This is a genomic window from Massilia sp. 9096 (assembly GCF_000745265.1).
Lineage (GTDB): Bacteria > Pseudomonadota > Gammaproteobacteria > Burkholderiales > Burkholderiaceae_D > Telluria.
Map to the genome: position 1 here is coordinate 3489201 of NZ_JQNN01000001.1, position 55816 is coordinate 3545016.

Consider the following 55816-nt stretch of genomic DNA (forward strand, 5'->3'; position numbering starts at 1 on the left):
CCAGCACCGGCACGCCTTCACGCGCCAGCAGCAACGCCAGCAGCGGCGTCAGGTTGGCCAGCTTGCGCGCGCCGTTGTAGCTCGGGATCAGCACCGGCGCAAACTCGCCCGGCGGGGCCGGCAGCGGTGCGAACGAGGCTTCGGCCGCGTCCATGAAACCGGCGATTTCCTCGATCGACTCGCCCTTGATGCGCATCGCCAGCAGGATGCCGCCGAGCTCGAGGTCGGACACGCGGCCCTCCAACATGGCTGCGTACAGGTCGCGCGCGTCCTCGCGCGAGAGGCTGCGCGCGCCTTTCACGCCGCGGCCGATCTCCTTGATGAAGCGGGCAGCGGGGAATGGGGTCAGCAAAGCAGCGGGATCGTGTGCGGTGGTGTTCATGCTTGACAGCATACCAGTAACAAACGGCACTCAGGATTCATGAAGACGATGTGTTGCCGACGAATCGTGGTGATCGCCGTGCACACCACCGAACAACGCCTCATACCAGGCCGGGATATCGGTCAGCAGGCGGAAATTCGAGATCGATACGCCGCGCAAGTTTGGCCGCTCCTTTTTGATGCCTTCGGCATTGCCCTTGGCGTGTTTCGCCGTTCGGAAATTGGCAAGCGACGGTAACGGCGCGCCGGGCGCAGCGCCAAAAAACATGAATGGGCCGAGGCGCATGTCAGTGCAATTGAAACGAGTCCAGATCACGCAACCCGATGGTTTGCTCGCCAGGCCGACATGCACTTTTTGGACAGCCGTCGTTGCGACAGTCGACGATGATTTGAGCTGGACGTGGCGTGTCACGCCATTCGCTTCCAGAACCACGTCGTGCCCGGACCTGTCGATCGAAGGTTGCGAGACTTCCAGATTGGCGTCGGCGTATAGCCACGAATATCTCAACAGATCGCCGATCAGGAGATGTTCCAGAAGGTGCTCGCGATAAACGGATTGAGTCGTGTCGAGATCCATCATTACCCAGCAATTCGTTTCATTAAAATCAGATCAATAAAGACGTGCAACAAATTCCAGTGTAAGCCCACCGTACTGATGCAACAACGTCGTTGAGCCAGGCACAACTTCAGTCGCATTTTGCGATTGCCGCTGCATCCCTCCCGATTTCAAGCTAGACTCAACAATCCCACAGGAAAGAACTTGATGCCATGTTGATCACGCCCGATATCGAAAATACCAACGTCACCTCGTTTGCGGACATGCCGACCCCGAGCGAGCTGCACAAGAAACTGCCGCTGACCGACAAAGCCTTCACCACCGTGATGAAAGGCCGCGAAACCCTGCGCAACATCCTCGACCGCAAGGACAAGCGCCTGTTCGTGGTGGTCGGCCCCTGCTCGATCCACGACCCGGTCGCCGGCCTGGACTATGCGCGCCGCCTGAAGGCGCTGCAGGAGGAAGTCGCCGACACCATGGTGCTGGTGATGCGCGTGTATTTCGAAAAGCCGCGCACCACGACCGGCTGGAAGGGCTATATCAACGATCCGTTCATGGACGACTCGTTCCGCGTCGACGTCGGCATGGAGCGCGCGCGCCAGTTCCTGATCGACGTGTGCGAACTCGGCCTGCCGACCGCCACCGAAGCGCTCGATCCGATCTCGCCGCAATACCTGGGCGACCTGATCGCCTGGACCGCCATCGGTGCGCGCACGACCGAATCGCAGACGCACCGCGAGATGTCCTCGGGCCTGTCGACCCCGGTCGGCTTCAAGAACGGCACCGACGGCGACGTCAGCATCGCCATCAACGCCGTGCTGTCCTCGTCCAGCCCGCACTCCTTCCTGGGCATCAATGGCCAGGGCGGCGTCTCGATCGTGCGCACCAGCGGCAACGCCTACGGCCACGTCGTGCTGCGCGGCGGCGGCGGGCGGCCGAACTACGATTCGGTGTCGGTGGCGATCGCCGAGCAGGCACTGAAAAAAGCCGGGCTGCCGGCCAACCTGGTGGTCGACTGCTCGCACGCCAACAGCTATAAAAAGCCGGAGCTGCAGCCGCTGGTGATGTCGGACGTGATCCAGCAGATCCGCCACGGCAATGGGTCGCTGGTCGGCGTGATGATCGAATCGAACATCGTCAGCGGCAGCCAGCCGATTCCGTCCGACCTGTCGCAGCTGAAGTATGGCTGCTCGGTCACCGACGGCTGCATCGGCTGGGAAGACACCGCGGCGATGCTGCGCAGCGCCCACGCGGAGCTGCTGCAGCGCGCTTAAAAGCGTCAGGCGGTCCGGGCTGCGGACTCCGGAGCGCAAGACCCGGCGGCGATCAGGTCGACGAAGGCGCGCAGCGGCGCCGGCATGCGCCGGCTCGGGAAGTAGAGCCTGGGCCCTTCGAATCGCTGCCACCAGTCGGGCAACACCGGCTCGAGCTGGCCGCGCTCGAAATACGGCTCGAGCCAGTTCTTGAACGTGCAGATCAAGCCGTGTCCCGCGCAGGCCAGCTCGATGCCCGCCGCCGCGGCATCCACGCCGATGATCAGGCGGCTCGGCGGGTCGACGGTGATGCGTTCGCCGTCGCGCTCGAAATCCCAGGCGGTCAACGCGCCGCTCGAAAAACGCAAACGCACGCAGGCGTGCCGCAGCACGTCGTGCGGATGCGCAGGGCGGCCATGCGCCTGCAGATAGGCCGGCGCCGCAGCCAGCGCCAGCTGCTGGTGGCGCGGCCCGATCGGCACGGCGATCATGTCCTGCGCCAGGTGCTCGCCATAGCGGATGCCGGCGTCGCAGCCTTGGGCGATGGTATCGGTCAAGCGGTCGTCCACGACCAGTTCGACCCGCACCGCCGGGTGCTGGGTCAGGAAACGGTCGATCAGCGGCGGCAGGATGTCGACCATGACCGAGCCGGCGACATTCAATTTCAACAGCCCCTGCACCTGCGTCCCGGCAACGCTCACGTCGCGCAAGGCGGCGCGGGTTTCGGCGAACAGCGGCGCCAGGCGCGCCTCGAGTGCGCGCCCGGCCTCGGTCGGCATGACGCTGCGCGTGTTCCGGGTCAGCAGCGGCACGCCCAGCTGGCTCTCCAATCGTGTGATGGTGTCGCTGACATTCGACGGCGACAAGCCGAGCCGCCTGGCGGCGGCGCGAAATCCATTGGCGCTGCAAACGGCAAGGAACACCGACAGATCATCCAGCGATGGCGCTTGATTGTTCGTCATGGCGATCAGTCTATTCGGATTCAGCCCGGTTATCAATGCGACAGCCCTTGATTAACATGACGTTGCACAGCCGTTGATCGGTGCGACGAACATTGCGCCGTGATGTGCCCCACTCTCCGATTCCGACTCGTCCTGAAAGGACCATCATGCTTTCCACTGAAACCGCAGCGCCCGTCAATCCGTCCAGCCCATTCGTCTCCTGGAAAGCCGACCACGTCGGCATCCGCGTGCCCGACTTCGACGCCGCCGCGGCCTGGTACACCAGCAAGCTCGATTTCCGCGTGACCCACACCATGCCGCTGGGCGAGAAGACGCTGGCCTTCCTGTCGCCGGCCGCCGACGACAGCTTCCGCATCGAATTCATCGCCGGCCCGGGCTGCACGGCGCGCCCGGACTTCGAGCAGCTGATCGACACCCATGCAGTCGGTGGCTGGCACCATTTCTGTTTGCGCGTGGACGACGTCGACGCGGCGATCGCGGAACTCGAGCGGCGCGGCGTCCGGATCGTCAGCGCGGCGCGCGACGTGCCGAACCTGGGCCTGCGTTTCGCGTTTTTCAGCGACCCGTGGGGCAACCTGATCGAGCTGACGCAGCCGCTTGCCGCAGCGGCGCGCTGACATGGCTGGCGCGCCTTGGCGCCTCCCGCCACTCGAGCGTAGACATTCTTGTAATTGCAGCGCAGACTACACTGATTCCAAAATGCAACTATTTGGTCGATGAAGCTTCGCATGCCAGCAAACTCACGCTTGCACTCTTTGCCGAAATCCGTGCTGGCCCTGACGCTGCTGCTCGGTCTCGCGGGCTGCCGCAGTGCACCGGTGCTGCAACCGTTTTCCACCGACGGCTGCAGCATGTTCTTCGACCGCGCGCCGCTCGGCACGGCGGACTGGTACTCGTGCTGCGTGGCGCATGGCCTGGCCTACTGGCGCGGCGGCACCGCCGAGGAACGCCTGGCGGCGGACCGTGAACTCGAGCATTGCGTGAAATCCGCATCCGACAGTCCGGCCTTGGCCGAGACCATGCTGGCCGGCGTGCGTGCCGGCGGCGGTCCCTATTTCGTCACGCCTTACCGCTGGGGCTATGGCTGGCCCTATGGCCGGATGTACCAGTCCCTGACCCGACAGGAAGACGCCGAGGTGGCGACGCTGCGGGCGCGCCACCTTGCCACCAACCCTGTCCTCAAGTGAATCCTTATTTAGCGGCACCCGAGCCGGGCTGCAGCGCGATCGCGGCGGAGTTGCACGAGCTGGACGAGGCGCTGGGGCCGGACTTCGATGCGTCGACTGCGAAGGCCAAGGCGTCGATGATGAGCAAGGCCTCCACCCTGGTGCAGGACCAGGCGGTCGGCGCGGTGCAGCGCACCGCCGAAGACCTGGTTCCGTTCCGTAACTGGGTACGCAAGCTGAGCGGCGCGGAACAGCATTCCGAGCACCTGACCGCCTGCGTCATGGCGGGCTCGGTACGCCGCGCCTTCCTGAAGGGGATGGCCGAGGCACAACGCTGCACCGCGCAGAGCCCTGCCGTCGAGTTAAAGAAGAGCTAGCGGCAGCCGCAAAGGCGGCTATCGCGCGTGCACCCGCGCGCGCAAGGCTTCCGCCAGGTCCGCCACCACCGCGTCCCAGCGCGCACCGGGTCGCTGGCGGAACAGGCGCATCACCGCCGGGTACCAGAGCGTGTCGGCGCGTTCGGTCAGCCAGCGCCAGTCGGTCAGGTAAGCCGGCAGCAGCACCCAGCAGGGTTTGTTCAGCGCGCCGGCCAGGTGGGCGACCGCGGTGTCGACGCTGATCACCAGGTCCAGTCCGTCGATCAGCGCCGCGGTGTCGGCGAAGTCGCGGATCACCGGCGCCAGGTCCGTGACCGGCAGGCCTCCCAAGCCGCGCCTCGCCTCGCCCTCGCCCTCGCCTTTCTGCAGGCTGAACCAGCGCACTCCGGGCACCTGCGCCAGCGGCGCCAGCGTCGCCAGCGAGGGCAGCGAGCGCTCGCCATCGTTCTCGAAGCGTGGATTGCCGCGCCAGGCCAGGCCGACCTTCAACTCGCGCGCGTCACCGCCCAGCAGCGGCGCCAGGCGCGCCACGCGCACCGGGTCGACGTCGATGTAGGGCAGCGCCGCCGGCACGGTATCGACCGTGGTGTGGAAGTGGAAAGGCAGGCTCAGCGCCGGCACCCAGCAATCGAAGCCGGCCGGCAGCGGTGCATCCAGGGCAATCGCCGCGTCGGCGCCGCGCAGGCCGGCAAACAGCGCGACCAGGCCGGGGTGGCACTGCACGCCCACGCGCGCGGCGCCGGCGGCCTTCAGCTGCGCGCAGTAGCGGCCGAACTGGATCATGTCGCCGTGGCCGGCCTCGATGCCGACCAGGATCGCCTTGCCGGCCAGCGCCCCGCCCTGCCAGCGCGGCAGGTTCAGGTGGCGCTGCAGCGCCGCGCTCCAGTCGCGCGCTTCGAGCCGCGTCCAGCCTTCGTCCCAGCGCCCTTGGCGCAGCAGCAGGTAGGCCAGGTTGAAGGACGCCTTGGCATACTCGGGATCGAACGCCAGCGCCTGGCGATAACACGCCTGCGCCTCCTGTTCGCACCCGAGACAGGCCAGCAGCATGCCGTAGTTCGACAGCGCCGCCGGCGACTCGGGCGCCAGCGCCAGCGCGTCGCGGTAGATCTGTTCGGCTTCCGGCAGGCGGCGCTGGGCGGTCAGCAGCGCACCCAGGTTCAGGCGCACCTGCAGCAGCTGCGGCCCGAGTCCGATGGCGCGCCGGTAGTGCGTCTCGGCCTCGGGCGCCTGTCCGGCGTGCTCGAGCGCCCAGCCCAGGTTGGCGTGCAGCGGCGCGGCATCCGGCTCGAACGCGAGCGCCGCGCGCAGCAGCCCGATGGCGGCGTCGAACTCGCGCGCAGTCAGGTGCGCGCCGGCCTGGTGGAACAGCGATTCGGCGGAGGTCATGGCGCCCATGCTAACCCATGCGCAGCGCCCGCCGTACCATCCTTGCATGCTTTTACGCCGGGTTCGACGCCATCCCTGCGCCTGCTTTACAATACTCGATTGCGCGCGTCGCGCGGTCCACCTGTCCTGCTGCTTCCCATGATTGTCCTCGGCGTCGAATCCTCCTGCGATGAAACCGGCCTGGCTCTGTACGACACCGAGCGCGGCCTGCTGTCCCATGCCCTGCACTCGCAGGTCGCCATGCACGAAGAATACGGCGGCGTGGTCCCGGAACTGGCCTCGCGCGACCACATCCGGCGCGCCCTGCCGCTGCTCGAGCAGGCGCTGGCCAAGGCGGACATCGCCAAGCAGGACATCGACGCCATCGCCTACACCCAGGGCCCGGGCCTGGCCGGCGCGCTGCTGGTCGGCTCCTCGGTCGCCTGCAGCCTCGGACTGGCGCTGGACAAACCGGTGCTGGGCGTGCACCACCTCGAGGGCCACCTGCTCTCGCCCCTGCTGGCCAGCGAGCGCCCCGAGTTCCCGTTCGTCGCGCTGCTGGTCTCGGGCGGCCACACCCAGTTGATGCGCGTGGATGGCGTCGGCCAGTACACGCTGCTGGGCGAAACGCTCGACGACGCCGCCGGCGAAGCCTTCGACAAGTCGGCCAAGCTGCTCGGCCTGGGCTACCCGGGCGGTCCGGCGATCTCCCGCCTGGCCGAATTCGGCGACCCGCAAGCGTATAAACTGCCGCGCCCGATGCTGCACTCGAAGGATTTCAACTTCAGCTTTTCCGGCCTGAAGACGGCCGTGCTGACGGTGGTCAAGAACAGCGGCAGCGAGATCGCCAACATCTGCGAGCAGGACAAGGCCAACATCGCGCGCGGCTTCGTCGACGCGATCGTCGACGTCCTGACCGCCAAGTGCGTGTCGGCGCTCAAGCACACCGGCCTGAAGCGCCTGGTGATCGCCGGCGGCGTCGGCGCCAACCGCCAGCTGCGCGAGTCGCTCAACGCGGCGGCGGCGAAGAAGAAGTTCAAGGTGTATTACCCGGAACTCGAATTCTGCACCGACAACGGCGCCATGATCGCGTTTGCCGGCGCGCTGCGCCTGGAGCGCAACCCGGACGCCGCCCAGCGCGACTACGCCTTCAACGTGCGCCCGCGCTGGCCGCTGGACGAGATCGAGCCGGCTTGAACTTGTCCGGTTGACATCGATCCTACCGTGTGACCGCCCATGCCTAAAGGATGGCAATATCGGGCAGTCGGGTATCACGGAGGCCGTCGATGCGGGTAGTCAGCTGGAACATTCACTGGGGCTGTGGAAAGGACGGGCGTATCCGCATCCACGCCATCATCGATGTGCTGCGCAGGCTGAATCCCGATGTGATCTGCCTGCAGGAAGTGGCGGCCAATCATCCGGAACTCGAGGGCAGCGCGGCCGCCAGCCAGTTCAAGCAGCTCGGCGGCGCCTTCGGCGGCTATCACATGATCGAGATCGCCCCGAGCGAAATCTACCGCAACAACATGCCGCGCCAGTTCGGCAACATCCTGCTGTCCAAGTACCGCATCACCCAGGCCCAGCGCCACGTGCTGCCGTGGCCGCCCGATCCCGAGCACCTGGCCGGCATGCCGCGCGGGATGATCGAAACCGTGCTCGACGCGCCCGGCGGCAAGCTGCGCGTGCTGACCACCCACCTGGAATACTATTCGCCGCTGCAGCGCATGGCCCAGGTGCAGCGCATCCGCGAGCTGCACGCGGAAGCCTGCGCGCGCGCCGCGATCTACCAGCCCGAGCCGGAGCTCGAGCCGCCCTTCCAGCTGGGTTTCCGCCCCGGCACCGCGATCTACTGCGGCGACTTCAACTTCGCGCCCGGCGATGACGATTACCGCGCGCTGCTGGCGCCGCCGGCGTCCGGCGAACTGGCGCTGCTCGACGCCTGGCAGGTACGCCACGGCGACATGGCGCGCGCCCCGACCGCCGGCCTGCACGGCTACCCATGGCCGGACCGGCCCGATTGCTACGATTATTTCTTCGTCACCGAAGACCTCGCCCCGCGCGTCAAAGAGCTGAAAGTGCAGTCGGAAACCTCCGCCTCCGACCACCAACCGATCATTCTAGATTTGGTTTGAAGTGAACGCCCCGCTAGCGCATCGAGGGGCTCGAAAACCGTAGCGAGCGGCCGCAGATTCGTTCGAGAAGCGCAACCGTACTTACGGTACGGTGAGCATCGCAGAACGAAGCTGCAACGCGCAGTAGGTTTGCGAGCCCCTCCACCTAAGCTTCGTCTTGTTCGAGTTGCTCGTTGTCCTGCTGGGCAATCTGCCGCAGCGCCTGCTCGAACACCTCCGGCGGCTGCCCGCCCGAGATCAGGTGGCGTTCGTTGACGATCACCGCCGGCACCGAGTTGATGCCGGCACGCTTCCAGTAGTATTCCTGCTGGCGCACCTCGTTGGCGAAGGCATCCGATTCCAGCACCGTGCGTGCCTGCTCGACGTCCAGGCCGGCCTCGCCGGCCTTGCGCAGCAACACTTCATGGCTGCTTGGATCCTGGCCCTGGGTGAAGTAAGCCTCGAACAGCTTTTCCTTCAGGGCCAGCTGGCGTCCCGGCCCCTGGCTTTCGGCCCAGTGCAGCAGCCGGTGCGCATCGAAGGTGTTGTAGATGCGGCTGCGCTTGTCCATGTCGAAAGTGAAGCCGACCGACTCGCCGCGCTGGCGGATCGTTTCCTGCGACTGCGCCAGCTGGGCCGGCGTCGATCCGTATTTTCCCGTGATGTGTTCGGCGATGTCCTGGCCTTCGGCCTCCATGCCGGGATTGAGCTCGAACGGCTGGAAATGGAGGTCGGCAGCGATCTCGCCGCCGACGCGCTGCAGCGCCTGCTGCAAGGATTTCAAGCCGATCGCACACCACGGGCACGACACGTCCGACACAAAATCGATTCTCATCTGCTGTTTCACGACTCACCGCCTTCCTGTTATGTCTGATAAATATTACGCATTGAGGCCACGTATTGCGGCGGAAGCCTTATGGTGACACATCGGAAAAAAGCGAGCAGCGCGCCTGTCGGATTCGGTAAATCTGGCATGGCGCGCCAGGAAACTTATTTCTTTTTCGGCGCCGCGCCCGCAGCCTTGCTGCCGATGCGCGACTCCTTGCCGGCGATCAGGTTCGAGATGTTTTTCGAGTGGCGGAACAGCAGCAGCGCGCTCATCGCGACCACGGCAAACAATACGTCGTCGACGCCGAACAGCAGGCCGTAGTAGAACGGCGCGAACACCGCCGCCGCCAGCGCCGCCAGCGAGGAATAGCGGAAGGCGTAGGCGACCACCAGCCAGGTTACCAGCGTCGCCAGGCCCAGCCAGACGTTCAGGCCGAGCAGCACGCCGAGCGCGGTCGCCACGCCCTTGCCGCCCACGAAACGGAAAAAGACCGGCCACAGGTGCCCCAGGAACACCGCGATCGCCACCAGCGCCACGCCGCCATCACCGAAATCGAAGCGTTCGCCGTAGTGGTCGGCCACCCACACCGCCAGCGCCACCGCGACCACGCCCTTGAGGCAGTCGCCGACCAGCGTCGCGATCGCGGCTTTTTTGCTGCCGCTGCGCAGCACGTTGGTCGCGCCCGGGTTCTTCGAACCGTAGGTGCGCGGGTCGGACAGGCCGAACACGCGGCTCATCACGACGGCGAAGGAAATCGAGCCGATCAGGTAGGCGGCGATGGTGAAAATAATGGTGTACATGGGTCTCTTTCAGTTGACGCGAGGAATATACACCAACAGCCAAGCCGAGCGATAGCTGGCCGGATGCTCGGTTACCGCTCAATCGGCCAGCGCGCAATGCACCGGGCGCGCCTTCAACACCTCGACCAGCGCCTTCGGATCGATCCCGACCAGGAAGCCGCGCCGCCCGCCGTTGATGTAGATCTTCGGCAGCGCCAGGATGCTCTCCTCGACGTACACCGGCATCGCCTTGCGGATGCCGAACGGCGAAGTGCCGCCGACCAGGTAGCCGGAATGGCGCTGCGCCACCTCCGGCTTGCACGGCTCGACCGACTTGCACGGGATCGCGCGCGCGAGGTTCTTGGTCGAGACCTTGCAGTCGCCATGCATCAGCACGATCAGCGGGCGCGCCGCCTCGTCCTGCATCACCAGGGTCTTGACGACGTCGTGTTCGGACACGCCCAGCTTGCTTGATGAGACGGCGGTGCCGCCATGCTCTTCGTAATCGTAGGGATGCTCGCTGAAGGCGACGCCGTGCTTGCGCAGGAACTGCGTGGCGGGCGTCTCGGAAATATGCTCTTTCTTGGCCATGTGTTACGCTGGAAGCACCTCACATCGTGTCGAGACGGCTTCCAAAAGCAGACGGGGGAGTTGCTTATTATGCAGCAAGAGATTCGCTTTGCCACCTTCAATGTGTGTAACCTCGCGCCGCCGGGCGCCCGGCTGTACGACAACCTCGACCCGAGCACGCCTGAAGAGTACGAAGCGAAGATCGCCTGGACCGCGCGCCAGATCGACATGCTGGCCGCCGACGTGATCGGTTTCCAGGAAGTGTTTTCGCAGGCTGCGCTGGCCGAAGCGCTGTCGCGCACGCAGCGCTACCGCGAAGCCATCCACGTCGGTTTCGACCCCGATCCGCATGCGGACAAGCTCACGCCCAGCGTCGCCCTGGTGTCGCGCCTGCCGCTGGCCGCCACGCCCGAGCCGATCCCGCACTTCCCGTCCGGTATCTCGATGCCGCCCGGGAACCGCGACCCCGACCGCTTCACCCGTCCGCCCCTGCATGCGGCGATCCAGCTCACACCCGATCTGGTGGCCGACGTGGTGGTCGTGCACCTGAAGTCGCGTCGTCCCGATTTCCGTTCCAGCGACAGCGGCAACGACCCGCAGCTGTACGCGCTGGCCTCGCTGCGCTCGCTGATCCGGCGCGGCACCGAAGCCGCGGCGCTGCGCGTGCTGCTGACCCAGCTCGGGCGCGAGCACCGCCGGCCGCGCGTGGTGCTGGGCGACTTCAACGACGTCGCCGACGCCGTCACCACCGGCATCGTGCTCGGCCTGGGCGCGCCCAGCGGCGACCGCCTGTACGACGCCTGCTCGCTGCAGCGGCGCCAGGACCGCCATCGCCACGTCGGCTTTTCCAACCTGCATGACGGCCAGTACACGACCATCGACCATATCCTGGTATCGCAGGAATTCAATGCGGCGCTGCCGGGCGCGCTCGGCGAGATCATCGACGTGGTCTACCTGAACGACCACCTCGACCTCGGCCTGCCGGAAGCCTCCGACCACGGCCAGGTGCTGGCGCGCCTGCGCCTGTTCGACGACGGCGCCGGCCAGCCGGGCGGCGACGGCTGAGACGTCCATCCGGCCGTTTTCGCGTTCCAACCCTTTAATACCGCCGCTCGTCACATCGCGATGGCTGTGCGCCATCGCTTTGCCTACCATGGCCTCATGCGCTCGTGACTCCACCCTGCCCGGCAGGACGGAGCACCGGCGCTCCTTCTTCCATCCAACACAAGAACAAGGTTATGAAGATCGAGACCCTGCCAGAATCCGTGCCCCTGACCGACGCCCTCGCCCGTCCCGTGCGCGCCCGGCGCTATGCCCCGGCGATCGGCATCGCCATCCTGGTGCTGGCCGGCGCCGGCGGCTATGCCTTCAGCCACCGCGACGCCGCCGCGCCTTCGCAGGCGGCCGCCCCGGGCGACGCGGCGAAAAAGGACAAAGAGCCGGTGCACGAACTCTCGCAACGCGATGTCGCCGTGGTCGAGGCGCGCGCGCTGGCGGTCACGCTGCCGCTGTCCGGATCGCTCTCGCCGCTGGCGCAGGCCACCGTGAAATCGAAAGCCTCGGGCGTGATCCTGGCCAGCGGCGTGCAGGAAGGCGTGGAGGTCAAGGCCGGCCAGACGATCGCGCGCCTGGACGACGCCGAGGCGCGCGCGCGCGTGGCGCAGCAGCAGGCCATGCTGGCCGACGCGGACGCTCGATTGGCCCTGGCGAAAAAGAACGTGGCCAACAGCGCCGCCCTGCTCAAGCAGAACTACATCGCCCAGAACGCCTACGACACCACGGCCAACGCGGTCGACCTGGCGCAGGCGGCGGTCGATTCGGCCAAGGCCCAGCTCGACCTGGCGCGCATCGCGCTGGCCGACACCGTCATCCGTGCGCCGCTGTCGGGCGTGATCAGCAAGCGCCATGCGCAGGCGGGCGAAAAGCTGTCGCCGGACAGCCCGGTCTACACCATCGTCGACCTGAAGCACCTGACGCTGGACGCCCAGGTGCCGGCCAGCGACATCCCGCGCGTGAAGGTCGGCCAGGACGTGCAGTTCAAGGTCGACGGCTTCGATGGCCGCACGTTCGTAGGAAAGGTCGCGCGCATCAACCCGGCCACGGAGGCCGGCTCGCGCGCGATGATCGTCTACATCAGTGTCGACAATCCCGATGGCCTGCTGCGCGCAGGCATGTTCGCCAAGGGCACGGTGACGACCGAGAAATCGAGCGCGCATCCGCTGCTGCCGCTCGGCGCCGTGCGCCGCCAGGACGGCCGCGACGTGGTCTACCGCGTCGATGGCGGCAAGGTGGTGGTCCAGCCGGTGACGCTCGGCCTGCGCAACGAGGACGAAGGGCTGGTCGAGGCGCTGGACGGCGTCGACGCCGGCGCGGTCGTGCTGGCGCTGAAGCTGGACGGCATCAAGCCGGGCAGCCCGGTGAAACTGCCGGACCTCGTCAACCAGAAGAAAGGCTGAGCCATGTGGATCACCCGCACCAGCATCAAAGCCCCGGTGTTCGCGACCATGGTGATGGTCGCCCTGATGGTGCTCGGCCTGTTCGCCTACCGCGGCCTGGGCGTGGAGAACATGCCCAACATCGAGATCCCGGCGGTCGAGATCGAGACCGCGTACCCGGGCGCCTCGCCCGAGCAGGTCGAGAACGACGTCACCCGCCCGATCGAGGAAGCGGCCAACACCGTCGGCGGCATCAAGACCATCCGCAGCAATTCGTATGAAGGGCGCTCCAGCGTCGGCATCGAATTCCAGCTGACCACCAACATGGACCGCGCCGTGCAGGACCTGCGCGACCGCATCGGCACCGTGCGCGGCGGCTTCCCGCGCGAGGTCAAGGAACCGGTGCTGTTCCGCCAGGAAGGCGAGAACTCGCAGCCGGTCGTGCTGCTCTCGCTCACCTCGCACGAACGCAGCCTGCGCGATTTGTCGATGTTGACCGACCAGGTCATCGTCAAGCGCCTGCAGAGCGTGGCCGGGGTCGGCCAGATCCGTGTCAACGGCGAGCAGGCGCGCCAGGTGCTGGTGCAGATCCGCCCCGACCAGCTGCGCAGCCTGGACATCGGCATCGACGAGGTGATGAGCGCGATCAGCGCCACCAACGCCAACCTGCCGGCCGGGCGCATCAGCCGCGGCCAGCGCGAGAACCTGGTGCGCATCGAAGGCAAGATGAAGGAAGCGGCCGAGTTCAAGCGCATCATCGTGGCCAACCGGTCGAGCGGTCCGGTCTACCTGAGCCAGGTGGCCGACATCCAGGACGGCGCCGCCGAGGAAGACTCGATCTCGCGCGTGAACGGCGAGCGCGCCCTGACCCTGGAAATCGCCAAGATCCAGGACGCCAACACGGTCGAGGTGGGCAAGGGCGTGCAGGCCGCGATCGAGGCCATGAAAACCTCGCTGCCAAAGGACATCCAGTTCCGCGTGCTGGACGACAAGGCGAAAACCGTGCAGGGCCAGCTCGACAACGTCAAGGAGACCATCCTGGAAGGCGCGGTGCTGACCATGGTGATCGTGTTCTTCTTCCTGCACTCGTGGCGCAGCACGGTAATCACCGGCCTGACGCTGCCGATCTCGGTGCTGGCCAGCTTCATCGCGATGAAGTACTTCGGCTTCACGCTCAACTTCCTGACGCTGATGGCGCTGTCGCTGTGCATCGGCCTGCTGATCGACGATGCGATCGTGGTGCGCGAGAACATCGTGCGCCACCTCGGCCTGGGCAAGAACCACGTGCGCGCCGCCGAGGACGGCACCAGCGAGATCGGCCTGGCGGTGATGGCGACCACCTTCGCGATCGTCGCCGTGTTCGTGCCGATCGCCTTCATGAAGGGCATCATCGGCCGCTTCTTCCTGCAGTTCGGGATCACGGTGGCGGTGGCGGTGCTGGTGTCGCTGTTCGTCAGCTTCACGCTCGACCCGATGCTGTCCTCGGTGTGGCCGGACCCGGTCGAGACGCGCTTCAAGTACGCGCCCTGGCTGGGCCGCATCATGGCGCGCATCGAGCATGGCATCGAATGGCTGCACGGCGTGTATGCGAAGGTGCTGCGGTTTGCGCTGGCCTGGCGCAAGACGACACTGGGCGCCGCGCTGCTGCTGTTCGTCGGCAGCCTGGCCCTGGTGCCGATGATCGGCGGCGAATTCGTGCCGCAGACCGACGACGGTTTCATCCAGATGCGCTTCAAGACGCCGGTCGGCTCCAGCCTGGATTACTCGAGCGCCAAGCTGCGCCAGGTCGAGGCGGCGCTGGGCGAGTTCAAGGAAATCGAGAGCGTCGCCACCATCATCGGTTCCTGGGAAGGCCGCAATTATTCGGAAGTGAACCTGAAGCTGACCGACGTCCATAAAACGCATCGCCGCTCGCAGCAGACCCTGGAAAAGGTGATCCGCGACCGCCTCGCGTCGATCGCCGGCCTCGAGCTGACGGTCGGTCAACGCCCGATCTTCATCGCCATCCTCGGCACCGACGACGCCAAGCTGGACAAGGTGGCGCACGACCTGATGGACAAGATGCGCAAGATCCGCGGCGTGGCCGACATCGAGTACAGCCAGGACGGCGACAACCCGGCCACCATCGTCAAGATCAACCACGAGCTGGCCAGCGACCTGGGCCTGTCGGTGCAGCAGATCGGCACCGCGCTGCGCCCGTTCGTCGCCGGCGACCAGACCAACCGCTGGCTGGCGCCGGACGGCCAGAACTACGAGGTCAACGTGCAGCTGCCCAGGTCCGGCCGCGAAAAGGTGGCCGACCTGGCCGACTTGTCGGTAGCGTCGAGCAAGCGCGACGCGATGGGCAACCCGATCATGGTGCCGCTGCGCCAGGTGGTCGAGTTCGTGCCGTCGACCAGCCCGCGCGTGCTCAAGCGCCAGGCGCTGCAGCGCCGCGTCGCGGTCTACGCCGGCCTGGAAAACCGGCCGCTGGGCGACGTGATGAAGGAAGTGAACGCGGCGATGAAGACGATCGACCTGCCGGACGGCATCCGCTTCGACGTCGGCGGCGCGGCCCAGCAGATGGACGAGACCATGGACGGCTTCGGCGTGGCGCTCGGCATCGCGGTGATCTTCATCTACCTGGTGCTGGCCTCGCAGTTCGGCAGCTTCCTGCAGCCGATCGCGATCATGATGTCGCTGCCGCTGTCGCTCATCGGGGTGCTGGTGGCGCTGCTGGTGACCAAGACCACGCTGAACATCTTCTCGGTGATCGGGGTGGTGATGCTGATGGGCCTGGTGACCAAGAACGCGATCCTGCTGGTCGACTTTGCCAACCAGGGCCAGCGCGAAGGCAAGGGACAGTTTGCGGCGCTGATGGAAGCCGGCCAGGTGCGCCTGCGTCCGATCCTGATGACGACGCTGGCGATGATCTTCGGCATGCTGCCGATGGCGATCGGCATGGGCGAAGGCGGCGAGACGCAGGCGCCGATGGGCCGCGCGGTGATCGGCGGCGTGATCACCTCGACGCTGCTGACGCTGGTCGTGGTGCCGGTGGCCTACACTTACCTCGACAATCTGGGCAAGCGTGCGGTGCGCTGGTTCAGGGGGACCCAGCCTGCACAGGCGCACGCGGCTGCAACCGACGCGGCGGCGGAGCCGACGGCCTGACGCCGCCGGACATCAAAACCCGGCCCCGTCAGCGCCGCCCTGGCGCTGACCGGGCCGTCGCACTTTCAAGCCGGGTCGGACTCGTGCTCCACGCTCTGGCCTTCGCCTTGCGCCTCCGGCCCGTCCGGCTCGTCCTGCCCTTTATGCAACTTGGCATCCTGCTTGCGGCGCGCCTTTTCCTCGGCCTTGCGTTTCTTTTCCAATTCGCGCTGCCGCTTTTCGTACTGAAAATTCGTTTTGGCCATGCTCACCTCATGTGCGTGATGGGAAGCCCTGCCCGGCCATTATGACCGCAGCGGCGGCGCAGGTCTTGAGAATTCAGTACACCGGCCGGCGCGAAGGTGCTAGCTGCGCTGCTAGCCGCGCGGATGGTGCTGGGCGTGCAGGTGCTTCAGGCGCTCGCGCGCCACGTGGGTGTAGATCTGCGTGGTCGAGATGTCCGAATGCCCGAGCAGCAATTGCACCACGCGCAAATCGGCGCCATGGTTCAACAGGTGCGTCGCAAAAGCGTGGCGCAGCGTGTGCGGCGACAGCGGCGCCGTGATGCCGGCCCTGGCCGCATGCTTCTTGATCACGATCCAGAACATCTGGCGCGTCATCGGACCGCCGCGGCCGGTCACGAACAAGGCATCGTCGACCTGGCCGTCGAGGATCACGCCGCGCGCTTCCTTCATATACCTTTCCAGCCACAGCCGCGCCTGTTCGCCGAAGGGCACCAGGCGCGTCTTGCTGCCCTTGCCGGTGATGCGCAGCACGCCATCATTCAGGCTCAGCTCGACTATCTTGAGCGCGACCAGTTCGGATACGCGCAAACCGCTCGCATACATCAGCTCGAGCATCGTGCGCTCGCGCAAACCGAGCGGCGTCGACACGTCCGGCGCGTTCAACAAGGCCTCGACCTGGCTTTCGCTCAAGGTGTGCACGAAGCGCTGCGGCTGCTTGGCCGAGGCCATCTTCAGGCACGGGTCGGCGGCGATGCGGCGCTCGCGCAGTGCCAGCTGATAAAAGCGCTTGAGCACCGACAGGCGGCGGTTGGCCGAACTCGGCTTGGTTTCCTCGTGGCGCTCGGCAAAATAGGCCGAGACGTCCTGCGGCTGCACCGCGTACAAGTCGGTGCGCTCGGGACGCTTGACCTCGAGCCAGCGCGCGAACAGGCGCAGGTCGCGCCGGTAGGCGTCGAGCGAATTCTTCGACAGGCCGTGTTCGAGCCAGAGCGTGTCGCAGAACGCGTCGATCAGGGGAAGATTGACTGCTGCTGCCATGGCATGTCGAGCGCCAGCGCGCCTTCGTGACGCAACAGCCAGCGTTTGACGCCGAGCTGGAAACCGTTCTCGTCGTCGCTGCTGGCAAAGCCGCCCAGGCCGGCGCTGGCGGTCACGCGGTGGCACGGAATCACCAGCGGGAACCAGTTGGCGCCGCACGCCTGGCCGACCGCGCGCGGGGCCGATTCGAGCAGCTTGGCGATCTGGCCGTAGGTGCGCACGCCGCCGCGCGGAATGGCGTTGATCGTGTCCCAGACGCGGCGCTGGAAAACCGTGCCGGTTTCCACCAGCGGCAGATCGAAGCGGAAGTCCGGGTCGTCGAAGTAGCGCGCGACCTGCTGTGCGGCGCGTTCGGCCAGCGCATCCTGCGGCGCTTTTTCCTGGTAACCGAGCGGCAGGTAGACCAGCTCGCGCACCCGCTCGTGCTCGGTGCGGATGCCGATGGCGCCGAACGGCGCGCCGACGATGGCGCTGAAGAGATCGCTGCCTTGTTGTGTGTTCATCGACGCAGTGTAAGACTCGCAAGCCATGCCGGCAAGCCCCCCTCGAGCGCGAAAACAGGCAAAAAAAACGCACCCCGCAGGGTGCGCTTCAGATTGGGTCACGTTCCCGGCCACTCGGTCATTGCCGGCGGCATCCTGTAAAACGTGTGTCTCCTCCAAACTTTTTTCCGGTAATTGAGTTACCGCTTTATTTTTACCTCTCCCCAAAACAGTATCCGGTCCATCCTGCCTGCACCATATCAGTGCTGCAGATGCGCCATCATAACGCATTCGAATATGGATAGCGTACTTTTTTATATACATTCATGAAATATATCTCAGCCATAACGGTGGGCGAGTCTCATAAAGCTGGCTCAGCCTTGGTTACATTGTTTTCAGGAAATCTTCTCGGCACAACATTATGAACAACAAGTTGCCAATTGATGACATATCGAATTGCCAATTGGCACGCTCTTATCGGAGCGCGGCGTGAGCGAGCACTTACATAGACCTGAACAAGCCTTCAGTCCTATTTTCGGAATATGAAATGGCGCCGGAGCGTGAGCGGGTCGTGATGCTGTCGCCGGCACGCAACGCCTGCGCAGCGTAGGCACAACGGCCCTGCAGTTGCATGCGCTCAGCGCACCTCGGCCGTGGTGCGGTTGATCTCGTCGATCAGGCCCTTGCCGATCCGCCCGGCCATCTGCTGCTGCACCGGCTGCAGCGCACGCCGCCATTCGGCCTGCTGTTGCGGCGTCAGGATGTGGACGCTGGTCTTGCCGCTGTCGCGGATCGCTTCGAGTGCGCGGTCGTTATCGCGCTGGGCGATGGTTTTTTCGAAGGCGGTGGCTTCGCGCATCGCCTGTTCGAGTTCGCTGCGGATGTCGCCCGGCAGGCCATCCCAGAACTTCTTGTTGACGATGACGGCATAGCCCAGGTAGCCGTGGTTCGACACGGTCAGGTGCTTCTGCACGTCCTGCATGTGCTGGGTCAGCATGTTCGAGGGCGGGTTTTCGGTGCCGTCGACCACGCCGCTCTTGAGCGCCTGGTAGACCTCGGAAAAGGCCAGCACCTCGGGCGTGGCGCCGAGCGCGCGCATCTGCACGTCGAGCACCTTGGAACCCTGGATGCGCATGCGCAGGCCGTGGAAATCCGCCGGCGTATGGAGGGGCCGGTTGGCCGACATCACCTTGAAACCGTTGTCCCAGTAGGCCAGGCCGGTGATGCCTTTCGGCTCGAGCTTCTTGAGCAGGCCCATGCCGATGCGGCCCTCGGTCACCGCGTACAGCGCCGCCTTGGTCGGGAAGATGTAGGGCAGGTCGAAGGCTTCGAATTCCTTCACGCCGAGCGGGCCGAACTTGGCCAGCGAGGGCGCCAGCATCTGCACCGCGCCCAGCTGCAGGGCTTCGAGCTCCTCCTTGTCCTTGTACAGCTGGCTGTTGGGGTAGACTTCGACCCTGACCCGCCCATGCGTCAGCTGCTCGGCCAGGACGCGGAAGCGCTCGGCCGCCAGGCCCTTGGGGGCGTCCGGCGCCACCACGTGGCTGAATTTGATGACGATGGGCGGCTCGGCCTGCGCGCCGGCGCACAGGCAAACGGCCAGGCATGCCGCGAGCATGGCTGGAATGCGCATGGGGTCTCCTCTTGACGACGGAATGTGGGACTATTCGGTATCCCCACAGTCTGCTCAAGCGGACGCCGCGCATCCATTGTGGTTAACCACGATGCCGCCGATGCACGTACGGACACGAATACGAACCATGAAGACTTCATTCACGATCCCGCGCCCGGTCCGCGCCGGTCCCTGGCGCTGGCTGGTGCCGGTGCTGCTGGTGCTGCTGTTCCTGCTGGTGCTGGTCTGGCTGCCATGGCAGGCGCGCCAGATGGAAAGCAACGAGCGCCAGGAACAGCTGATCGCCGACACCCTGTGGGTCGAGCAGACCCTGCGCTTCGAACTGGCGCGCAGCGAGGAAGCACTGGCCGCGCTCGGCGCCGACCTGGTCGCCGACGGCCCCGGCGCCGCCGTGCTGCAGGCGCGCCTGGGGCAGATGTTCAAGAACGGCCACGAGCTGCAGCGCCTGGTGTGGATGGACACGCAGGGGCGCGTGAAGGCGCACCGCGGGCTCGACCTGCCGAGCGGCCCGACCGAATCCTCGCGCAACGCCGAGGCGATGTCGCGCACCACCCATGCCGGCCGCTACAGCGACCCGTACGGCGTGACGCCGCTGGCGCACGGCCTGATCGACTTCTACCTGCCGCTGTACCACGACGGCGCCTACGTCGGCAGCCTGGTCGCGACCTACAACCTGCAGAACCTGCTCGACGAGAACGTGCCCTGGTGGTTCGCTCAGGAGAACGCCTTGACGCTGCTCGACCGCGACGACGGCGTCGTGGCCCAGCGCGCCGCCGGCGGCCCCGGGCGCGGGGTCTACACGCACAAGCGCGCGCTCGACCTGCCGGGCGCCTCGATCGTGCTGGCCACCGACAGCGTCAAGGGCGCGCCCAAGCTGCTGCCCAACCTGCTGGTCGGTTCGGTGATCGTGCTGGCGCTGGGCCTGGTGACCTCGCTGCTGGCGCTGTGGCGCCACATCGCGCGCACCTTGGCGGCCGAGAATGCGCTGCGCCAGCAGATGGCGTTCCGCACGGCGATGGAAAACTCGCTGCTCACGGGCCTGCGCGCGCGCGACCTCGAGGGCCGCGTCACCTACGTCAACCCGGCCTTCTGCCGCATGGTGGGCCTGTCGAGCGCCGAACTGCTGGGCAGGAAGCCGCCGATGCCCTACTGGGCGCCCGAGGCGATGGCGGAATACGAAAGCCGTTTCAAGAAGGTGCTGGCCGGCCAGGCCACGCCGCAATTCGAGACCGTGTTCCAGCGCTCGGACGGCGTGCGCGTGCCGGTGCTGGTGTTCGAGGCGCCGCTGGTCGACGCCCACGGCCGCCACACCGGCTGGATGAGCTCCGTGCTCGACATCACCGACCGCAAACGCGCCGAAGAGCTCAGCCGCCAGCAGCAGGAAAAGCTGGAAACCAGCGCGCGCCTGGCGACCATGGGCGAGATCTCGTCGATGCTGGCGCACGAACTGAACCAGCCGCTGGCGGCGATCTCGAGCTATACCGCGGGCGCCCTGAACGTGCTGGAACGGGTCAGCACGGGCGACGCCGGGGCGGCCCCATCGCCCCTGCCCGACCTGGGCATGCTCAGGCGCGCACTGGAGCAGGCCAACACCCAGGCGCGCCGGGCCGGCCAGATCATCCGCAGCGTGCACGAGTTCGTGAAAAAGCGCGAGCCGCGCCGCGAGACCGTCGCCGTGCAGCACGTGGTGGACGGCATCCGCGCGCTGATCGACCTGCAGGCGCGCCAGAGCTACGTCAGCCTGGTGCTGGACATCGCGCCCGACCTGCCGCCGGTGCTGGCCGACCGCGTGCTGCTCGAGCAGGTGCTGCTGAACCTGACGCGCAATGCGATCGAGGCGATGCAGGCGGTCGAGCCGGCGCGGCGCGTGCTGCGCATCGCCGCGGCGCAGGAAGGCAGCCGGGTCGCGGTGTCGGTGATCGACAATGGCCACGGTATCGCGCCCGAGGTGGCCGAGCGCCTGTTCTCGCCGTTCTTCTCGACCAAGGCCGAGGGCATGGGCATGGGCCTGTCGATCTGCCGCACCGCGATCGAGTTCCACGGCGGCCTGCTGACCCACGCCGACAATCCCGGCGGCGGAACCATTTTCACGTTCAGCCTGCAGCTGGCCTAAAATACGCGATCCCCGAACTTACGAACGAGACAAGGAACCTCCATGCTGCACATCGTCGACGACGAAGACGTGATCCGCGACGCCCTCGAATGGCTGGCCCATTCGCGCGGCATGGCGGCGCGCGGCTATGCCGGCGGCCAGGCCTTCCTCGACGCGCTCGGCGCACATGCCGCAGCGGCCGAGTCGGCCGATGGGCAAGGCGCTCAGGGTGATTGCGTGCTGCTCGACGTGCGCATGCCCAGCATGAACGGCATCGCCGTGTTCGACCAGCTGGTGGCGCGCGGCCTGCTGGCGCGCCTGCCGGTGATCTTCCTGACCGGCCACGGCGACGTGCCGATGGCGGTCGATTCGCTCAAGCGCGGCGCCTTCGACTTCTTCGAAAAACCCTTCAACGACAACCAGCTGATGGACCGCGTCGAGGAAGCGCTGGCCGCCTCGCGCCAGGCCGCGGCCGCAGGCGCGGTGCGCGCGCGCCTGGCCACGCTGTCCGCGCGCGAGCGCGAAGTGCTCGACCTGATCCTGGCCGGGAACATGAACAAGGTCGTCGCCGACAAGCTCGGCATCAGCATGCGCACCGTCGAAGTCCACCGCGCCCACATCTTCGACAAGATGCAGGTCAAGACCGCCGTCGAACTGGCGGGCCTGCTCAAATAAAGCCCACACGTCATTGCACTGGCCACTGAAAAATTCTGGTGGCGGCCTCTTGCGAAGCACTGTTTCCACCCCTAGCTAATCCCCGGGCCGCGCCATGCGGCCGTCCCGATCGACCGCGTCTCCACGGCGCCGTCACACCGGCAGAATTTCACAACATTGCACGCTTGACATCCCGTGCACGGCAGGTTTTGCGCGCCTGTGGCACGCGGGGTTCGCTTGTAAAATCAACTGAACACACCGTGGTCGAATCGGCCACGCTGGACATTTATTAGGGAACGCAGATGAGCGAAAAGACGATTGCAGACAAGATGTTCCTCAGGACCGCAAAGTCGATGCTGATCCTGAACGGGAACGTCCACCCCGGCATGGTGGCCCAGATGCCGGCCCAGCTGCTCAAGACGGACCAGGAAAAAGTCGACGTGGTGCTGCTGTTCGCGATGAACCGCAAGGAACTCGAACAGTACTTCCCGGTCGCCAAGGAACGCCTGGGCGAGAAAGGTTCGCTGTGGGTGGCTTACCTGAAGCAGACGGCCTCCAAGGCCACCGACATCAACCGCGATTCGATCAACGCCTACGCCAAGGAACAGGGCATCACCGGCGTCGCCATGATCTCGATCGACGGCGACTGGTCGGCGCTGCGCATGAAGCGCATCGAGGTCTGAGCGGCCGCTTTCAAGCGTCCGTTTTCAAGTTTCGGTCACGCCATGGCGCGCCAGCGCCCAGGCCACGTGCTCGCGCACCATGCTCGACGAATGCCGCGCGCGCGCGCGCAGCGCGGCCACGATGACCGGGTCGGCGGCTTTGGCCACCGCATTACCGAGCCCCACCGCCAAGTTGCGCAGCCAGCGCTCATGCCCGATACGACGGATCGGGCTGCCCTCGAAGCGGCGGTTGAATTCCTCCTCCTCCCACCCGAACAATTCGACCAGCCCGGCCGCGCCCAGTCCGTTGCGCTCGTCGAAATCCGCCAACGCCGAGCGCTGCGCAAACTTGTTCCACGGGCAGGCCAGCTGGCAATCGTCGCAGCCGTAGATGCGGTTGCCGATCAGCGGCCGGAACTCTTCCGGGATGCTGCCCTTGAGCTCGATCGTCAGGTAGGAGATGCAGCGGCGCGCATCGAGCCGGCCCGGCGCCAGGATGGCGCCGGTCGGACAGGCCGAGATGCAGGCCGAGCACTGGCCGCAGTGGGCGCCGGTGGGCGGATCGACCGGCAGCGGCAAATCGACCAGGATCTCGCCGATGAAGAAGGTCGAGCCGGCGTCGCGCGACAGCAGCAGCGTATGCTTGCCGCGCCAGCCCAGGCCGGCCTTTTCGGCCAGCGGCAGTTCCATCACCGGCGCCGAGTCGGTGAACACGCGGTAGCCGTAGTCGCCGATCGCCGCCCTGACCTTTTCCGCCAGCGCCTGCAGGCGATTCCTCAGCACCTTGTGGTAGTCGCGGCCGCGCGCGTACAGCGAGACCACGGCGGCGTCCGGGTCCTGCTGGCGCAGGCGTTCGCGTGCGCGCCAGTCGGCGTCGGCGCCGTCCGCACCCATCGGCAGGTAGTCCATGCGGGCGCTGATCGCGCGCACCGTGCCCGGCACCAGTTCGGCCGGCCGGGCGCGCTTCATGCCGTGGCTTGCCATATAATCCATCTCGCCATGGTGGCCGGCGTCCAGCCAGGCCTGCAGTCCGGCCTCGAGGTGCGCCAGGTCGACGTCGGCGATGCGCACGTCGGCAAAACCGAGCTCCGCGCCCCAGGTCTTGATGGACTGGGCGAGCTGGTCGAGATCGGGCGTGGGGGACGGCAAAACGGACATGGCAGAGACACAAGACGCGCGCGGACGCCACGCGCAAGACGAAACACGACATTCTATTCCATGCAGCAGATCACAGCCTACCTCCCCGACGAATCCGCCACCCAGGCGCTGGGCGCAGCCCTCGCGCGCGCGCTGCAGCCCGGCCTCGTCATCCACCTGCACGGCGACCTCGGCGCCGGCAAGACCGCGCTCACGCGCGCGCTGCTGCACGCGGCCGGCCACAAGGGCGCGGTCAAGAGCCCGACCTACACGCTGTCCGAACCCTACCGCATCGCGCTGGACGGGAAACCGGTCAACCTGATCCATTACGACCTGTACCGCATGTCCAGTCCCGAGGAATTCCTGGACGCGGGCTTTCGCGAAGATTTCGACGGTAACAACATCTGCATCGTCGAATGGCCGGAAAAAGGCGACCCGGTGTTGCCGCCGCCCGACTTAAACGTGTTGCTGCAAGTAAGCGGAGTCGGGCGTGAGGTAGAATTGCAGGCGTTGTCCCCATTGGGCCTGCTATGCCTAGAACGCCTGCATTACCCCCCGACTCCCTGATTCCCGTTTCGCCGAAGCGCCGTACGGTGCTCAAGAACGGCGCCACCCTGCTGCTGTCCGTGATCGCGCCCGCCCTGCCCTTGACGGCGTCGGCGGCCCAGATCATGGCCGTGCGCGTCTGGCCGGCCGACGAGTACACCCGCGTCACGCTGGAAAACGACGGCGACCTGAAAGCCACGCACTTCATGGTGCCCGATCCGCCGCGCCTGGTGGTCGACATCGACGGCCTGGCGCTCAACGAGACCTTGAAAAGCCTGGTGGCCAAGGTCGAATCGAACGACCCGTACATCAAGCAGGTCCGGGTCGGCCAGAACCGGCCGAACGTGGTGCGCCTGGTGTTCGACCTGAAGGAAGAGGTCAAGCCGCAGGTGTTCACGCTGGCGCCGGTGGCCGGCTACCGGCATCGGCTGATCTTCGACCTGTACCCGGTCAAGGCGGTCGATCCGCTGGCCAGCATGATCGCGCAGCAGAACTGGAGCGGCGCGGCGCCGGGCACGCCGAGCGCGCAGACCGCGCCGCCGGCGCCGGCGACGCCGGTGTCCCCGATTTCGGGCGCCCAGCCGGGCACGCCGATGGGCGGCGCGAAGGACCAGGATCCGATCGCCGGCCTGCAGGCGGACGCCGCGCACGCCTCCGAGGCACCGGCACGGCCCGCCGCACCTCGGCCGTCCGCACCGCAGCCCGCGGCGCCAGGCCCCAAACTGGCGGAGCAGGAAAGCCGCGCCAGGCCGGCGCCGGGCAAGGATGGCATGAAGGTCGCGCGCATGGTCACCATCGCGCTCGACCCCGGCCACGGCGGCGAAGACCCGGGCGCGACCGGCGCCACCGGCATCCACGAAAAGGAGATCGTGCTGGCCATCGCCAAGCGCCTCAAGGGCAAGCTCGAGGAGCTGCCCAACACGCGCGTGATGCTGACCCGCGATAACGATTTCTTCGTGCCGCTCGGCCAGCGCGTCGACAAGGCGCGCAAGGTGCAGGCCGACCTGTTCGTCTCGATCCACGCCGATGCCTTCGTCGAGCCGACCGCGCGCGGCTCCTCGGTGTTCGTGCTGTCCGAAAAGGGCGCGACCTCGAGCGCGGCGCGCTGGCTGGCGACCGACCAGAACAAGGCCGACATGATCGGCGGGGTCAACCTCGCCACCCACGACCGCGAACTGGCCGGTGTGCTGTTCGACATGTCGACCACGGCCCAGATCAACGACAGCATGAAGCTGGCCAAGGCGGTGCTGACCGAGATCGGCGGCATCAACCGCCTGCACCGCGGCGCGGTCGAGCAGGCCGGCTTCGCGGTGCTCAAGGCGCCCGACATCCCGTCGATCCTGGTCGAAACCGCGTTCATCTCGAACCCCGAGGAAGAAGCCAGGCTGAAGGACGAGGCCTACCAGAACCAGCTCGCCGATGCGATCACGAAGGGCATCCGGCGCTACTTCGCGTACAATCCGCCGCTGGCGAAGAGCCGCATGACTTGACGCGGCCGGCGCGGGTCCGCCCCGCGTCGGCGAAGATGCGCGGCTCTTCCATAGGTCAACCGAGGAGGAACTTCCGTGAGCGCATCGACTACCCCCGCATCTGCCTTGTTCGGGCAGCTTCCCGCCCTGCACCTGCGCGCCCCCGACGGCGCCGAAGCCACCATCACGCTGTACGGCGCGCATCTCGTGTCATGGAGGCCGGCCACGGCCACCGGCGCGCCGGGCCAGGAACGCATGTTCGTCAGCGCCCTGTCGGCACTGGACGGCAAGCGCGCGATCCGCGGCGGCGTGCCGGTGATCTTCCCGCAATTCGCCGAGCGCGGCGCCGGCATGCGCCATGGCTTCGCGCGCGTGTCGACCTGGCGCGTCGTCGGCCAGGGCGAACAGGATGGCGCGGCCTGGGGCCTGCTGGCCCTGAGCCAGACCGACCTGGCGCCGGAATTCGCGGCCGCCTGGCCGGCGCCGTTCGAGCTGCAGCTGCGGGTCGCGCTGCATGCGGCCGAGCTGTCGATGACGCTCACCGTGCGCAACACCGGCGCCGCGCCCTTCCCCTTCGCCGCCGCGCTGCATACCTACCACCTGGTCGAGGACGTGGAATCGGTGCGCATCGACGGCGTGCAGGGCGAGACGCTGGCGATCACGGACAAGCTCGACCAGATCTTCGAGCACATCCCCGGCGACATCGTGTTCGACACCGGCGCCGACAAGCTGGCGCTGCACCAGAGCGGCTTCACGGATGCGGTCGTGTGGAACCCGGGCGCGGCCGATGCGGCGGCGCTGTCGGACATGGAGGACGAGGAATACCGGCGCTTCGTGTGCATCGAGCCGGCCTTGCTGCAGCCGGCCACGCTGGAGCCGGGCGGGAGCTGGGTGGGAGAGTATCGGGTGACCGTGGGCGCGTGAGCACGCGCCGCTGTCAATGAAAAACGCCGGCACTTGCCGGCGTTTTTCTTAGTTCGATTCCTTGATCATCCTGCCGCCGCTCGACTGCACCGGCCGTGCATTGAGCGGATACAGCCGCGAAAACAAGGCCATCTGCGCCGGCGACGCCTGGCGCGGCTGCTTGAACACCATCCACAGCACGCCCTCGGTGCAGGGCGGCTCGCTCAGCGACCCCATGTAGGTGAAGTACTCGCGCCGGTCCGGCAGCGCGTCGCTGGGGTCGATCACGATCGACGGCGCCACCGTCTGCAGCTTTTCCAGCGGCAGGTTGTCCCAGATGGTCTGCATCAGCGGATGCGGCTCGCCGCGCTCGAGCAGCACCGCGATGATCGCGATCTTGCCTTCCGCGCTCTTGTGCACCAGGTGCATCACCATTTCCGTGCCCTTGCCATTGATCTTTTCCTCGGACGGGCGGTGGAAGTGAAAGCCTTGCAGCTCGTAGGTCTCGTTGCCGACCGTGATGAAATTGCCGCCGCCGACCGTCACGTCGACCGTATGGCCATTGTTGATCTCGCTGAACGAGGACGGGTGATAGTCGAAGCTGATGTGCTCGAGGTTGACCTTGATGCCGTCGCGGATGTCGATCGGCGACTGGCGGTTGCCGACGCCGCACTTGGCCCAGTCGACGTTGATCTTCGACCAGTTGGCCGGACCGAGCTCGCCTTCGTACGACCAGACCGTGCCGTGCTTGGGCGCGGCGGCCAGGATCGCGGCCGCCGCGGCGGCCTTTTCCTCGGCGACGCGCCTGGCGTCGGCGGTCTTTTTCGCGCGCACGGCCGCGCTGGCGCGCGCCTGCTGGCGTTCGCGCAGCTCGGCCAGGCGCTGGGCGATCTTGGCGGAGAGTTCGACTTGGGCGTCGTCTTCCTTCTCGGGCGACACGGCCTCGGCCTTGGCGCCCTTTTTCGGCTCGGCCTCGTCCTTCTTGGCGTCGGCGGCCTTGTCGGCCATGGCGACTTTCTGCGCGAGTTCGGCTTTCTTGGCGGCGCTCGGCATCATCGCCGAGGCCGGTTTCGAGATCGAGGCCGCGAGCTTGGCTGCCGCGGGATCGGGATCGTTCGCGCTTGCGGTCATGACGACGCAGCTGCAAGCCATGAGGGCGATCAGGTTACGCATGGGGGTCCAGTAATGTTGCTGTCCCCTGCTTTATCGGCGCGCTCCCTGTAAAACTTGAGCCTGAGAAATACCTATATTGACGTTATCGGCTCATCATGCGGCGGCCGAACTTGTACAGCCCGCCCAGCGCCAGCGGCACCACGGCGGCGCCGACGCCGACCAGCACGATCGTGGTCAGGTGGTCGCGCACGAACGGCATGTTGCCGAAGAAGTAACCACCTGTCACCAGCAGCGCCACCCAGGCCACTGCGCCGGTCACGTTGTACATCTGGAAGCGCGCATGCGTCATTTCCGAGATGCCGGCCACGAACGGCGCGAAGGTGCGCACGACCGGCACGAAGCGCGCCAGGATGATCGTCATGCCGCCGTGTTTTTCGAAGAAGTCGTGGGTGCGGCGCATCGCGTCCTTGTTCAGCCAGCGGTAGTCGTGGGTGAACACGCGGTGGCCGATCAGCCCGCCAATGTAGTAATTCAGTGTGTTGCCGGTCACCGCCGCGACGATCAGCAGGGCCATCAGCAAGGGATAACTCATCTGGCCGGTGGCGCAGAAGGCGCCGGCGATGAACAGCAGGGTGTCGCCGGGGAAGAAGAACAATACGACCAGGCCGGTTTCGCAGAACACGATCGCGAACAGCACTGCGTAGACATACGGGCCGTACTGGGCCAGCAGGTCACCGAGGGTTTTATCGACGTGCAGCAGCATGCCGAAGAGTTGCATCAGATCCATATTGTTCCTAAATGGTAGCGTCGCATCATACCATCTTCATAATGTAAAGACCGCCCTGTTCCGGCTCATCCGTCAAGAAAATTTGCACGGTTTTCCAATATGTGTGTTGATCATTTTCCAAAGTACAATTATTGGCAGCAGAACAACCGTTCAATGAGCGTCGCCGCGTGCGGCAGGGAGACAGGATGAAGCAATATCGGACCACTCGAGACATGCTGGCGGCCGCTGCGCTGCTGGCGCTGGGTTTGCACGCGGCGATTGGCGCGGAACTGCCGCCCAAACCCGGCGTCGGTGACCTGATCAAGACCTCCAAGGCCGAGGACTGGCGCCCGCTCGACCCGGACAACACCCTGTACATGGAACTCCCCGGCGGGCGCGTGGTGATCGAACTGGCGCCTGCCTTCGCGCCCAACCATGTGAAAAACATCAAGGCGCTGGTGCGCTCGCACTATTTCGATGGCCTGGCCGTGCTGCGCGTGCAGGACAATTTCGTGGTCCAGTGGGGCGACCCGAACGACGACGACAAGGACAAGGCGCGCCCGGTCAAAGGCGCCCAAAAGACGCTCAAGGCCGAGTTCACCGCGCCAGCCAGCCGCATCGCCCGCTTCGCGCCGATGCCTGAGCTGGATGGCTACGCGCCCCAGGTCGGCCATGCCGATGGCTTCCCGGTCGGGCGCGACCCGAAAAGCGGCCAGGCCTGGCTGACGCATTGCTACGGCATGGTCGGCGTGGGCCGCGACAACGACGCCGACAGCGGCGGCGGCACCGCCCTGTACGCCGCGATCGGCCCGGCGCGCCACCTGGACCGCAACATGACCGTGGTCGGGCGCGTGGTGGCCGGCATGCCGCTGCTGGCCAGCCTGCCGCGCGGCCCGGCGCCGATGGGCTTTTACGACAAGCCGGAGCTGAACGTGCCGATCACCACCGTCAAGGTCGCCGCCGATGTGCCGGAAGGCCAGCGCAGCCATCTGGAAGTGATGCGCACCGAACGCCCGATCTATCAGGCCATCGTCGAGGCCCAGCGCAACCGCGGCGGGCCGTTCACCAAGTTCTCGGCGGGATATGTGGACGTGTGCGCGACGCAGATTCCGGTGCGGGAGCAAACCCCTTGAACGGCGCCAACGCGACTGTCAGCATCGTTCCTCGACCCGGCATGCGCTCACGGTTTTTCGGCCATTGACGCCGAGTGCGGTTGGCGGGGCCGGCTGCGTCCGGGCATGCCCGCCGCCACCGACAGCCGGCATCGCATGATTTCCATGATAGTTGCATAAAAGCTATCTTTTTCTTTTAGTAAATATATATTTACAAGCTCACTAGGAAAGGAAATCATGAACTTCAGAATAATCAAAGCGGCCCTCCTGGCCGCAGTCCTTGCGACGGGATTCCAAAACGCGCATGCGTCCACCATCACCTTCGACGCGTTCGCGCCCAGCGAAACGAATTTCATGACCGCCGGGGCGACCTTCTCGACGGACGGGTATCGCTTCAATGTCACGGACGGCCTCGCCTGGTTCCTGAACAGGCCGCCGCAGTCCGGTTCGGCCACGAACGGGACGACCAGCCTGGACCTGGGCGGCATCGTCAGCATCACCAGTCTTGCAAACAAACCGTTCTCGATCACCAGCGTCGACCTGGCCACCGTGCTGGCACTGGAAACGAGTACCGTCAAATTCACCGGCACGGATGTCAACGGTGTCAAGACAACGCAGACGTACTCGATCACTGGCGCAAACAACGCCCATCCCTTCGACCTGATCACCACGCCGCTCGCCGGTTTCAACGACCTTGCTTCGTTCGACATGGAGCTCGTATATAGCATGGACGCGGCGACGTATTTCAGCCTGGTCGACAATATCGTGATCGACGACGCGACGGCGGCGGTACCGGAGCCATCGACCTGTGCGATGCTGGGCCTGGGCCTGGCAATGCTTGCGGGACTGGGACGCCGCAAGCTGCGCTGAGACGGCGCCCGCCGAAGCCGCTCGTGCTTTTCGGGCTGGACGACCGAGACGGGGATCGCACTGTCTGCAAAATTGGACAGCCCCGTTTCACCCCGCGGCAGCCGGGCTATAATCGCTGTATGAACGCACAGGTCCCCACCCGCCGCCCCATCCAGCAACTCCCCGACCAGCTCATCTCCCAGATCGCCGCCGGCGAGGTGGTCGAGCGGCCGGCGGCCGTGATCAAGGAATTGCTGGAAAACGCGCTCGACGCCGGCGCCACCCAGGTCACGATCCGGCTCGAAGAAGGCGGCGTCAAGCGCATCGCCATCACCGACAACGGCAAGGGCATTCCGCCCGATGAGCTGCCGCTGGCGCTGGCGCGCCACGCGACCTCCAAGATCGCCTCGCTGACCGACCTCGAGAACGTCAACACGCTCGGTTTTCGCGGCGAGGCGCTGGCCTCGATCGCCTCGGTGGCGGCGGTGACGATCACCTCGCGCACGGCCGACGCGGCGCATGCCTGGGAGATCGTCGGGTCGCACCAGGGCACGGTGTCGCCGTCCTCGGGCGCGCACGGCACCACGATCGACGTGCAGGACCTGTATTTCAATACGCCGGCGCGGCGCAAGTTCCTGAAGTCCGAGCAGACCGAATACGGTCACTGCGCCGAGGTCGTGCGCCGCATCGCGCTGGCGCGCCCCGACGTCTCGTTCAGCCTGTCGCACAACGGCCGCACGGTCGACCACTGGAACACCAGCGAGGCGGCCAAGCGCAGCGCCCAGATCCTCGGCAACGACTTCGCCGAGGCGCGCCTGCCGCTCGACGAATCCGCCGGCCCGCTGCGCCTGCACGGCTACGTCGGCCTGCCGACCGCATCGAAAGCGCGCGCCGACGGCCAGTTCTTTTATGTGAACGGCCGCTTCGTGCGCGACAAGCTGCTGGTCCACGCCGTGAAAGCCGCCTACGAGGACGTGCTGCACGGCGACCGCTTCCCGGCCTACGTGCTGGCGCTCGAGCTCGACCCGGCCATGGTCGACGTCAACGTGCACCCGTCCAAGATCGAGGTGCGCTTCCGCGACAGCCGCGCGGTGCACCAGTTCGTGTTCCACGCGGTCTCGCGCGCGCTCGCGCAAACGTCCGCGACCGCGCACGGCAGCGCGCCGGCGCCGGTCAGCGCGGCCGAAATCGTACCATCCGCGCCGTCGTCGACCTCGGGCGCCTCCTGGGGCGGCGGCTTCGGGCGCGACAGCGGCATGGGCGGTGGAGGCGGTTTCGGCAGCGCCGCGCCGCGCCGTCCGCACGAGCAGACTTCGTTCGGCTCGGCGCTGTCGGGCCATGGCGGAGCGTCGTCGACCAGCTTTTCGCCCTCGCCCTTCCCGGCCGGCAGCCGCTGGGATGCGCCCAACGGCGGCGGCGTGGCGCAGCGCACCGACAGCTACGGCGCGCTATTCGGCGGCGCCAAGCCTGCCGGCGCGGAGGCGTCGGGCGAGTCGCCCGCGCGCGTGGCCGAATCGTCGTTCTCGATGCCGCTGCCGCCCACCACGCAGCCTTCCTCCGACGACGACTTCCCGCTCGGCTTCGCGCTGGCCCAGCTGCACGGCATCTACATCCTGGCGCAGAACCGCAAGGGCCTGGTGCTGGTCGACATGCACGCGGCGCACGAGCGCATCCTGTACGAGCAGATCAAGAATGCGCTCGACGCCCAGGCCGTCGAGGGCGGCGAGCAGATGCAGGTGCAGCAGCTGCTGATCCCGGTGACGTTCTACGCCGACGCGGTCGAAGTCGGCACCGTGCAGGAGCACCAGGACACGCTCAAGACGCTCGGCTTCGACATCGCCGCGTTGTCGCCGACGACGATCGCCGTGCGCGCGATTCCCGCGCTGTTGAAAAACGCCGATGCCCAGACGCTGGCGCGCGACGTGCTGCGCGACGTGCGCGAATTCGGTGGCTCGCGCGTGCTGATCGAGCGCCGCAACGAACTGCTCGGCACCCTCGCCTGCCACACGGCCGTGCGCGCCAACCGCATCCTCGCCGCGCCCGAAATGAACGCCCTGCTGCGCCAGATGGAAGCCACCGAACGCGCCGACCAGTGCAATCACGGGCGGCCGACCTGGGTGCAGCTCGAAATCTCCGCCTTGGATAAACTTTTCCTGCGCGGACAGTAATCAAAATATGAATTCGCAACACAAACCGATGGCCGTGGCCATCATGGGCCCGACCGCGTCCGGCAAGACCGCCGCCGCCCTGGCGATCGCCCAGGCGATGCCGGTCGAGATCATCTCGGTCGACTCGGCCCTGGTCTACCGCGAGATGGACATCGGCACCGCCAAGCCGACCGCCGAAGAGCTGGCGGCCGTGCCGCACCACCTGATCGACATCATCGACCCGCTCGACGCGTATTCGGTGATGCAGTTCCGCGAGGACGCGATCCGACTGGTCGCCGAGATCGCGGCGCGCGGCAAGCTGGCGCTGCTGGTCGGCGGCACGATGATGTATTTCAAGGGGCTGGTCGACGGCCTGGACGATTTGCCGACCGCGGATGCGGGCGTGCGCGCCGCGATCGAAGAAGAAGCCGCACGCATCGGCTGGCCCGGCATGCACGCCAAGCTGCGCACGCTCGACCCCGCCACAGCCGACCGGCTGGCGCCGAACGACGCCCAGCGCATCAACCGCGCGCTGGAAATCATCGCGCTGTCGGGCAAGCCGATGTCGGAGCTGCTGGCCAAGCGCGACAAACCCGTGCTGCCGTTCGAACTGGTCTCGTTCGCATTGGAACCGTCGGATCGCGCCGTGCTGCATGCGCGCATCGCCCAGCGTTTCGATGCGATGCTGGGCCAGAGCGACGAGATCGGCATCGTCGCCGAGGTCGCGCGCCTGCGCGCACGTGGAGACCTGTCGCCGAATTTGCCGTCGATGCGCTGCGTCGGCTACCGCCAGTCGTGGGAATACCTGGATGGCGCGATCGACCGCAAGGCGCTGCGCGAGACCGGCATCGCGGCGACGCGCCAGCTGGCCAAGCGCCAGCTGACCTGGCTGCGTTCGATGCCGGAGCGCATCGTCATCGATTGCCTGGGACAGGACCCGGCCGGGCAGATGCTGGCGCACTTGCAGAGTTTGCAAGCACTGGACAAACCGATCCACTGCGGGTAGCCTTGACACCTCGGAGATCGGACGGCATAATGCTTCCCGTTCTGGTGATATAGCTCAGTTGGTTAGAGCATAGCATTCATAATGCTAGGGTCGGTGGTTCAAGTCCACCTATCACCACCAAGATTCAAGCGAGATGGCTTGGCTCCCACAGCTAAGCCATTTTGTTTTCGACGCTCACGTGTCGGTGATATAGCTCAGTTGGTTAGAGCATAGCATTCATAATGCTAGGGTCGGTGGTTCAAGTCCACCTATCACCACCAGATATACCAGACGGCCTGACCATTGCGTGTCAGGCCGTCTGCGTTTACCGGCGCTCAATTAGCCTCCCCGATCTCGGGCCGATGCCGGCACGGCGCCGGCGCGCGCGATCAACGCCTCGGAGCCGCGCATGAAGCGGGCGATGTAATCGCGCGTCAGCGCCTCGGATGGCATGATCGCATGTCCCTTGCGATCGAACATCGCACCGCTGTGCCTTTCGATATCCGGGCTGGACAGCAAGGGCAGGATGCGGCGGGCGTAGGTCTCTGCGGTCGGCGTGAACAGGCCGATCAGCGTTTCGGCGACGGCCGACTTCAGGCTGCCCTTGCCGAACAGGTTGTCCCGGATATTCGTCTTGACCAGTCCGGGATTGAGCCCGAAAAACCCGAGCCCCGGGTAACGCCGCGCGAAGTCGAGCACCAGCGCCTCGTTGCCGGCCACCGTATTCATATGCACCGACATCGCCTTGTAAGCGCGTTCCGCATTCAGGTCGTCGATGGCGCCGATCGCGTTGGTGCCGGGGTAGCCCATGACGAAGACGCGCGGCTTCGCGGCTGCCTTACCGCGCCGCGCCCCCAAGACCGGCGCGATCGCGTCGAGGATGACCAGGCGGCTCAGGTAGCTGATCGCCATGTCGCGCTCGATGCCCTCGTCGGTTTCCTCGCGTTGTGGAGCCGCGATGATGCCGTTCGTGAAGATCAGAAAGTCGAGCGATTCTGCCTGCAGGTAAGGAGCGATGCGCCGGGCTTCGCGCATCAGGCTGAGGTCGGCTTTTACGAATTCGACACCGGCGAGCCCTTCGTCCCGAAAAGTCTGCCCCACCACCACGACCTGGGCGCCAAACACAGCCAGCTGGCGGCTCAGTGCGCGGCCGATACCGCCCGTTCCGCCGACGATTGCGGCCTTTTTTCCCTTGAATGCGCCCGGCGCGGCCAGATGCCAAGTCAACTCTGTATTGCGTTTCATATCGCCTCCCGTGTCATTCCATTGCAGTATGATGGACTGCTTATGCGGTGGGATAAAGCCTGTTATTTGAAGAACACTGATGCAAAAATGGAGCAATCATGGAGTTGCTGAAGGATATGGCTCTATTTGTCGAGGTCGTCAAAGCCAAGGGCTTTCGCGCCGCCGCGCAGGTATTGAACATGCCGAACTCGACGGTTTCGCGACGCATCGGCGCGCTCGAGAAAGCGATCGGCCTGCGGCTGCTACAGCGCACGACACGTAAAGTCGAGCTGACTGAAGCGGGACAGATTTACTTCGAGCGCTGCAAGCGGATCGTCGACGAAGCCAGAATCGCCCATGAAGAACTCGACGGCATGCTGGCCCAGCCCAGCGGCGTGTTACGGGCGTCGCTGCCGGTCGATTTCGCAGCCACCTACATGGCATCGCTTATCGCCGAATTCGCCGCGCGCTATCCCGACCTCATCTTCGACTTCGATCTCACGCCGCGCCAGGTCAATCTGGCCAGCGAACCGTTCGACGTGGCCATCAGGATCGGAGAACCGCAGCAGCCGCACCTCATCGCACGCCGCCTGGCATCGTGGCCACCGTGCCTGTACGCTTCGCCCGCTTATTTGCTGCGCCATGGCGAGCCGGCCGCGCCGGACGGCCTGGCCGGGCACCAGTGCCTGAGCATGCCCGGCAACGGGAGCTGGACCCTGGACGATGGCGTGACAACGGTACAGGTCGCGGTGGGAAGCCGCTTCACCATCAATAACGCGGGATTGATACGGCGTTTGGCCACATTGGATCAGGGCATCGTCATGATGCCGCACGCAATCGTCGCGGACGACCTGGCTGCGGGACGGCTGCGCCGCATACTGACCCATTGGCATGGCAAACCGGTGCCGATCTATGCCGTCACCGAGACCCGGCTACTGCCCGCGAAAACCCAGCGCTTCATCGAGTTCGTGCGCGAGCGCTTGAGCGACGGTCCCTGGTTCGCCGAGCCCGGCGAATGAGACGTCAAGCCGCAGGCACGGGCGTCTGCGGCTTGACGCCACGACGAATCAGCGCCCGTCCGGCGCGAAGTCGCGAATCCGCTTCACCTCGTTCGCATCCAGCTTCTTGATCATCGAGACCACCAGGTCGACCATCTGATCGAAGTCCTGGCGATTCAGGATGCCGTTGAACGCATGCGTGTAGCGGATCGGCACCACCAGGTTCACGGTCGGCACGCCGCCGTTGCTCTTCTGGATCTCGGCCGAGTCGTCGCCGTAGCCCTGCACCAGGTCGGCCTGCAGCGGCAGCTTGCGCTCGGCCGCGGTCTGCTTCACGAACGCGACCATCTTGCGATTCGGGATGGTCGAGGTGTCGTACAGGAAGAAGCCGGGACCGGCGCCGAGCTTGGCTTGCGTCTCTTCCGGGCGGCCCGGGTAGACGTCGCCGGTGATGCCGCCTTCGATCGCGATGCCGATGTCCGGCTTGACCACGTCGGCCGCCGTGTGGGCGCCGCGCAGGCCGATCTCTTCCTGGGTCGTGATCACCCAGCTGATCTGGTTGGGGTGGCCTTCGCTGGCCAGGCGGCGCATCGCCTCGACCACCACGGCGCAGCCGACGCGGTCGTCCCAGCCTTTGCCCAGGTAGTTCTGGGTGCCGTTGAGCACCTCGAACGGCGCGTCCGGGACGATCGGATCGCCCGGTTCGATGCCGAGCGCGCGCACTTCGGCCTCGGTGCGGGCGCCGACGTCCAGGTACAGCATGTCGCGCGGGAAGACCTTGGTGCGTTCCTCGGCCGGCACGACGTGGATGTCGCGGATGCCGGTCACGGCTTTCACCGGTCCCTTCTTGCCGATGATGACCCAGCGCTTGTCGACCAGCGCCTGGTCGAGCCAGCCGCCCAGCATCTGCATGGTCAGCAGGCCGTTCGGCGTGATACGGCGGACCATGCCGCCCAGTTCGTCCATGTGGGCGTCGACCATGATGCGCGGGCCGCTCGTGCCCTGGGTCGCGATGATCGACCCCATGCCATCGTAGCGCAGCGACTGCGCCAGCGGCTTCATCATGTCGACCAGCACGGCGCGTACCGGTTCTTCGAAACCCGGCGGCCCGGCGGCGTCGGAGATTTTTTGCAGGGTTTCGATGGTGCGGTCTTGTGCGGGAGCTGCAGACACCAGGGCGCTGCAGGAAGCCGCCAACAGGGCGATGGCGGCGGAGATGCGACGAACGTTCGGCACTTGGGTTTCCGTGATGGTTGTGTTGGCGGCGCATCGTACGTACACCGTCGCGGGACGGCGTCGGCCTTTCCCGGTATCGTCCAGTATGCCAATATATTTGCCGATTTCATACTGGAGCAGACCATGACCGACACCACAGCAGAAGCCGCACGCCGCGAAGCCGCCGCGCGCCAGGCCATCAAGAACGGCTTCGACATGGAGGACGAGGACTCGGGCGTCGCCATGTTCGTCGCCTTCCACCTCGAAGAACTCGACGCCGACTACTGGCAGCAGCATGTGAAGACCCCGCGCCCCCATCCAGGCGATGTGCTCGATGCGCTGGTCCTGCGCGAGCACTGGGGCGGGCCCGACGACCTGGAACACTTCGACTTCACCCTGCCCGGCGAGGTCACCGAGTACGTCGTCAGCGTGCGCTTCGACGCGGCCGGCAAGGTCGCCGAGATCTCGATGGAAAGCTAAGCCGGGTCAGCCGCCTGGCCGAAGTGTTCGGCCAAAAAATCGATGAACGCGCGCGCGCGCGGCCAGGTTGCGCCGGCTGAGGTAGTAGACGAACAGGTCGGCCGAGGGCAGCGCATGCTGCGGCAGCACGATCTTCAACCTGCCGCTTTCGACGTACTTGGCCAGGTCCCATTCCGAGCGTACCAGGATGCCGTGGCCGTCCAGCGCCCAGCCGAGCACGATGTCGCCGTCGTTGCTCGACAGCGCGCCGCGCACCTTGACCACCTCGCCGTCCTCGAAGCGCCAGACGCCGTGTGCCTCGTCGTTCTGGCGGTGCACGATGCACTGGTGGCGCGCCAGGTCGTCCAGCGTTTCGGGCGCGCCGTGACGCTGCAGGTACAGCGGCGAGGCGCACAGGAAGCGCCGGTTGCTCATCACGCGCCGCGCCGCCAGCCGTTTAACGGGCAAAGCGCCGAAGCGGATCGCCAGGTCGAACCCGTTTTCGGCCAGGTCGACCGGGCGGTCGGCGACTTCCATCTGCACCTCGACCTGCGGGTAGCGCCTGGCGAACGCGGAGACGATCGGCGCGATGGTCGTGCCGGGGTCAGGTCGAGGGCACGCGCGGCCGCGGCCAGCGAGCCGTGACGCACGACCAGCACGAAAAATTTCATCTCGGAGGCGGCTTCCCGGACGGCGTCAAGGTCGAGAATGGCTTCATCACGATGCCGGACCTGCCGGGCATCGGCTTCGAGGGCAAGTCGGACCTGATCAAGGTGATGCGCGAGCTGTCGGCTTGAGCCTAGGCGGGTCTGCCCACGTCGGCGTCGTCGCCGAGTTCGAACTCGCCGCGCCCCAGCGCCGCCAGCACCGCCTCGGCCTGCTGGACGAAATCCTGCGGCACCAGCACGCGCACCCCGCCCAGCGCCGGCGCCCACAGCATGTTGGCCTGCACCAGCTGATCGTCGGCCAGCACGGCCGGGATGCCGGACGCCTCCAGGCAGCCCTGGGCCAGGCGCGCTTCGATCGGCGCCAGGTAGCGCGCGACCTCGAACAGGTCGCGGCCCGGCAGCAGCGCGTCGTCCGGCGCGCCCTGCGCAGCCTGGCTCGCGGGCGATTCGTCCGGCCCGTTCCATCCTTGTACGCTGAGTGCCTTGTCCATGAGCTTCCCCTGTCGATGGTGTTATAAGAGCCGCGGCAAGCTGGAGAGCAGGTACAGCACCACCCCGATCAGCCCGCCGACCACGGTGCCGTTGATGCGAATGTACTGCAAGTCCTTGCCGATGTTGAGTTCCACCTGGTGCGACATCTCCGTGCTGTCCCAGTTCTTGACCGTCTCGGCGATGTGGCCGGTCAGGAAGCCCGCGAACTCGGGCGCCGCGCTGCGCGCCGCCAGTTCCAGGTTCTGGTTGAGCGAGGCGCGCAGTTGCGGATCCTCGGCCAGCATGCGCCCGATCCAGGCGCCGCTCGCGACCAGGCGCGTGCGCAGCTGCGAGTCGTCCTTTTCCAGGTCCATCTTCAGCCACGCCTTCAAGTCGCTCCACAGCGAGCCGAGGTAGCCGTTCAGCGTCTCGTCGCCGATCAGGTAGCGCTTGACGTCCTCGCCCTTCCCGATGAACTCGGGGTCGACCTTCAGGCGCTCGATGAATTCGTGGGTGAAGGCATCGAAGCGCTGGCGCAGCGGATGCCCGGGGTCGGCGCTGACGCGGTCCAGGATGCCCGAGGCCAGCTTGACCGTGATGTCCGCGCCCTTCCTGCCGATCATCTCGGAGGGCAGCATGCGCTCCATGAACGCGTACTCCTCGCGCAGCCAGTCGACGATGCCCTGGGCGATGAAGGCTTGCGTTTCCTCGTTGGCGAGCAGCTTGGCCAGTTGGGCGATGCCCTCGTCGAGCAGCTGCTGGTGGCGGCCGTTGCGCGTCACGCCCTCCAGGATCGTACCGACAGTCTTGGACAGGTCGACCCCTTGAATCATCGTGTGCACGGCGCGGCGGACGAAATTCTGCACGGCGGCGTCTTCGATGAAGTCGAGCGCCCAGCCGCCGACGCGCACCAGGTAGCTGCCCAGGCGCTCGGCATTCTCGGGCTGGACCAGCCAGTCGGCCACCTTCTGCGCCGGGTCGTGGCGCTGGATCAGCTTGATGATCGATTCGGTGTCGAGGAATTTCTCGTGCACGAAGGCGGCCAGGTTGTCGGCGATGCGCGCCTTGTTGGCCGGGATGATCTCGGTGTGGCGCGAGACGAACGGGATCGGGATGCGCCGGAACAGCGCGGCGACCGCGAACCAGTCGGCCAGCGCGCCGACCATGGCCGCCTCGGCGAAGGCTTTGAGCAGGCCGATCCACCAATTGGCCGGATCATGCGCCGACCAGGCCAGCGACGCGACGAACAACAGCGCGGCGCCAAGGAAAAACGACAGCGCCAGCCGTTTCGACTGGCGCAGCTCGGCTTCCTTGGCGCTGTGTTGACGGTTGGACGTGGGCTGCATGTTCCCATGCTAGCCCAGGCTGGATGAGTTTGTCGCGCAGCATCCGCGTGGCGGCGTGGCGGAGTGCGTCCTGTATACTGGGCTTCACGTATTGACAATGAGGCCACACCGCATGCATGAAAATATCAGCCTGATCACCACCATCGCCGCCGCCCTCGGCTTTGGCCTGCTGTTCGGCATGCTCGCCGTGCGGATTCGCCTGCCGGCGCTGGTCGGCTATCTCGCCGCCGGCGTGCTGATCGGCCCCGCCACGCCCGGCTTCGTGGCCGACGTCGCCCTCGCCTCGCAGCTGGCCGAGATCGGCGTGATGCTGCTGATGTTCGGCGTCGGCCTGCATTTTTCGCTCGACGACCTGATGGAGGTGAAAGGCATCGCCCTGCCCGGCGCCGTGCTGCAGATCGTGGTGGCGACGCTGATGGGCATCGCTTTGTCCCACCTGTGGGGGTGGAGCCTGGGCGCGGGATTGGTGTTCGGGCTGGCGCTGTCGGTGGCCAGCACCGTCGTGCTGCTGCGCGCGCTGGAAGACCGCGGCCAGCTCGACTCGTTCAACGGCCGCATCGCGGTGGGCTGGCTGGTGGTCGAGGACCTCGTCACCGTACTGGTGCTGGTGCTGCTGCCGGCGCTGGCGGGGCCGCTGGGCGGACACAACGGCGACGATGCGCACGGCGGCTCGCTCTGGCTGGCGCTGGGTAAAACGCTGCTGTCGGTCGGCGCCTTCGTCGCGCTGATGCTGCTGGTCGGGCGCAAGCTGTTCCCGTGGTTCCTGTGGCGCGTCGCGAAAACCGGATCGCGCGAGCTGTTCACGCTGGCCGTGGTCGCCGCCGCGGTCGGCATCGCCTACGGTTCCTCGCATCTGTTCGGCGTGTCGTTCGCACTGGGCGCCTTTTTTGCCGGCATGGTGCTGCGCGAATCGGAACTCAGCCACCGCGCCGCCGAAGAGACGCTGCCGCTGCGCGATGCATTCTCGGTGCTGTTCTTCGTCTCGGTCGGCATGCTGTTCGATCCGCGTGTGCTGGTCGACCATCCGCTCGAGGTGCTGGGCGTGGTCGCCGTCATCCTGTTCGGCAAATCGCTGGCGGCCTTCATCCTTGTGCTGGTACTGCGCTACCCGGTCGGCACGGCGCTCACGGTGTCGGCCAGCCTGGCGCAGATCGGCGAGTTCTCGTTCATCCTGGCGGCGCTGGGGATGTCGCTCGGGCTGCTGCCGGCGCTGGGCCAGAACCTGATCCTGGCCGGCGCCATCATCTCGATCGCCGTCAACCCGCTGATGTTCAAGCTGGTCGCGCCACTGGAGGCGCTGCTCCAGGCGCGCCTCGCGCCCCCGCGCGGGCTCACGCGCGCGCCCGACCCGCTGGCCGAACTCCCGACCAGCGTGCCGCACGAACAGCTGAGCGGCCAGGTGGTGCTGGTCGGCTTCGGCCGCGTCGGCCGATACCTGGCCGGCGAGCTGGCCCGGCAAGGCGTGCACGTGGTGGTGGCCGAACAGAACCGCGAGATCGTCGAGGACCTGCGCCGGCGCGGCCAGCCGGCGGTGGCCGGCAACGCGGCCGAGCCGGCGGTGCTGATCCAGGCCCACATCGCGCGCGCGTCGATGCTGGTGATCGCCACGCCCGACACCTTCCAGGTCCGTGCGATGGTCGAGACCGCGCGCGCGCTCAACCCCGGCATCCGCGTCGTGGTGCGCAGCCACAACCAGGAAGAAGCGCGCCTGCTGCGCGAGGACACCGGCGGCGCCGTGTTCGTCGGCGAGGACGAGCTGGCGCACAGCATGGCGCGCCACGTGCTGGCCGGGATGACGGCGCGCGCGCACTGAGCATGTACCGAGCCGGCGCCGGTCGCGCACGCCGGCGCGCAGGCGTGCGAGCCGGCTTGGCCGCATCTTGTACAGTCACTGTTCAGCCACTGCCGTGCCCGCGCCGTGTCGCTCCATGCCATCGTGGCTTCGTGCGCCGGGTCCAACCCCATGAGCGACCGAAACCCTGACTTGATCCGTTACCTGCTGGACCGCCTGATCGCCTCCGATCCCGCGCGCGACCGCTTCAGGAGCGCCCTGCGCGCGTTGCTCACGGCGCTGGTCAGCGCAGGCGTGTTCCTGCTCATTACCCGTCAGTTCGACCTGGAATACAAGCTGTCGCTGTGCGGCATCGTGGTGCCGATGATCGCCGTGGTGGCCATGCAGGACCCCGGCCGCAGCCAGCAAAAGGAGACCATGGCCTGGGTGCCGGTGCTGGCCAGCGCCGCGCTGATCGTCGGCACGCTGGTCGCCGAGAACCCCTGGCTGAGCGGCGCGCTGTTCCTGCTGACCATCTTCGGCGCCTTCCAGATGCGCCGCTTCGGTCCGCGCGGCGGCGGCCTGGGCGTCATCGCCTACCAGTCCTTTTTCTTTGCGCTGCTGTTCAAGACGCCGCCCGACAAGATGCTGTGGGATCCGGTGTTCGTGTTCATCGGCTGCGCAATCGGCTACGCGGTGCATTTCTGGCTGGTGCCCGAGCGCCCGGGCCGCGTGCTGCACGGCGAAGTCCACGCCTACCGCGCCCGCATCGCCGCGCTGCTGCATGATCTGGCGCGCTGGCTCGACGCCGGCGCCAAAAGCAGCCGGGCCGACAAGGCCAGCCAAAAGCGCATCGACGCCCACCTGGCTGCGCTGAACGCCCAGTCTCTCGCGCTTGACACGCGCCTGGCCGGCTTCACCCAGGGCCGCGAGGATGGCGACGGCAAGCGCTTGCGCGAACAGGTGCTGCGCTGCGAGCTGGCCGCGGAAACCATCGCCGACGTCGCGCGCAGCCTGCACGACGACCCGGCCGCGCGCCGGGCGCTGGCGGCCGCGCTGCGCGCGCTCGAAGCGGCCAGCGCCAGGCAAGCGCAGCCGCTCGACGCGCGCGCCTGGGAAGCGGCTCTCCCCCCGACCCTGCCCGACGATGCGCGCTGGCGCCTCGGCCAGGCGGCGCGCGTGCTGACATCGTCGCCGCCATGGCGCGCGCCGCTGCCGGCGATGGGCGACGAGCACAAGCCGCAGCAAGCGCAGCAGTCGGCCCCGACGACGGCCAAGATGGAGGGCGGCAAGGGCAGCAGCATGTTCGACGACACCACCCGGCGCGCGCTGCAGGCCGCCGCCGCCGCCCTGGCCGCGCTGCTGATCGGCCACCTGACTGCGCCCCAGCACTGGTACTGGGCGGTGTTTTCCGCCTTTATCGTGTTCACGCGCGCGGCCACGGTCGGGCAGACCTTCTCCAGTGCCTGGCGCCAGGTGCTGGCCTCGCTGGCCGGCTTGTGCATCGGCGTGGTGTGCGTACAGGTCGTCCAGGGCAGCCAGGCCGGCGAACTGGCGCTGCTGTTCCTGTTCGTCGCGATCGGCTTCTATGCCTTCAAGGGCGTGCAGAACCTGTATACGATGATGCTGACCGCGATGCTGGCCATGCTGTGGGAATTGATGGGCATGGACAGCGCCAGCCTGCTGCTGCTGCGCCTGGGCGAGACGACCGCCGGCGGCGTCAGCGCGGTGCTGGCGGCGCACCTGGTGCTGCCGGTGCACACCCAGGACGAATCGGACAGCAAGGGCGCCGACCTGCTGCACGCGGCCGGCCACCTGCTTGCCGCAGCGCTCGAGGATGGCGAGCCCAAGCCGCTGTACCTGCCGGTGCGCGACCTCGACCGCAAGCTGCAGGCGTTGCGCCAGACGCTCGGCCCGGTCACCCATCCGGCCTACCCCGGGGCCAGCGACGGCCACCGCCAGCAGTTGCGCCAGCTCGCGCGCATCGCCTTTTGCGTGCGCCATTTTTACAACCTGGTGGTCAGCCATGGCTCGACAGGCCATGCCGCCCTCGCGCACGCGCACGCGGTGCAGGCGCGCGCGCGTGCGCTGGCGCCCGAGCTGGACGCGGTGGCGGCCAGGCTCGAGGCGCCCGGCGCGCTGGGCGCGCAGCCGGTGCAGCCGGGACCGAGCGTTGCGGTCTTCCCACCGCTCGACCAGGCTGCGGCCGATGGCTTCGAGGGCGGCAACGAAGGCGGCGCCGATGAGCGCCTGCTGCGCATCGCCACCCGCTGGCTGCAGGAGGCGGACGGCTTGCTGCGGCCGATGCTGTCGCCCCAGCACTGAGATAAAAAAAGGCGGACATCGCTGTCCGCCCCATCAACCCGGGCCAGGCCCGGGATCCATCAAACAAGCACCAAAACTTATGCCGCCGCCTCTTCGGCTTCGGTGCACAGCGTCAGGCTGACGTGGCGCGGCGCCTGCAGGCCGTCCATGAAGATGTCCTTGTGCGCTTCCAGCAGTTCGAACACGGCGTCCTTGGACAGCACGTACTGGTCGAGCAGCGTGTCCTTCAGCGCGACGATCACGTCCTTGTAGTCGCGGATCGCGTCCAGCGTGTAGCTGTAGAGCTCATCCGACTTCTCTTCCACCTGGCGCAGCGTGTGCTCGCCGGAGGCATCGTTGGCCAGCTGGCTGTAGTCGATCTTGGCGCGCGAGTACATCGACAGGCGGCCGACCATCAGGTTCAGCATCTTGGTGATCTTCTCGATGTCGTTCTGGCTGCCGACCGAGATGCCGCGGGCGCCGTAGAACAGCTCTTCCGCCGCGACGCCGCCGTACAGGCCGATCACGTCGCGCTCCAGCTCTTCCAGCGTACGCAGCGACATGTCGTCACCCGACTGCAGCACGTAGCCCAGCGCGCCGATCTTCGACACGGCTTCGGTGCTGATCTTGAGCAGGTGCGATTTTTCCTTCACCTCGGCCAGGCTCATGCCGGCGCGCAGGAACGGGTCGATCTGCATGAAGAAGTGACCCAGCTCATGCACCGCGATGCGCTCGCGCTGCTTGTGCTTCTCGGCAGTAGTGGCGCGGTCGGTCAGGCCGATCGTGGCGCGCTCGTAGGCGCGGAACAGCAGGTCGGTATTGATGATGACCTTTTCCTGGATCGACAGCATCGATGCGCGCTCGACCACCGATTCCAGCAGCGCCGGGCTGAGGTTCTGGGTGATCTCGGCCACCTGGTCGAGGTCGAGGTCGTCGTAGTCGACCAGGCCTTCCTTCTTGCGGGACAAGAAGCTGCGCAGCAGTTCGCGGCGCTCGGCTTTATTCGGCAGGCGGAAGTTGATCTTGACCGAGAAGCGGCGCAGCATCGCTTCGTCCATTTCGGTCGAGGCATCGTCGAAGTTCGAAGCCACCACCCAGATCACGCCCTGGCCCTTGTCGCTCTTGACGCCGTCCAGCAGGCCCAGCAGGGTGTTGGCGGTATCGTCTTCCCATTTCTTTTCGCTGCGGCCGCGCGGCATGAACAGGCTTTGCGCTTCGTCCAGGAAGATGATGCAGCGGCCCTTGCTGGAAGCCTTGCGATACAGCGCGTTCAGGGCTTTCGAACCGCCGCCGACGTAGCCCGATTCCAGCGCCGAACCGGACGCCTGGATCAGCGGGATGTCGAGGCGCTTGGCCAGGTAGCCGACCAGCTTGGTTTTACCGGTACCGGCCGGACCGGTCAGCATGACGTTGAACGGCTTGTCGATGTTGTGCTCTTTATAGAGCTCGCGGTTGCGGATCATGTCTTCCAGGTGCAGCACTTCCTGCTTGATGTCTTCCATGCCGATCAGGTCGTCCATCGAACCCTTCAGCTTGTCCGGCGAGATCATCTGGGCGCTCATGCCCATGCCCGGGATACCGAATTTCATCGAATACAGGATCAGGCCGCCGATCAGCAGTTCCAGGCCGTGGCGCTTCAGGAATTCGAGCGTATCGGCGCCGAAGCCTTCGTTTTCTTCTTCCATCACGGCCTTGTGGGACGCCAGGTAGTCGTCCTTGGCGATCGAATACGGGATCGCGTTCTTCAGCAGGACTTCGCGCTCGAGCGACAGGTGCGAGGTGCTCGGCACTTTCACCACGTGCAGCTGCGGCGCACCCTTGAACTTGAAGATGTAGCGCGGCGCGTCGGACAGGGGCTTGGCCACCAGCAGATAATCCAGGCGATCCTTTTGCGCGGCCAGCTGGGTGATCTCGGCGATGTTTTGCGAATGCACGACCGGAGCCGGGTCCTGCGGGATGTCGGCTTTATAAATGGCCCAACCGGTCAGCATGCCTAACACCACGGCGGTCAAGATTCGAACGTAAACATTCTTGAAGGCAATTTGAAGTCGGGCAAAGTTCGGCATATCGGTACTCTACAAAAACGAAATGTGCGGGAAACTGCGTTGATTCTTGCGTGGCCTTCCGAAGTGCCGGTTGGACGCGAAAGGCGGCGGTGTGATTAACCGCGATGGGTTCAAACGTGTGCGTTTGTTATTCTTTTGATGCCCTAAGGCAATAAGGATATGGAGACTATACGCCCAAAGAAAAGAGAGGTGTATACCGTGCGCAGAAAAAATTTCGCACTACCACATCAGTAAGCAAAAAGGCATCGCTTTTTCTTGCAAAATCAATAATTTAGCCCACTCTAACCAAAGAAAAAAGACACCATTTATCAACAAACCAATAGACAATCGATCAATTAATTGCGCTTTTCGCATGTCATAAATATTAATTTTTCCAGCCAATTATGCTGATTCAAGTCGACATAACGGGCGCGATTCGCACCGCGTTTTTGCTATTCTAAATTGGATTCGGTAGCACCCGCTTGGTTACTCTCGGTTACAGACCGGGTTGGCTTGAACGCCTCGGACGCGTGAAGGAACGACCGTGAAACGATACGCACTTGCGGCAACACTCAGTCTCTTGTTCGGTATGTCGATGCACGGGGCCGCCCAGGCCGCTGCGATCGATCTCAGCCTTGGCGAGCCGGCCCATGCGTCCGGCATGGACAAGCCGCCGGCGGCAAGCCGCATCGATTCGGCCGGGATGCCGGCCATGAGGTCCGAATTACCCGAGCCTGATGTGCTGGCGATGATGCTGGTCGGCGTGATCCTGATCGGCTATCGGGTGAGCCGGGACAGCAGTGAAAAATTCGAGTGAGCGTGCCGAGTCAGCGGAAAAGGCTCGTGAGTTCGCTGCTGCGAAGGCGCCTGAAGGGATACGGCCGCGCCGTGATCTTATACAGATAGGGGGATGTCGCCGGAAATCAAGGTTATGGCGATAAAACTTCAGCCCGCACCTTCCGCGCATAAGGTTTGCAGCTTGAGCAAGGTGGACCAATTGCGCGACGTGGTGGCGTCGCCCAGCTGCTTGCCCAGGGCGGCGGCGGCGGCGCTGTCGAGGATGCCGTCCGGACACCAGACGTAGGCGGCGCGTTCGCCCAGCGCCACCGCCCCGGGACCCCAGTCCAGCGCGCACAGGGCGGCGATCGATTGACGGTGCTCGGGCCTGGATACGATGAAGGTCAAGAGGCGCGCATGGTCGTGCGCCTGCTCGAGCAAGGGATTGCCGCCGATGATGCCGTCCAGCTCGCCGGCGTCGAGCACCAGGACGCGCGCCGCGACGCCCAGCTTGAGCACCAGGGTGTCTTCGATCTCGGTTCCGACCGTGTCGTATGGCCGGGCCGGGCCGCTGAACACCAGGTTGCCGCTGTTCAGCACGCTGCGCACGTCGCCGTACCCGAGGTCGGCGACGAGCTTGCGCAAGTCGGCCATCGCGATGCGTTTCGCGCGGCCAACGTTGACGCCTCTCAGCAGAGCAATGTAGCGTTTGCTAGTCATGCTGCGCATGGTAGCGCACCGAATCGGCGCACGGCACACCATGCGCGTCTATTTTTGTAAGCGCTTGTCGACGCGCTTATTTGACCAGGCTTTATTTAAGCAAGCCCTCGGCGCGCAGCGCCTGCTGCACCGCCGGACGCGCCGCGACGCGTTGCTGGTAGGCGCCCAGCACCGGCCAGTCGGACAGGTCGAATTGCACGAACGCGGCCCAGCTCAGCACCGTAAACAGATAGGCGTCGGCCACCGTGAATTGCGAGCCCATCAGGTAGTCGCGCTCTGCCAGCTTGCCGGCGACGTAAGCGAAGCGGGTACGCAGGTTGGTGCGCGCGGCGTCTTTCGCGTCTTCGCTCGAGGTCGGGCGGAACAGCGGGCTGAAGTTCTTGTGCAGCTCGCCGGAAATGAAGCTCAGCCACTCCATCACCTGGTAGCGCTCCAGCGTGCCGTTGGACGGGGCCAGGCGGCGGTCCGGCGCCAGGTCGGCGATGAATTGCACGATCGCGGCGCCCTCGGTCAGCACGGTGCCGTCCTTCAGTTCCAGCGCCGGCACATAGCCCTTCGGATTGATCGTCAGGAAGTCGACGCCGCTTTCGGTCTGGCGGCCGTTGCGCAGGTCGACACGTTCCGTCGTGAAATCCAGGCCTGCTTCGAGCAAGGCGATATGCGGCGACAGCGAGCAGGCGCCGGGAGCGTAATACAGTTTCATGTGATTCCTATTTGATCAAAGACATTACCCGCATCGGATATGCAGGACCCAGCGAGAATACAACAGTTTGCCGGACAGCGACTATCCACCCCGGCCATGCCCCCTCGGCAAATGTTAAGATAAATATATTGATAGGAGGAAAATATGAGTGCAGCGATTCAGCTGACGCCTTTGCACGACGCTCGCCCCGGCATGGTGCTGTCCGACGTGCTGCTCGACCCCAAAGGTAATGTCTTGCTCGCGCAAGGCGTCGTGCTGACCGAAGCCGTGCTGGCCTCGCTGGCGCGCCACGGCGTCGAATCGCTGCCGATTTTCCATGCCGAGTCCGGTACGACGGCGCCGGCCTTCGATGCGCAAGCCGTGCAAGCGCGCCTCGATTACCTGTTCCGCGCCAACGTGCGTGACGACCACGCCGACTGGGCCACCGGCATCCTGCGCCGCTACGTCGAAGATTACCGCCTGCAGCGCACGGTGGGCGCATGAGCCGGCTGACTTCGGAGCAGATTGTGCAGAGCGTGCGCGACTTGCCGTCGATGCCGGCGGTGGTCATGGAGTTGCTCAGCAACATAGAGCAGGACGACATCGATATCTCGGTGCTGGCAAAAAAAGTGTCGTACGACCAGGCCTTGACCGCCAGGACCCTGCGCCTGGCCAATTCCTCATCGTATGGCTTGCAGGTGAAAGTCACCACGATCCAGCAGGCGATCACGTATCTCGGCTTCCAGACCACACGCAACCTGATCACCGCGGCCGCCCTGACCGGCTGTTTTCCGAGTGGGACCTGTCCCGGTTTCAACGACAGGGCCTTCTCGCGCCATTCGATCGCGACCGCCGCCTGCGCACGCGCCCTGGCGCGGCGCATACGCTTCAACCAGGACGTCGCCTTCACGGCCGGCTTGCTGCATGACATCGGCCGGCTCGTGCTCGTGACGGCCGATCCGCAAGCCTACGGCGAAGTCGTCGCCTTGCGCGCGCGCGAGGACAAGGAATGGCTGGATGCCGAGCGTGCGGTGCTCGGGGTCGATCACGTGGAGGCAGGCGTCGCGCTGGCCGAGCAGTGGAATTTTTCCGATACGATGCGCCAGGCAATTGCATATCACCATGCACCGGATTCGCTCGGCGCAGGTTTTCTTGCGGCGATCGTACACGTCGCCAATGCGGTCGTGCATGCGCTCGATGTCGCCGGCGAGGAAAACGAAGGCGTACCGCGCATCGCCAGCATCGCCTGGGATGCCATGGGACTCAATGAAGAAGCTTACCTGCACTTGTTCCGGGAGACAGAAGTGCAGTTTACGGAGATGTCGGCGGTCCTGATGGCCTGAACCGACGGCAGGGGCGGATCAAAAGGAAGAGTTGCGAAGACCCCGGTGCGGCCAGGGCCGTCCGGGGTCTCGCTGACGGCAGCCGGGGCGTTCGAAAACACGCGCCGGGCTGCCGGGTCGAGCCGCAGGCATGACAGGACCGGCTGTCATGCCAACGGCATCAGTGCGCATAATTGCCGGACTTCGACGATGCCTCGTTGTTCTGCTGCGGTTGCTGGGCTTGCTGTTGGGCGGCTGCAGCAGCTGCGGCTTCCTTGGCAGCTTTTTCTTCGGGCTTCGGGCGGCCCTGGGCATCGGACAGGCGGTACTTGGTGCGGCGATCGCCCATCAGGTCGCGCAGGTCGCGGATGCTCATGCCGGTGACTTCGTGCATGCGGATCAGCAGCGAAGCGCCGACCGGCAGACGATGGTGGCGGATCTTGCTGATCACCGGCGGAGCGACTTCCAGCATGCGCGACAGCGCGGCGTCGTTCTTCAGCTGCATTTTGCCGAGCAGAATGTCGAGCAGGTGGTTGGGGTTGTAGCTTTCCTGTGATGACAGAGCGTGATGTGCCATGATTTCCTCGTGTGTGGTTAAAATAGTTCTTTACGAACTTGTTTAAAGACTAAATTTCGTCAACTTAAGTTCCCGGATTCGCGACAGCAGCCTCCGGACTACGTACGCTTCCAAACTCACTTCCCTTTACGTACTTGTCTTTCGAACAAATTATCAAACTCATACGAGGTTCCGAACCTCGACCAGAGCACAGAAATTGTTGGTCGAAATCAAGCTAACGCGTGGAAAGCTTGTCACATAAGCATTTCAGCACATGGTGACAGATTGTGGCGCACGCAAGAGTTTTTTTGAACACATTTTGCAATCGCCTTGCGGCAAGAACTTATTGATTTACAAGAAGAAACAGATTGCCACCGCGTTGGCAATAGTCAAGATAACAGTTGGCAATGCGAATTCAAGATTTAACAATGTAACCGACTGTATCAAAAATTAAGCAGTAGAAATTAATGATTCCTTAAGGTATCGTAATTCGTCTGCGCACCGCCTTTTCCGGTGCTTTCCACGATTTACGTTAAACTCCCCGCATTCAACCCATCGCACTCCATGCAGAAAAAAGTATTCATCAAGACCTTCGGCTGCCAAATGAACGAGTACGACTCGGACAAGATGGCGGACGTGCTCGGCGCATCCGACGGCCTGGTACGCACCGACAGGCCGGAGGATGCCGACGTCATCCTGCTCAACACCTGCTCGGTTCGTGAAAAGGCGCAGGAGAAGGTCTTTTCCGACCTCGGCCGCCTGAAAGAACTCAAGCGCGACAAGCCGGGCCTGGTCATCGGCGTCGGCGGCTGCGTTGCGTCGCAGGAAGGCGAAGCGATCGTCAAGCGCGCGCCCTACGTCGACGTGGTGTTCGGCCCGCAAACTTTGCACCGCCTGCCGCAGATGATCGAGGCGCGCCGCAACTCCGGTTCGGCCCAGGTCGACATCACCTTCCCCGAAATCGAGAAGTTCGACCACCTGCCCCCGGCCAAGGTCGATGGCCCGGTGGCCTACGTCTCGATCATGGAAGGCTGCAGCAAGTACTGCAGCTACTGCGTGGTGCCCTACACGCGCGGCGAGGAAGTCTCGCGCCGATTCGAGGACGTCCTGACCGAAGTCGCAGGCCTGGCCGCCCAGGGCGTCAAGGAGATCATGCTGCTCGGGCAGAACGTCAACGCCTACCGCGGCACGATGGAAAGCGGCGACGTGGCGGATTTCGCCCTGCTGCTCGAATACGTGGCCGAGATCCCCGGCATCGAGCGCCTGCGCTTCGTCACCAGCCACCCGAAGGAATTCACCCAGCGCCTGATCGACGCCTACGCCAGGATCCCGCAGCTGGTGAACCACCTGTACCTGCCGGTGCAGCACGGCTCGGACCGCATCCTGCAAGCCATGAAGCGCGGCTACACGGCGCTCGAATACAAGTCGATCATCCGCCGCATCAAGGCGGTGCGCCCGGACATCTCGATCTCCTCCGACTTCATCGTCGGCTTCCCGGGCGAGACCGATGCCGATTTCGAAGCGATGATGAAGCTGGTCGACGACGTCGGCTTCGACAACAGCTTTTCCTTCATCTTCAGCAAGCGCCCCGGCACGCCGGCCGCCAACCTCGAGGACGATACGCCGCACGAGGTCAAGCTGGCGCGCCTGCAGCGCTTCCAGGCCAAGATCGACGCCAACACCCGCAAGATCAGCGCGGAGATGGTCGGCAGCGTCCAGCGCATCCTGGTCGAAGGCCCGTCCAAGAAGGGCCAGACCAGCGATGGCAAACCCGAGCTCGCCGGCCGCACCGAGAACAACCGCGTCGTCAATTTCGCCCCGGGCGAGCTCGGCGAGTCGCTGATCGGCCAGCTGGTCGACGTGCGCATCACCGAGAGCCTGGATTACACCCTGCGCGGCGACCTGGTCGCCAGCCTTGATACGATTGCCAAAGCCAGTTGAAAACCCAGACGCCTACCCAGCCTTCGTATTTCATTCCCGAGCCGCTCGATAACACGCGGCTCGCCCACCTCTGCGGTCCGCTCGACGAGAACCTGCGCCAGATTTCGGCCGCGCTCGACGTGACGATCTTCCGCCGCGGAGAAAAATTCATCGTCAGCGGCAGCAATGCCGAGCGTGCGGTCGAACTGCTCGAGCGCTTCTACGCGGTGGCCGACAAGGTCGTGCCGATCGAGGAAGTGCAGCTCGCGCTGGTCGAACAGCGCGCCGGCCTGAAACCGAAGCCCGCCGAGGCCCCCGCCGCGCTGCAGAAGGAGCCTGGCGCGCAAGCCACCGAGGAAGCCGCCAAGGCCGAGGACGGCGACGCCGAGGCCGGCGAGGAGGAGCTGGTCAGCCCGGCGCTCAAGACCCGCCGCGCCGACCTGCGTGGCCGCACGCCGCACCAGATCCAGTACCTCAAGGCGGTGCTGGAGCACGACATCGCTTTCGGCGTCGGCCCTGCCGGCACCGGCAAGACCTACCTGGCGGTGGCGTGCGCAGTCGACGCGCTGGAACGCGACGCGGTCAAGCGCATCATCCTGACCCGTCCGGCGGTGGAAGCCGGCGAGCGCCTCGGCTTCCTGCCGGGCGACTTCGCCCAGAAGGTCGACCCTTACCTGCGTCCGCTGTACGACGCGCTGTACGACCTGCTCGGTTTCGACCGCACCCAGAAGCTGTTCGAAAAGGGCGTGATCGAGATCGCGCCGCTGGCCTTCATGCGCGGTCGCACGCTGAACCACGCCTTCGTGATCCTGGACGAAGCCCAGAACACGACGCCCGAGCAGATGAAGATGTTCCTGACTCGCATCGGCTTCGGCAGCAAGGCCGTGGTCACCGGCGACGTCACCCAGGTCGACCTGCACAAGACCCAGCGCAGCGGCCTGGTCGACGCGCTGCACGTCCTCAAAGACGTGCGTGGGATCGCCTTTACTCACTTCTCGAGCGCCGACGTGGTGCGCCATCCGATGGTCGCGCGCATCGTCGACGCCTACGAACAGTCCGCGTCGATGCAGGAGCTGGGCGCCCTGCCCGGCGTGGCCAACAAACCGGCAGCACGAAATGTCCGAAAAAAAGCATAAGCTCGAACTCGACGTCCAGTACCCGGACGCGCGCCTCGAGTCCACGATCACGCCCGAGATGGTCGAGCGCTGGGTGCAGGCCTCCCTGCTCGGCCCGGCCGAGCTGGCGGTGCGCTTCGTCGACGCGGCCGAGGGCCAGACCCTGAACCGCGACTACCGCGGCAAGGACTATGCGACCAACGTGCTGACCTTCGCCTACAACGAAGGCGCCGAGATCGGCGAGGACGAGCCTACCTGCGCCGACATCGTCCTGTGCACCGACGTGCTGCAGCGCGAAGCCCATGAGCAGAAGAAGACCGTCGAGGAGCACGCCGCCCACCTGGTGGTGCACGGGGTGCTGCACGCGCAGGGCTTCGACCACGAGGACGACGAGGAAGCCGAGGAGATGGAGCAGCTCGAGCGCGACATCATGGAAGCGCTGCGCTATCCGGATCCGTACGCGGAGGACTGAAACCGTCGACGCATGAAAAAAGGGGCCGCAGCCCCTTTTTTTACGTCATGTCCGTCACGCCTTTTTCAGCTGGTCCCCGATCGGCAGCTTGCGGATGCGCTTGCCGGTCGCCGCGAACACCGCGTTGGCGATCGCCGGGGCCGAACCCGCGGTGCCCGGCTCGCCGATGCCGCCCGGGTCGTCGTGGCTGTTGACGATGTGGACCTCGATGACCGGCGCCTCGTTGATGCGCATGACGCGGTAGTCGTTGAAGTTGTTCTGCTGGACCCGGCCCTTGTCGACGGTGACCTGGTCCCACAGCGCGGCGCTGGCGCCGAACACGATCCCGCCTTCCATCTGCGCGACGATGGTGTCCGGGTTGATGTTCTGGCCGCAGTCGACCGCGCAGACCACGCGGTGCAGCTGCACCTCGCCGTCCGCGCCGACCGACACTTCGGCCACCTGCGCCATGTAGCTGCCGAACGCGAACTGGCAGGACACGCCGCGCCCGACCTTGCGTCCGGCGATCGGTTTGAGCGGCTTGCCCCAGCCCGCCTTCTCGGCCGCCAGGTTCAGCACCGCCAGCGTGCGCGGCGATTTCTGCAGCATCGAGCGGCGGAACGCGACCGGGTCGGCCTTGGCCGCGTAGGCCAGTTCGTCCATGAAGCTCTCGACCACGAACACGTTGTGGGTCGGGCCGACGCCGCGCCAGAACGCGGTGGCCAGGCCGGGCGGCTCATGGCGCACGTATTCGACGCGCATGTCGGGGATCGTGTACGGGATGTCGGCCGCGGCCTCGACCGCGTCCGGATCGACGCCGTTCTTGACCATCGGCGGCGCGAAGCGCGCCATGATCGACGAGCCGGTCACGCGGTGGAACCAGGCGGTCGGCATGCCCTTGTTGTCCAGCTTGGCCGACAGGCGGTCGTAATAATAGGGGCGGTACATGTCGTGCTGGATGTCTTCCTCGCGCGTCCAGATGACCTTCAGCGGGCCCTTGGCCAGCTTGGCGAACTGCACCGCCTGGATCACGTAGTCGACTTCCAGGCGCCGCCCGAAGCCGCCGCCCAGGTAGAAATTGTGCACCTTGACCTTCTCGACCGGCAGACCGGTCAGCTTGGCGGCGGCGCCCTGGGCCAGCGCCGGTACCTGGGTGCCGACCCACAGGTCGCAGCCATCCTGGCGCAGGTCGACCGTGCAGTTCATCGGTTCCATGGTCGCGTGCGCGAGGAAGGGCAGCTCGTAGACGGCGTCGATGCGGCGGCCGTTGTCCTGCGCCGCCAGCGTCTTGAGCGCGTCGCCCTTGTTGGTCGCGACCGCGCCGCTGGTCTGCGAGGCCTTGTCCATGTCGGCCACGATACCGGCCAGGGTCAGGTTGGCGTTGGCGCCGTCGTCGAAGCGCGGCGCGGCCGCCGCCAGGCCCTGCTTGGCGGCCCAGAAGTTGTCCGCCACCACCGCCACCGCGCCGTCGAGGCGCAGCACCTGGCGCACGCCCTTGACCGCCATCGCCTTCTGCTCGTCGACCGCGGCCAGCTTCCCGCCCATCACCGGCGACGCCGCGACCGCCGCGATGCCCATGTTGGGCAGCTTGGCGTCGATGCCGAACAGCGCCGACCCGTTGGTCTTGGCCGGCGAATCGAGGCGCTTGGTCGACTTGCCGACCAGGGCGAAGTCGGCGTTGTCCTTGAGCTTGACGGTCTTCGGGAAGTTCAGCTTGGACGCCGCGTCGACCAGTTCGCCGAAATTGGCCGAGCGGTTGCTGCCCGCGTGGCGCACCGTGCCGGCCACCACCGTCAGCTCTTCCGGCTTGACGTTCCAGTTCTGCGCCGCGGCCTGGACCAGCACCGTGCGCACCATCGCGCCGGCCGTACGCAGCGGCACGTAGGCGCCGCGCACCGAGGTCGAGCCGCCGGTCACCTGGCCGCCCAGCAGCGGGTCGGCGTACAGCGAGTTGTCGGCCGGGGCCTGCTCCAGCTTCACCTTGGACAGGTCGGCGCCGAGTTCCTCGGCCAGCAGCATCGGCATC

Annotated in this window: 53 protein-coding genes, 2 tRNA genes and 2 pseudogenes (2 of these 57 only partly in view); 32 read left to right on the forward strand and 25 right to left on the reverse strand. The window is 65.8% G+C overall.

The window, feature by feature from the left end:
• Together ybiB and FA90_RS14910 are read right to left on the reverse strand one after the other, a co-directional pair.
• Positions 1-382: the 5' end (the start) of a DNA-binding protein YbiB gene (ybiB, locus tag FA90_RS14905; RefSeq protein WP_036169948.1), read on the reverse strand. Its footprint begins 599 nt before the window's first position; only the first 382 of its 981 coding nucleotides appear in the window; it begins with the start codon at positions 380-382; its stop codon lies off the left edge, out of view.
• Positions 383-412: 30 nt separating this feature from the next.
• The gene (locus tag FA90_RS14910; RefSeq protein ID WP_197065305.1) at positions 413-961 is read right to left on the reverse strand and encodes a hypothetical protein; all 549 of its coding nucleotides are present in this window, start codon (positions 959-961) and stop codon (positions 413-415) included.
• A 188-nt stretch (positions 962-1149) separates the two neighbouring features.
• On the opposite strand from FA90_RS14910, the gene FA90_RS14915 reads away from it, so the two are divergent.
• Positions 1150-2211, forward strand: coding sequence for a 3-deoxy-7-phosphoheptulonate synthase (locus tag FA90_RS14915; protein ID WP_081933870.1), 1062 nt, complete (start codon positions 1150-1152; stop codon positions 2209-2211).
• A gap of 5 nt (positions 2212-2216) precedes the next feature.
• On the opposite strand, the gene FA90_RS14920 is transcribed toward FA90_RS14915, so the two are convergent.
• Positions 2217-3152, reverse strand: coding sequence for a LysR family transcriptional regulator (locus tag FA90_RS14920; protein ID WP_036169950.1), 936 nt, complete (start codon positions 3150-3152; stop codon positions 2217-2219).
• Between the two features lie 146 nt (positions 3153-3298).
• Here FA90_RS14920 and FA90_RS14925 point away from each other — a divergent pair, with 146 nt between their 5' ends.
• From FA90_RS14925 to FA90_RS14935, 3 genes are all read left to right on the forward strand, one after another.
• Positions 3299-3769, forward strand: a complete 471-nt coding sequence (locus tag FA90_RS14925; protein WP_036169952.1) for a VOC family protein — start codon at positions 3299-3301, stop codon at positions 3767-3769.
• Positions 3770-3919: 150 nt separating this feature from the next.
• Positions 3920-4339, forward strand: coding sequence for a hypothetical protein (locus tag FA90_RS14930; protein ID WP_051972193.1), 420 nt, complete (start codon positions 3920-3922; stop codon positions 4337-4339).
• Positions 4336-4695, forward strand: coding sequence for a hypothetical protein (locus FA90_RS14935; protein ID WP_156116721.1), 360 nt, complete (start codon positions 4336-4338; stop codon positions 4693-4695). Before FA90_RS14930 ends, FA90_RS14935 begins: the two co-directional genes overlap by 4 nt.
• A gap of 18 nt (positions 4696-4713) precedes the next feature.
• On the opposite strand, the gene FA90_RS14940 is transcribed toward FA90_RS14935, so the two are convergent.
• Entirely contained in the window at positions 4714-6081 is a 1368-nt protein-coding gene (locus tag FA90_RS14940; protein ID WP_081934103.1) for a tetratricopeptide repeat protein, read from the reverse strand.
• Positions 6082-6219: 138 nt separating this feature from the next.
• Here FA90_RS14940 and tsaD point away from each other — a divergent pair, with 138 nt between their 5' ends.
• Positions 6220-7257: a tRNA (adenosine(37)-N6)-threonylcarbamoyltransferase complex transferase subunit TsaD gene (gene tsaD / locus FA90_RS14945; RefSeq protein WP_036169959.1), complete on the forward strand. Its 1038-nt coding sequence runs from the start codon at positions 6220-6222 to the stop codon at positions 7255-7257.
• Positions 7258-7346: 89 nt separating this feature from the next.
• A complete protein-coding gene (locus FA90_RS14950) occupies positions 7347-8192 on the forward strand; it encodes an endonuclease/exonuclease/phosphatase family protein (RefSeq protein WP_036169961.1) in 846 nt (281 codons plus the stop codon).
• 145 nt (positions 8193-8337) lie between these two features.
• Here the strand turns inward: FA90_RS14950 and FA90_RS14955 are convergent, their stop codons facing one another.
• The 3 genes from FA90_RS14955 to ybaK form a co-directional block, all read right to left on the reverse strand.
• The gene (locus FA90_RS14955; protein WP_036175870.1) at positions 8338-9006 is read right to left on the reverse strand and encodes a DsbA family oxidoreductase; all 669 of its coding nucleotides are present in this window, start codon (positions 9004-9006) and stop codon (positions 8338-8340) included.
• Between the two features lie 155 nt (positions 9007-9161).
• Positions 9162-9800, reverse strand: coding sequence for a glycerol-3-phosphate 1-O-acyltransferase PlsY (gene plsY, locus FA90_RS14960; RefSeq protein WP_036169964.1), 639 nt, complete (start codon positions 9798-9800; stop codon positions 9162-9164).
• 78 nt (positions 9801-9878) lie between these two features.
• Positions 9879-10370: a Cys-tRNA(Pro) deacylase gene (gene ybaK / locus FA90_RS14965; protein ID WP_036169967.1), complete on the reverse strand. Its 492-nt coding sequence runs from the start codon at positions 10368-10370 to the stop codon at positions 9879-9881.
• 69 nt (positions 10371-10439) lie between these two features.
• Here ybaK and FA90_RS14970 point away from each other — a divergent pair, with 69 nt between their 5' ends.
• From FA90_RS14970 to FA90_RS14980, 3 genes are all read left to right on the forward strand, one after another.
• Complete coding sequence (locus FA90_RS14970; protein WP_036169968.1) at positions 10440-11414, forward strand: endonuclease/exonuclease/phosphatase family protein; 975 nt, start codon at positions 10440-10442, stop codon at positions 11412-11414.
• A 173-nt stretch (positions 11415-11587) separates the two neighbouring features.
• Entirely contained in the window at positions 11588-12805 is a 1218-nt protein-coding gene (locus FA90_RS14975; protein WP_036169971.1) for an efflux RND transporter periplasmic adaptor subunit, read from the forward strand.
• Positions 12806-12808: 3 nt separating this feature from the next.
• Positions 12809-15934: an efflux RND transporter permease subunit gene (locus tag FA90_RS14980; protein WP_036169973.1), complete on the forward strand. Its 3126-nt coding sequence runs from the start codon at positions 12809-12811 to the stop codon at positions 15932-15934.
• 65 nt (positions 15935-15999) lie between these two features.
• On the opposite strand, the gene FA90_RS14985 is transcribed toward FA90_RS14980, so the two are convergent.
• The 4 genes from FA90_RS14985 to FA90_RS15000 form a co-directional block, all read right to left on the reverse strand.
• The gene (locus tag FA90_RS14985) at positions 16000-16179 is read right to left on the reverse strand and encodes a hypothetical protein (RefSeq protein WP_036169975.1); all 180 of its coding nucleotides are present in this window, start codon (positions 16177-16179) and stop codon (positions 16000-16002) included.
• Between the two features lie 111 nt (positions 16180-16290).
• Complete coding sequence (xerD, locus tag FA90_RS14990) at positions 16291-17196, reverse strand: site-specific tyrosine recombinase XerD (RefSeq protein WP_036169977.1); 906 nt, start codon at positions 17194-17196, stop codon at positions 16291-16293.
• Positions 17169-17699 (reverse strand): methylated-DNA--[protein]-cysteine S-methyltransferase, encoded by a 531-nt coding sequence (locus FA90_RS14995; protein ID WP_036169978.1) that lies wholly within the window; start codon positions 17697-17699, stop codon positions 17169-17171. The genes xerD and FA90_RS14995 overlap by 28 nt, the downstream gene beginning before the upstream one ends.
• Before the next feature lie 616 nt (positions 17700-18315).
• A complete protein-coding gene (locus FA90_RS15000) occupies positions 18316-19311 on the reverse strand; it encodes a TRAP transporter substrate-binding protein (protein WP_036169981.1) in 996 nt (331 codons plus the stop codon).
• Positions 19312-19438: 127 nt separating this feature from the next.
• On the opposite strand from FA90_RS15000, the gene FA90_RS15005 reads away from it, so the two are divergent.
• The 3 genes from FA90_RS15005 to FA90_RS15015 all read left to right on the forward strand — a co-directional run bounded on the left by FA90_RS15005 (position 19439) and on the right by FA90_RS15015 (position 22740).
• A complete protein-coding gene (locus FA90_RS15005) occupies positions 19439-21424 on the forward strand; it encodes a nitrogen regulation protein NR(II) (protein WP_036169982.1) in 1986 nt (661 codons plus the stop codon).
• Between the two features lie 42 nt (positions 21425-21466).
• Positions 21467-22078 carry a response regulator transcription factor gene (locus FA90_RS15010; RefSeq protein WP_036169984.1) on the forward strand — a complete coding sequence of 204 codons (612 nt, stop codon included), beginning with the start codon at positions 21467-21469 and terminating at the stop codon, positions 22076-22078.
• A gap of 281 nt (positions 22079-22359) precedes the next feature.
• Positions 22360-22740, forward strand: a complete 381-nt coding sequence (locus FA90_RS15015) for a DUF3052 family protein (RefSeq protein ID WP_036169987.1) — start codon at positions 22360-22362, stop codon at positions 22738-22740.
• Positions 22741-22764: 24 nt separating this feature from the next.
• Here the strand turns inward: FA90_RS15015 and queG are convergent, their stop codons facing one another.
• Positions 22765-23877, reverse strand: a complete 1113-nt coding sequence (gene queG, locus FA90_RS15020; protein WP_036169989.1) for a tRNA epoxyqueuosine(34) reductase QueG — start codon at positions 23875-23877, stop codon at positions 22765-22767.
• 60 nt (positions 23878-23937) lie between these two features.
• Here queG and tsaE point away from each other — a divergent pair, with 60 nt between their 5' ends.
• The 3 genes from tsaE to FA90_RS15035 all read left to right on the forward strand — a co-directional run bounded on the left by tsaE (position 23938) and on the right by FA90_RS15035 (position 26795).
• Positions 23938-24423 (forward strand): tRNA (adenosine(37)-N6)-threonylcarbamoyltransferase complex ATPase subunit type 1 TsaE, encoded by a 486-nt coding sequence (gene tsaE, locus FA90_RS15025; protein ID WP_036169991.1) that lies wholly within the window; start codon positions 23938-23940, stop codon positions 24421-24423.
• Positions 24387-25892, forward strand: coding sequence for an N-acetylmuramoyl-L-alanine amidase (locus tag FA90_RS15030; RefSeq protein WP_036169992.1), 1506 nt, complete (start codon positions 24387-24389; stop codon positions 25890-25892). Before tsaE ends, FA90_RS15030 begins: the two co-directional genes overlap by 37 nt.
• 75 nt (positions 25893-25967) lie before the next feature.
• The gene (locus FA90_RS15035) at positions 25968-26795 is read left to right on the forward strand and encodes an aldose epimerase (protein WP_036169994.1); all 828 of its coding nucleotides are present in this window, start codon (positions 25968-25970) and stop codon (positions 26793-26795) included.
• Between the two features lie 48 nt (positions 26796-26843).
• Here the strand turns inward: FA90_RS15035 and FA90_RS15040 are convergent, their stop codons facing one another.
• Both FA90_RS15040 and FA90_RS15045 read right to left on the reverse strand, forming a co-directional pair.
• Complete coding sequence (locus tag FA90_RS15040; protein ID WP_036169996.1) at positions 26844-27947, reverse strand: carbonic anhydrase; 1104 nt, start codon at positions 27945-27947, stop codon at positions 26844-26846.
• A gap of 82 nt (positions 27948-28029) precedes the next feature.
• Positions 28030-28674, reverse strand: coding sequence for a VTT domain-containing protein (locus tag FA90_RS15045; protein ID WP_036169999.1), 645 nt, complete (start codon positions 28672-28674; stop codon positions 28030-28032).
• 185 nt (positions 28675-28859) lie between these two features.
• Between FA90_RS15045 and FA90_RS15050 the strand changes: the two genes are divergently transcribed.
• Positions 28860-29786 carry a peptidylprolyl isomerase gene (locus FA90_RS15050; RefSeq protein WP_051971826.1) on the forward strand — a complete coding sequence of 309 codons (927 nt, stop codon included), beginning with the start codon at positions 28860-28862 and terminating at the stop codon, positions 29784-29786.
• Between the two features lie 47 nt (positions 29787-29833).
• Here the strand turns inward: FA90_RS15050 and FA90_RS26975 are convergent, their stop codons facing one another.
• Positions 29834-30121, reverse strand: a complete 288-nt coding sequence (locus FA90_RS26975; RefSeq protein ID WP_197065307.1) for a hypothetical protein — start codon at positions 30119-30121, stop codon at positions 29834-29836.
• Between FA90_RS26975 and FA90_RS15055 the strand changes: the two genes are divergently transcribed.
• The 5 genes from FA90_RS15055 (at position 30120) to FA90_RS15075 (ending at position 34027) form a co-directional block, all read left to right on the forward strand.
• Complete coding sequence (locus FA90_RS15055; protein ID WP_197065308.1) at positions 30120-30635, forward strand: PEP-CTERM sorting domain-containing protein; 516 nt, start codon at positions 30120-30122, stop codon at positions 30633-30635. The genes FA90_RS26975 and FA90_RS15055 overlap by 2 nt on opposite strands.
• Positions 30636-30754: 119 nt before the next feature.
• Positions 30755-32782 (forward strand): DNA mismatch repair endonuclease MutL, encoded by a 2028-nt coding sequence (mutL, locus tag FA90_RS15060; protein ID WP_036170006.1) that lies wholly within the window; start codon positions 30755-30757, stop codon positions 32780-32782.
• Positions 32783-32789: 7 nt separating this feature from the next.
• Positions 32790-33767: a tRNA (adenosine(37)-N6)-dimethylallyltransferase MiaA gene (gene miaA, locus FA90_RS15065; protein ID WP_036170009.1), complete on the forward strand. Its 978-nt coding sequence runs from the start codon at positions 32790-32792 to the stop codon at positions 33765-33767.
• Positions 33768-33810: 43 nt separating this feature from the next.
• Positions 33811-33887, forward strand: a tRNA-Met gene (locus FA90_RS15070).
• Between the two features lie 63 nt (positions 33888-33950).
• A tRNA-Met gene (locus tag FA90_RS15075) sits at positions 33951-34027 on the forward strand.
• 58 nt (positions 34028-34085) lie between these two features.
• Here FA90_RS15075 and FA90_RS15080 read toward each other — a convergent pair.
• Entirely contained in the window at positions 34086-34991 is a 906-nt protein-coding gene (locus FA90_RS15080) for an SDR family NAD(P)-dependent oxidoreductase (protein WP_036170010.1), read from the reverse strand.
• Positions 34992-35089: 98 nt separating this feature from the next.
• On the opposite strand from FA90_RS15080, the gene FA90_RS15085 reads away from it, so the two are divergent.
• A complete protein-coding gene (locus tag FA90_RS15085) occupies positions 35090-35989 on the forward strand; it encodes a LysR family transcriptional regulator (protein ID WP_036170013.1) in 900 nt (299 codons plus the stop codon).
• A 48-nt stretch (positions 35990-36037) separates the two neighbouring features.
• On the opposite strand, the gene FA90_RS15090 is transcribed toward FA90_RS15085, so the two are convergent.
• A complete protein-coding gene (locus FA90_RS15090) occupies positions 36038-37204 on the reverse strand; it encodes a M42 family metallopeptidase (protein ID WP_036170015.1) in 1167 nt (388 codons plus the stop codon).
• A 123-nt stretch (positions 37205-37327) separates the two neighbouring features.
• On the opposite strand from FA90_RS15090, the gene FA90_RS15095 reads away from it, so the two are divergent.
• Positions 37328-37663: a DUF2004 domain-containing protein gene (locus FA90_RS15095; protein ID WP_036170017.1), complete on the forward strand. Its 336-nt coding sequence runs from the start codon at positions 37328-37330 to the stop codon at positions 37661-37663.
• On the opposite strand, the pseudogene FA90_RS15100 reads toward FA90_RS15095, so the two are convergent.
• Positions 37660-38299 (reverse strand): annotated as a pseudogene (locus tag FA90_RS15100) (LysR substrate-binding domain-containing protein); the annotation flags it as partial. The gene FA90_RS15095 and the pseudogene FA90_RS15100 overlap by 4 nt on opposite strands.
• A gap of 20 nt (positions 38300-38319) precedes the next feature.
• Between FA90_RS15100 and FA90_RS26525 the strand changes: the two are divergent.
• A pseudogene (locus tag FA90_RS26525) lies at positions 38320-38439 on the forward strand (mandelate racemase); the annotation flags it as partial.
• A gap of 2 nt (positions 38440-38441) precedes the next feature.
• Here FA90_RS26525 and FA90_RS15105 read toward each other — a convergent pair.
• Positions 38442-38801, reverse strand: coding sequence for a putative signal transducing protein (locus tag FA90_RS15105; protein WP_081933871.1), 360 nt, complete (start codon positions 38799-38801; stop codon positions 38442-38444).
• Between the two features lie 21 nt (positions 38802-38822).
• Positions 38823-40127 (reverse strand): DUF445 domain-containing protein, encoded by a 1305-nt coding sequence (locus tag FA90_RS15110; RefSeq protein ID WP_036170019.1) that lies wholly within the window; start codon positions 40125-40127, stop codon positions 38823-38825.
• A gap of 112 nt (positions 40128-40239) precedes the next feature.
• On the opposite strand from FA90_RS15110, the gene ybaL reads away from it, so the two are divergent.
• Together ybaL and FA90_RS15120 are read left to right on the forward strand one after the other, a co-directional pair.
• Positions 40240-41940 carry a YbaL family putative K(+) efflux transporter gene (gene ybaL, locus FA90_RS15115; protein ID WP_036170021.1) on the forward strand — a complete coding sequence of 567 codons (1701 nt, stop codon included), beginning with the start codon at positions 40240-40242 and terminating at the stop codon, positions 41938-41940.
• Positions 41941-42090: 150 nt separating this feature from the next.
• Positions 42091-44223, forward strand: a complete 2133-nt coding sequence (locus FA90_RS15120) for an FUSC family protein (RefSeq protein ID WP_036170023.1) — start codon at positions 42091-42093, stop codon at positions 44221-44223.
• A 77-nt stretch (positions 44224-44300) separates the two neighbouring features.
• Here the strand turns inward: FA90_RS15120 and FA90_RS15125 are convergent, their stop codons facing one another.
• Positions 44301-46268, reverse strand: a complete 1968-nt coding sequence (locus FA90_RS15125) for an AAA family ATPase (protein WP_036170025.1) — start codon at positions 46266-46268, stop codon at positions 44301-44303.
• 523 nt (positions 46269-46791) lie between these two features.
• Between FA90_RS15125 and FA90_RS15130 the strand changes: the two genes are divergently transcribed.
• The gene (locus FA90_RS15130) at positions 46792-47064 is read left to right on the forward strand and encodes a hypothetical protein (protein ID WP_036170027.1); all 273 of its coding nucleotides are present in this window, start codon (positions 46792-46794) and stop codon (positions 47062-47064) included.
• 128 nt (positions 47065-47192) lie between these two features.
• Here the strand turns inward: FA90_RS15130 and FA90_RS15135 are convergent, their stop codons facing one another.
• Together FA90_RS15135 and gstA are read right to left on the reverse strand one after the other, a co-directional pair.
• Positions 47193-47744, reverse strand: a complete 552-nt coding sequence (locus FA90_RS15135; RefSeq protein ID WP_036175876.1) for a DUF1697 domain-containing protein — start codon at positions 47742-47744, stop codon at positions 47193-47195.
• Positions 47745-47835: 91 nt separating this feature from the next.
• Positions 47836-48447 carry a glutathione transferase GstA gene (gstA, locus tag FA90_RS15140; RefSeq protein WP_036170029.1) on the reverse strand — a complete coding sequence of 204 codons (612 nt, stop codon included), beginning with the start codon at positions 48445-48447 and terminating at the stop codon, positions 47836-47838.
• A gap of 144 nt (positions 48448-48591) precedes the next feature.
• Between gstA and FA90_RS15145 the strand changes: the two genes are divergently transcribed.
• Together FA90_RS15145 and FA90_RS15150 are read left to right on the forward strand one after the other, a co-directional pair.
• Positions 48592-48930 (forward strand): hypothetical protein, encoded by a 339-nt coding sequence (locus FA90_RS15145; RefSeq protein WP_036170032.1) that lies wholly within the window; start codon positions 48592-48594, stop codon positions 48928-48930.
• Positions 48927-49769: an HDOD domain-containing protein gene (locus FA90_RS15150; protein WP_036170034.1), complete on the forward strand. Its 843-nt coding sequence runs from the start codon at positions 48927-48929 to the stop codon at positions 49767-49769. Before FA90_RS15145 ends, FA90_RS15150 begins: the two co-directional genes overlap by 4 nt.
• Positions 49770-49929: 160 nt before the next feature.
• Here the strand turns inward: FA90_RS15150 and FA90_RS15155 are convergent, their stop codons facing one another.
• Positions 49930-50325, reverse strand: coding sequence for a hypothetical protein (locus FA90_RS15155; RefSeq protein ID WP_036170036.1), 396 nt, complete (start codon positions 50323-50325; stop codon positions 49930-49932).
• A gap of 543 nt (positions 50326-50868) precedes the next feature.
• Between FA90_RS15155 and miaB the strand changes: the two genes are divergently transcribed.
• The 3 genes from miaB to ybeY are packed head-to-tail and all read left to right on the forward strand — an operon-like array spanning position 50869 to position 53811.
• A complete protein-coding gene (miaB, locus tag FA90_RS15160) occupies positions 50869-52245 on the forward strand; it encodes a tRNA (N6-isopentenyl adenosine(37)-C2)-methylthiotransferase MiaB (protein WP_036170038.1) in 1377 nt (458 codons plus the stop codon).
• Positions 52242-53360 carry a PhoH family protein gene (locus FA90_RS15165; protein ID WP_036170040.1) on the forward strand — a complete coding sequence of 373 codons (1119 nt, stop codon included), beginning with the start codon at positions 52242-52244 and terminating at the stop codon, positions 53358-53360. The genes miaB and FA90_RS15165 overlap by 4 nt, the downstream gene beginning before the upstream one ends.
• Positions 53341-53811 (forward strand): rRNA maturation RNase YbeY, encoded by a 471-nt coding sequence (gene ybeY / locus FA90_RS15170; RefSeq protein ID WP_036170042.1) that lies wholly within the window; start codon positions 53341-53343, stop codon positions 53809-53811. The genes FA90_RS15165 and ybeY overlap by 20 nt, the downstream gene beginning before the upstream one ends.
• A 54-nt stretch (positions 53812-53865) precedes the next feature.
• On the opposite strand, the gene FA90_RS15175 is transcribed toward ybeY, so the two are convergent.
• Positions 53866-55816, reverse strand: partial view of a xanthine dehydrogenase family protein molybdopterin-binding subunit gene (locus tag FA90_RS15175; RefSeq protein ID WP_239700757.1) — the 3' portion only. 293 nt of this gene lie beyond the right edge of the window; 1951 of the gene's 2244 nt are visible here — the last part of the coding sequence; its start codon lies beyond the right edge, outside the window; its stop codon occupies positions 53866-53868.

Bases quoted from the DNA above. Each gene is read 5' to 3' on its own strand.
- tsaD (WP_036169959.1), top strand. From the start codon at position 6,220: ATGATTGTCCTCGGCGTCGAATCCTCCTGCGATGAAACCGGCCTGGCT.
- ybeY (WP_036170042.1), top strand. From the start codon at position 53,341: ATGTCCGAAAAAAAGCATAAGCTCGAACTCGACGTCCAGTACCCGGAC.
- FA90_RS14925 (WP_036169952.1), top strand. From the start codon at position 3,299: ATGCTTTCCACTGAAACCGCAGCGCCCGTCAATCCGTCCAGCCCATTC.
- FA90_RS14950 (WP_036169961.1), top strand. From the start codon at position 7,347: ATGCGGGTAGTCAGCTGGAACATTCACTGGGGCTGTGGAAAGGACGGG.
- FA90_RS15005 (WP_036169982.1), top strand. From the start codon at position 19,439: ATGAAGACTTCATTCACGATCCCGCGCCCGGTCCGCGCCGGTCCCTGG.
- FA90_RS15080 (WP_036170010.1), bottom strand. From the start codon at position 34,991: ATGAAACGCAATACAGAGTTGACTTGGCATCTGGCCGCGCCGGGCGCA.
- FA90_RS15125 (WP_036170025.1), bottom strand. From the start codon at position 46,268: ATGCCGAACTTTGCCCGACTTCAAATTGCCTTCAAGAATGTTTACGTT.
- FA90_RS15030 (WP_036169992.1), top strand. From the start codon at position 24,387: ATGCCTAGAACGCCTGCATTACCCCCCGACTCCCTGATTCCCGTTTCG.
- FA90_RS14985 (WP_036169975.1), bottom strand. From the start codon at position 16,179: ATGGCCAAAACGAATTTTCAGTACGAAAAGCGGCAGCGCGAATTGGAA.
- xerD (WP_036169977.1), bottom strand. From the start codon at position 17,196: ATGGCAGCAGCAGTCAATCTTCCCCTGATCGACGCGTTCTGCGACACG.
- miaA (WP_036170009.1), top strand. From the start codon at position 32,790: ATGAATTCGCAACACAAACCGATGGCCGTGGCCATCATGGGCCCGACC.
- FA90_RS14970 (WP_036169968.1), top strand. From the start codon at position 10,440: ATGCAGCAAGAGATTCGCTTTGCCACCTTCAATGTGTGTAACCTCGCG.
- FA90_RS15010 (WP_036169984.1), top strand. From the start codon at position 21,467: ATGCTGCACATCGTCGACGACGAAGACGTGATCCGCGACGCCCTCGAA.
- FA90_RS14940 (WP_081934103.1), bottom strand. From the start codon at position 6,081: ATGACCTCCGCCGAATCGCTGTTCCACCAGGCCGGCGCGCACCTGACT.
- FA90_RS15055 (WP_197065308.1), top strand. From the start codon at position 30,120: ATGACCGCCGGGGCGACCTTCTCGACGGACGGGTATCGCTTCAATGTC.
- FA90_RS15050 (WP_051971826.1), top strand. From the start codon at position 28,860: ATGAAGCAATATCGGACCACTCGAGACATGCTGGCGGCCGCTGCGCTG.
- FA90_RS15085 (WP_036170013.1), top strand. From the start codon at position 35,090: ATGGAGTTGCTGAAGGATATGGCTCTATTTGTCGAGGTCGTCAAAGCC.
- FA90_RS14980 (WP_036169973.1), top strand. From the start codon at position 12,809: ATGTGGATCACCCGCACCAGCATCAAAGCCCCGGTGTTCGCGACCATG.
- FA90_RS26975 (WP_197065307.1), bottom strand. From the start codon at position 30,121: ATGAAATTCGTTTCGCTGGGCGCGAACGCGTCGAAGGTGATGGTGGAC.
- FA90_RS15045 (WP_036169999.1), bottom strand. From the start codon at position 28,674: ATGGATCTGATGCAACTCTTCGGCATGCTGCTGCACGTCGATAAAACC.
- mutL (WP_036170006.1), top strand. From the start codon at position 30,755: ATGAACGCACAGGTCCCCACCCGCCGCCCCATCCAGCAACTCCCCGAC.
- queG (WP_036169989.1), bottom strand. From the start codon at position 23,877: ATGTCCGTTTTGCCGTCCCCCACGCCCGATCTCGACCAGCTCGCCCAG.
- FA90_RS15150 (WP_036170034.1), top strand. From the start codon at position 48,927: ATGAGCCGGCTGACTTCGGAGCAGATTGTGCAGAGCGTGCGCGACTTG.
- FA90_RS14995 (WP_036169978.1), bottom strand. From the start codon at position 17,699: ATGAACACACAACAAGGCAGCGATCTCTTCAGCGCCATCGTCGGCGCG.
- FA90_RS15110 (WP_036170019.1), bottom strand. From the start codon at position 40,127: ATGCAGCCCACGTCCAACCGTCAACACAGCGCCAAGGAAGCCGAGCTG.
- plsY (WP_036169964.1), bottom strand. From the start codon at position 9,800: ATGTACACCATTATTTTCACCATCGCCGCCTACCTGATCGGCTCGATT.
- FA90_RS15145 (WP_036170032.1), top strand. From the start codon at position 48,592: ATGAGTGCAGCGATTCAGCTGACGCCTTTGCACGACGCTCGCCCCGGC.
- FA90_RS14910 (WP_197065305.1), bottom strand. From the start codon at position 961: ATGATGGATCTCGACACGACTCAATCCGTTTATCGCGAGCACCTTCTG.
- FA90_RS14975 (WP_036169971.1), top strand. From the start codon at position 11,588: ATGAAGATCGAGACCCTGCCAGAATCCGTGCCCCTGACCGACGCCCTC.
- miaB (WP_036170038.1), top strand. From the start codon at position 50,869: ATGCAGAAAAAAGTATTCATCAAGACCTTCGGCTGCCAAATGAACGAG.
- FA90_RS15135 (WP_036175876.1), bottom strand. From the start codon at position 47,744: ATGACTAGCAAACGCTACATTGCTCTGCTGAGAGGCGTCAACGTTGGC.
- FA90_RS15120 (WP_036170023.1), top strand. From the start codon at position 42,091: ATGAGCGACCGAAACCCTGACTTGATCCGTTACCTGCTGGACCGCCTG.
- FA90_RS14915 (WP_081933870.1), top strand. From the start codon at position 1,150: ATGTTGATCACGCCCGATATCGAAAATACCAACGTCACCTCGTTTGCG.
- ybaK (WP_036169967.1), bottom strand. From the start codon at position 10,370: ATGGCCAAGAAAGAGCATATTTCCGAGACGCCCGCCACGCAGTTCCTG.
- FA90_RS15000 (WP_036169981.1), bottom strand. From the start codon at position 19,311: ATGCGCATTCCAGCCATGCTCGCGGCATGCCTGGCCGTTTGCCTGTGC.
- FA90_RS15040 (WP_036169996.1), bottom strand. From the start codon at position 27,947: ATGCGTAACCTGATCGCCCTCATGGCTTGCAGCTGCGTCGTCATGACC.
- gstA (WP_036170029.1), bottom strand. From the start codon at position 48,447: ATGAAACTGTATTACGCTCCCGGCGCCTGCTCGCTGTCGCCGCATATC.
- FA90_RS15105 (WP_081933871.1), bottom strand. From the start codon at position 38,801: ATGGACAAGGCACTCAGCGTACAAGGATGGAACGGGCCGGACGAATCG.
- FA90_RS14920 (WP_036169950.1), bottom strand. From the start codon at position 3,152: ATGACGAACAATCAAGCGCCATCGCTGGATGATCTGTCGGTGTTCCTT.
- FA90_RS15095 (WP_036170017.1), top strand. From the start codon at position 37,328: ATGACCGACACCACAGCAGAAGCCGCACGCCGCGAAGCCGCCGCGCGC.
- FA90_RS15015 (WP_036169987.1), top strand. From the start codon at position 22,360: ATGAGCGAAAAGACGATTGCAGACAAGATGTTCCTCAGGACCGCAAAG.
- ybaL (WP_036170021.1), top strand. From the start codon at position 40,240: ATGCATGAAAATATCAGCCTGATCACCACCATCGCCGCCGCCCTCGGC.
- FA90_RS14955 (WP_036175870.1), bottom strand. From the start codon at position 9,006: ATGAGAATCGATTTTGTGTCGGACGTGTCGTGCCCGTGGTGTGCGATC.
- tsaE (WP_036169991.1), top strand. From the start codon at position 23,938: ATGCAGCAGATCACAGCCTACCTCCCCGACGAATCCGCCACCCAGGCG.
- FA90_RS15155 (WP_036170036.1), bottom strand. From the start codon at position 50,325: ATGGCACATCACGCTCTGTCATCACAGGAAAGCTACAACCCCAACCAC.